The sequence below is a fragment of the Chlorogloeopsis fritschii PCC 6912 genome (assembly GCF_000317285.1).
GTDB classification, from domain to species: Bacteria; Cyanobacteriota; Cyanobacteriia; order Cyanobacteriales; family Nostocaceae; genus Chlorogloeopsis; species Chlorogloeopsis fritschii.
The window spans coordinates 1-57,671 of the sequence record NZ_AJLN01000149.1 but is presented as its reverse complement, the minus strand read 5'-3'; the positions used below and the strand labels follow the sequence as shown (position 1 = coordinate 57,671).

Genomic DNA, 57,671 nt, shown 5'->3' with positions numbered 1-57,671 from the left:
ATAGGTAGACAATAATTTTTCATCAATATCTGGACAGATAATTTGTGAGTTAGATAATCCTGCGATCGCATTTTGACAATCCCACTTTAAAACTCCTGACTCTTGAGAGGCATTACCTAAGAAAAATGGCACAAGTGTATATAAAGGATGATTTGGTGAAGCAGCTAAATTTATCAATCTTAAGCGCCAATCTTCGTAAGGTATTTGTTGTATCTGATGACCAAAGGATTGAATTACCTCCAATAATTTATCCGTGTGTAAAAGTTGATTATTTACTAGATGAAATGCTTTGCCTACAGATTTATCTTGTCTTGAGAGATAAATAATCGCTTGGCTCACATAATCAACAGGCATAATATCCTCTTGAAGGTCACAGTCAGGAACACAACCAAGCTGAACACAACCAATAATTAATTTATATACAAAGTCATTGACGTTAAAAACTCCGCTTTCACTGTGACCTGAAACCCTACCAATTCTGTAAATACTAATTGGTAAACCTCTTGCTTGAGCAGCTTTAATTAACTTCTCACATACCCATTTGGTTTGTACATAACCGTTGCTGGGTACTGGATAATCATCGATGCTGTCTGTTTCTGTCGCTACTGTAACTGCCGATTCTTTCAAAGGTGAAAAAATACTTGCAGTAGAAATAAAATGTACTGGTTTAGTTTTGACTTGACAAGCTAATCTCAAGATTTCTTGCGTTCCCAGAACATTGGCAGCTTTTAAAACAGAGTAAGGATAAATATGATGTACCCAAGCACCATTATGATAAATAACATCAATTTGATTAGCCAAGTTTTGGAACTCACACTCATTCAACCCAAGTAATGGTTGAGATAAGTCTCCAATCACGGGAATAATTCTCTGACTAAAACTTTCATCCCAGATTAAATAAGATTCTAAAGCCTTTTCTAGTTTTTTCTTACCTACTTCTAAATCACTATCGCGAACTAAACAATAAATATTTGCGTGAGTTTGCTGCAAAAGTTCAAATAATAAAAATGCACCTAAAAAACCTGTTGCTCCTGTTAATAATATATAATTCGGTTCAGTTTCTGGTTGTCTCCAAGGAGTTTTTGGGTAAATTGTTGACTCAAGAATTGTTTCTTTATGCCAATCTATAATATTTTCTTGACTCAACTCATGATTATAGTCTGCTTGCTGAAATTTTTCTAAATTAATAGCTAAACTAGCCACAGTAGGCGACTCAAATAAAGCACGTAAAGGTAAATCCACCTGAAAAGCTGCACGAATTTTAAGGATTAACTTGGTTGTTAATAAAGAATTTCCCCCTAACTCAAAGAAATTATCATTAATACCTACTTTTTCTACTCCCAAAACTTCAGACCAAAGTTTTACCAAAGTTATTTCTGTATTAGTGCGAGCAGCAATAAAAGTATTTTCTAGTTCCTGAAGTTCGGGTTTGGGTAAAGCACCACGGTCAATTTTACCATTGGGTGTGATGGGGAAAGACTCGAATATCACAAAAGCAGAAGGTATCATGTAGCTAGGTAGCTGCTCTTGTAAAAACTGGTGCAAGTCGGTAGATTTTATCTTGTTAAAATATGTCAGTTCTGGTACGACATAGGCTACTAATTGCTGCTGTTTTGGTCTATCTTCCCGCACTAAAACCACAGACTCTTTAACCATTGGGTGTGTGCCAAGTACAGCTTCAATTTCGCCCAACTCAATCCGGAATCCTCGTAGTTTTACTTGATTATCTAACCGACCAATTAATTCTATATTTCCGTCTGGGAGCCAGCGCCCTAAATCACCTGTTCTGTAAAGATATTCTCCTGGTTCTTGAGCGAAAAAATTAGGAATGAATTTTTCTGCTGTTAAATCTGGTCTATTAAAATAACCCCGCGCTAATCCAGCACCACCTATGTAAATTTCTCCTGTCACTCCTACAGGTAAGGGTTGTAAATAGTAATCTAGAATGTAAATTTTAGTATTAGCAAAAGGTTTCCCTATGGGTACTAACTGCTCTACAGATAAGTTCGTTTTTCCAGTTTCAAAATAGGTACTATCAATAGTTGCTTCGGTTAAACCAAAGGAATTAATTAACCTAGTTTGTGAACTGCAAAGTTGGCGGAATTTTTCGTATTCTTGGACATACCAACTATCAGAACCACATACTAGCAACTTCATAAAGTCAAGGCGTTGTTGACTTTGCTCTAGATATTGAACTAAGTTTCTCAATACTCCAGGCACAAATTCTGCACAGTCTACTTTTTCCTGAAGCATAAGTTGATAAAGTTTTTCTGGCTCTAACAAGAATTCACGGGGACAAAGTACCAATTTACCACCAGAACAAAGAGCGCGAACTAAGTCTCCAGAAAAAACATCAAACGAGAAACTTGCCATTTGCAAATGAGATGTGGTGCTGGTTTGCAGTTGATAAGCTTCCTCCCACGCCAGATAAGCATTTACCAAGCTGTGATGTTCTATCATCACACCTTTAGATTTACCGGTGGAACCAGAGGTATAGATAACGTAAGCTAGATTATCTGGACTTACCTCGCTCACAGGATTTTCTATAGTTTCACTAGCAATTTGTCTCCAATCAGAGTCAATACAAATGATTTGTGCGTTGTGAATTGGTAAATTGTCTACTAGTTTTTCTTGCGTGAGAATAATTGATACTTGGGCATCTTCTAACATATATGCCAAGCGTTCTTGGGGATATATTGGGTCAAGCGGAAGATAGGCTCCTCCTGGTTTGAGAATCCCTAAGATTCCCACTACTAATTCACAAGAACGCTCTAAATAAATACCTACTAAAACTTCTGGTTTAACTCCTTGAGTTCGCAAATAATGTGCTAGTTGGTTGGCACGTTGATTAAGTTCTCTATAAGTTAGCTGTTCTTTTCCAAATACCACAGCTACCGCATCAGGAGTTTTTTCTACTTGCGCTTCAAAAAGTCTATGAATACACTGCTGAGGTACATAGATTTGATTGCTATTCCAAGTAGTTAGTATTTGTTGATTTTCTACTGTTGTTAATAAGGCTAAGTCAGACAGATTTTTGTCAGGATGGGCAACAATACCTTGTAATAAGGTTTGGAAATGCCCCAATATCCGGGTAATTCTATCAGCATCAAATAAATCTGTGTTGTATTCTATTGCTCCTCTTAATTCTGTTTCTGTCTCTACCATTGAGAGAGTTAAGTCAAAATTTGCCGTTTTATTTTCTACTTGTAGAGGGTTGATTGTTAAATCTGGCAGATGCAAAACTTCTGTATGTGCATTCTGGAGAATGAACATTACCTGAAACAGAGAATTATGACTTAAGTCTCTTTCCGGTTGTAGTTCTTCTACTAATTGTTCAAATGGCAAATCTTGATGAGCATAGGCTCCAAGAGTAACTTCGCGTACTCGCTGCAAAAGTTCTCGAAAGGTTGGGTTTCCTGTTAAGTTGCTCCTTAGTACTAAGGTATTGACAAAAAAGCCAATTAACCCTTCAATTTCTGAACGGTTGCGGTTGGCAATGGGGGTACCAACTAAGATGTCATTCTGTTGAGTATAACGGTGCAACAAGATTTTAAATGCTGCCAGCAGAGTCATAAATAAGGTGACTCCTTCCTGCTGAGAAAGGTTTTTGAGTGCTGCTGCAAGCGACTTAGAGAATATGAAAGATTGGGTTGCGCCTCTGTCAGTCTGAATTGCTGGGCGTGGACGATCTGTGGGTAACTCCAAAACTGGCAAATCACCGCCTAGTTGTTGCTTCCAGTAGTTTAACTGGTTGTTTAAAACCTCTCCTTGTAACCACTGGCGTTGCCAAACGGCAAAATCTACATACTGAATAGGTAACTGGGGTAAGTTGCAGGTTTGACCGCGATCGCAGGCTGTGTAAAGTGTTGTGCATTCACGGATCAATATTCCTGTTGACCAGCCATCAGAAATTATATGGTGCATGGTGAACAAGATTACATGGTCTGTCTCGCCCAGACGTAATAGACTCACCCGCAGCAACGAGCCGTTTTCTAGGTTGAAGGGTGTTTGCGCCTCTAGCATAGCCAAGCGCAAAGCTTCTGTTTCCCGTTCGGGTTTGGGGATAGTCTGCAAATCAATAATTGGTAGCTGTAGTTTGGCTGCTGCACCAATTACTTGAACTGGTTCTCCGTTGATGACTGTAAATGTAGTGCGTAGGATTTCATGACGACGAACTATTTCATTAAGGCTCTTTTCTAGAGCTACTACGTTTAGCCTTCCTGTAAGGCGGAGAGCAGTCGGGATATTATAGGCACTGCTTTCTGGTTCTAATTGACTAAAGAACCAGAGCCGCTGTTGGGCAAAGGATAAGGGAAAATTCTCAATATCTCGACTTTGAGGTTGAATTTTGGCTTGCGAGACTTTCCCTTTTTGCTGGTTAAGTTTTTGCAGCAGTAGTGCGCGTTTTTCAGGAGATAGTTCAGCAATTTTTTGCAGCAGGTTACTCATGTAATTTTGATTATTGGCTATCAGAAAGGATTAGTTGGATGTCTTCGTTGGATAAGTCTTCTAATTCAGCAAGCGATCGCGCTAAACTTTCATCATCTACTTGCTCGGCTAGTTTTTGGGTAACAATTACAGATAGTTCAGCTACCGTAGGATTTGCAAAAACATCTTGTATGAGTAATTCCACACCCAAAGCATCCCGTATCCGCGATATCAATTGAGTCACCAGCAGGGAGTGTCCACCCAAGGCAAAAAAGTTATTGTGTATCCCAACTTTTTCTATCCTCAGCACTTGTGACCAGATATCGACTACTTGTTCTTCTAGTGAATTACGGGGTGCAACAAAAAATTGCTCTATATCTGCGCTGATTTTATCCGGTGCAGGTAGAGCTTTACGGTCTACTTTACCATTGGCGGTTAAAGGGAACGTCTGCAAGGGTACAAAAGCAGAAGGTATCATGTAATCTGGTAGCTTTTCTTGCAGAAAACTCCGTAAATTGTCTACAGCTAAAGAAGACTCTGGCTGTAGAACAAGATAAGAAACTAAACGTTGATCGCCAGCAACATCTTCCCGTACCATCACCACTGCATCTTTCACCGTTGGGTGTAGACAAAGTAGAGATTCAATTTCTCCTAACTCGATGCGAAAACCCCGCAGTTTTACTTGGTTATCCAAGCGTCCTAAAAATTCTAAAGTCCCATCTACTCGGAAGCGCACTTGATCGCCTGTTTTATAAAGACGCGCTCCTGGTTCATCACTAAAGGGGTGAGGGATAAACTTCTGTGCAGTTAATTCCGGTTGATTGAAATAGCCTCGTGCTATTCCTGCACCGCCAATATATAACTCACCCGCCACACCTTTTGGTACTGGTTGTAAGTATTGATCTAAAACATAAAGTTGGGTGTTAGCAATGGGATGACCGATAGGAATTGAACCTGAATAATTACGTGTTTGTGATACCTGGTAAATGCAGCAGCCAACCACAGTTTCTGTTGGCCCGTATTCATTTATTAGCACAGTATCAGGGGCGAACTTTTGCCAAAAATCAATATGTTGTACAGTGAGATTTTCGCCACCGATAATAAAAGCATTTGTCCTACCTGCGGCTTCTTGAGGTGATAACTGTTGACTGAGTAATTCTAGATGGGCAGGTGTAATTTTGACGAGACTAAGATTAGTTCTGGCTTTGATAGTTTGAGCCAGAGTTTCTATACCCTGATGTTCTGGTAGCAGTTCTACTTGGCTACCTACAAGTAAAGGAGAAAATAAACTTGTAATAGTCAAGTCAAAGCCCAAAGAAGAATGAACTAGTGTACCTGAACCTTGCTCAACTTTATAAGCCTGTGTACACCAGTTGAGATAGTTAACTAATCCAGAATGCTCAATTAAAGTTCCCTTGGGTTTACCAGTAGAGCCAGAAGTATAAATTACATAGGCTAAATTCTGAGCATTAGTTTTACTAACTGGGTTTTCTTGCGGTTGTTGGCTGATAGCCTTCCAATCAGTATCAAGGCAAATAGTTGTAATATTATCTGCTTTTAAATTTGCTGCTAAACTTGCCTGAGTTAGTAATAATGGCATTTGTGTATCTGCCAATATAAACTCTTTGCGTTCTGCTGGGTAATTGGAGTCAATAGGTACATAAGCTGCACCAGCTTTGAGAATACCTAAAACACCAATCACCATCAATGATGAACGCTCTACACAAATTCCTACCAGATTTTCTGAACCTACTCCTAAATTTTGCAAGTAGTGTGCTAGTTGGTTAGCACAGATATTTAATTCTTGATATGTGAGTTTTTGCTCTTCAAAAACAACAGCAATATTATTTGGTGTTTGCTGACATTGTGCTTCAAACCAATGATGAATACATTGATATGGTAATTCTGTTGTTTTAGTATGATTGAAATCTATTAGCAGTTGCTGTGTTTCTGCTGGTGTTAAAATGTTTAGCTGTGAAATATTGGCTTGAGGATTTTCAATAGCACTTGCTAACACACTTGCAAATTGATTAGCGAGATTTTCAATATCTGCTATGGCAAATAAATTGCCATCGTAGTGAAATTCTGCCTTCAACTCATTATCAACTGTTTGTACACCAGCAAGTTTAACTTTAAAGCGGTCAAAGCAAACGTAATGTTGATAAAGCGTTAGTGTTATTTCACCAGCAGTACAATTTTTTGGTGCTTCTGTAAACTCAAAGCAGAAAGGAAAGAATGCTGTTTCTACATCTTGCTGATTAGGCAAACTTGTTTCCCAACTAAAGCTTTCTTGCCAATCAGACATTTCCGCAGTTATTTGATTGACTTTTACTAATACATCACAGAAGCGATCGCCATTTTCTAAATGGCAAGCCAGAGGTATATATTTAGCAAACAATCCTAAGCTTGCTTTTAATTCTTCATAGTTCCGTCCATCGAAACCAGTACCAATAATTAAGTCGGAATTTTCAGTTAGTCGCCACAGTAGAATTAGCCAGCAAGTTAATATAAATGTCGAAATAGAAGTTTGATAATTCTGAGCAAGTTCGTTAATTTGATGTACTAGTTGCCGATTTATTGATGTAGTGAAAACTTGTGGCTGAAATTTATCTAGCTGTGCATGGGTATTTTCATTAATTAGTTTGTAAGTTCCACATTTAGAAATATCTATTTGTTGCCAATATCTTTTACCTGCATCAGTTTCTTCGGCTTCTAATAATTCATTTAACCAAGCAGCAATATCAGCATATTGTAAAGGTTCATCTGAGATATCGTCACCTTGCAAACAGGCACGATAGCAATTGCTAATTTCTGCAACTAAATTCTTTAAAGAGACTGTATCTGCACAAAGCGCTGGAATACTAATAAATAAAATATGATTATTTTTACTAATACGTAATAATTTTATTGATAATAAATACTCTGCTTCTCTTTGGCGAGATTGTCTCTCTTGAGTAAATAACTCATTTATTAATTCAGGTAAACTAGCACCGCTGTTAATTTCTTGCTCGAAAAACAAAAAATTACTAGCTTCTATAACTTGACTAGGAATTTTAATTCCTTGGGGACGATAAAACTTAGTACGCAGAATTTCATTTCTATCAACAACCTTTTGCAAAGCATTTTTTAAGATATTAACTTGCAAATTACCTGTGATTAAAATTGCACAACAAGCACGGTAAACAGAATTATTTTGTTGTAATAACCAAAGACGTTTTTGTTGTGGTGAAAGCTGAAATCCTTGAAATTGAGTTAACATTTTATTTATTATCCTTAGTATCCAATCTCTGTATAACTTGTCATTTCGCCCATTGCTACCAATAGCTTTCTCTCACCTACGAATGGGTTTCTGGCATGGGCCGTTAAAATATTATCTAGTAGTAATACATCGCCTGTCTGCCAAGGAAAAGACACCTCTAATTGTTGGTACACTCCACAAATTTCTTCCATAACAGAATCTTCAATAGGAGTACCATCACCGTAATAACAGTTTCTTGGCAAATCCTCAGGCTGAAAAGATGTAAATAGTGATTCTCTTGTCATCACATCTAAACAGGCTGGATGCCAGTGTTGAGCTTGATTAAACCAAGATAATTCCCCGGTTTGAGGATGTTTGATAACCGCTGGGCGGATAGAAAAAGTACGCAGGCGATTTTCCGATTTCCATTCAAATTTTATGTCATTTTGTTGGCATTTTTTTTCAACTTCAGCTTGATTTTCAGTTTGAAATACTGTTTGCCAATCAAGTCCTAAACCATCACCGTAATTACGAACATACATTACTTGTTTTTCAATAAAAATCTCGCGGATTTTCGGGTCGATTAATTGAAAAAATTTACGGCTATCAACAATTGGTGTTTCTCCTCCCTGCTGTGCTGGCTGGCGACAACCAAACATAATTTTTAGGGGAAAGCGATGATTAAAAGAGTTTTCGTTATGCCATAATAGTTTTCTATCAGGTGGATAAAAAACCGGAGTATAAACTTTACCACTGACTGTTTCACGAGGATGCTCTCCATTCTCATTGAAAAGTTCTGAGCAAATCGCTAAACCAAATCTTTCAAATTCTGGTGCTGTAGTAATATTGAATTCACGAAATAGTATGGCTCCGTTTTGGAGTAGTTTTTCTCCTATAAATTCTCGGCGAGCGTGAAGCCACTCTACAATATCAATCTCGTTTATAGATGGCTTAATTACAAGGGGCAGAGTGTCTTTATCTTTCAAATGGCTGAGTTGTACTAATTCATTTGATAGTAAATCTACTGCTTTGCGTCTGATATTTATTTGTATTTTTTTCATCTTGTTTCCTCTGTTTCATTTGTAATGTCAATCACCTGCCGCTTAACTTTCTTTAACTTGAGTTGAAATTCTTCTTTTCGCTTTTTGTTTTGTATTGATGTTTGTTGCTTATCAATTGAAATCATTTTTTCAATTAATTCGTTTAATTTTGCTGTTGGCTTAGTGACAACATAGTTTAAAAGTGTTTCAAAATGTCCTAGCATTCGAGCTATGGTAGTGGAGTAAAATAAATCCGTGTTGTACTCCAATGCTGTAATTATTCCTTGTTCTGTTTCTACTATTTCCCAAAGTAAATCAAGTTGAGTTTTTGGTTTTTCAACCTGGAAAGATTTGATAGTAAGACCTGAAAGCTGTAAAGAAGGATTTTGAGTATTTTCTAAAATTAGTTTGACTTGAAATAGGGGTGGGCGAGCCATGTGCCGTACTGGGTTTAGGGCATCTACCAGTTTGTCAAAAGGCAAATCTTGGTGAGCATAAGCATCTAAAGTTACTTCGCGAACTCGTTCAAGTAACTCACGAAAGGAAGGATTTCCTGACAAATTAGTACGTAAAACAAGTTGGTTAACGAAAAATCCTATTAATCCTCTGACTTCTGGCTGATTGCGGTTGGCAATATCAGTACCTATAACTATGTCTTCTTGCCCCGTGTACCAGTAAAGTAGTGTTTGAAATGCTGCAAGTAGAATCATGAATAGCGTTATACCTTCGCGTTGGTACAAAGCTTTTAAGCGATCGCAGAAAGATTTAGGTAAAGTAAGACATTGCCTAGCACCATTGAAAGTTTGTACTGTGGGGCGAGGCTTATCTGTAGGCAGTTCGAGTACAGGGAGTTGGCTGCCGAGTTGTTGCTTCCAATAACTAAGCAGAGTTTCTAGTTTCTCTCCTTGCAACCATTGGCGCTGCCAAACCGCGAAGTCTACATACTGAATTGGTAATTGAGGAAGTGGTGAGGGATAACCGCAAGAAAAGCTTTCATAAAAGGTTGTAATCTCGTGGATTAACACGCCTATAGACCAAGCATCGGCAGCAATATGATGTATTGATAACAATAAAGCATATTCTATTTCGCTCAATTGCAATAAAGTAAGCCGTAGCAAGCAATCTTTAGTTAAATCAAAAGATTTTTCAACTTCCTCATTTGCTAACTGCAAAACTTTACTTTCTCTGGTGTCTTCAGGTAGTTCTTGTAAATTGATTACTGGTATTTTAAATACAGGAGTAGGCGCAATCACCTGAAGCGGTTGCCCATCAACTACGGTAAATGTAGTGCGCAGAGCTTCGTGTCGTCTCAATACTTCCTGGAAGCTTTGCTCCAGTGCTGCTACATTTAGCCTACCTGTCAAGCGCATGAACTGACAGATGTTAAATGCTGGATTGCCAGGCTCTAACTGATCGAGAAACCATAGTCGTTGTTGGGCAAAAGACAGAGGAAAAGTATTAGATTCTCGGCTTTGATGAATGATTGGTGTATAGGAAGAAAGCTCATGGTTTTTGTTGCTTAGTTTTTGTAGTAAAAGCTTGCGTTTTTCTGGAGAAAGAGCAGCGATACGTTTAGCAAGGTCAGTCATTTTTACAGACTATAGTAATCAATTATTCAAATGCTTACAAAAATCATATTTTTTGATGAAAAGCTTAGTTTTGCAAAGCAATTATTGCCTGCACTTCTTCTTCTGAAAGTCGTTCAATTTCTGCTAAGGCTGTTGCTAGCTCTTCTTGTTCTGCTTTTGCAGCTACTTGTTGGGAAATAATTTCGGCTAACTCAGCTACAGTAGGTGAATTGAAAAAGCTTTTATAAGGCAATTCAATTTGAAAGTTTTTGCACAATTGAGAAACAAGCTGAGTGGCAAATAAAGAGTCTCCCCCTAATTCAAAGAAGTTATCATGAATGCCTACCTTGTCGATAGCTAGGAGTTGTTGCCAAATTTCAGCTAGAGTAATTTCTAGTTCGTTGGTTGGAGCAACATAAGCATTACCTAAATTAGGACGGGGATGAGTTACTCTCGCTCGGTTGAGTTGGGCTAATTGTTCTTCTATGGATTCAAATTTATTAGATTTATTCGTCTGAATCAGAGCGTGTAAATCTTGTGTTGATACAACTATTTGCGGTAAATTACTACTAAATAAAATTTGCTGAAATGCTTCAATACCTTCTTCCAAACTCATCCCTTCTATTAATTCTTCCCCTGCAATCTCTTTGTGCCTCTCCTCAACTGCAATTGCCATTCCTAAGTTGTTCCACCTATCCCAGTTAATAGATGTGATGAAATTACTATGTCGTGCAGACTTATAGTGAGCGAAAGCATCTAAGAACGCATTTTCGGCGGTATAATCTACCATTCCTGATGTACCTACAAAGGAAGAAAGCGAGGAACAAAGTACAAAGAAATCAAGCTTGGTATTTTGGAAAATCTTATTTAATACTCTTGTTCCTTGGACTTTTGGTGCTAAAGCATCAGTTGCTATTTCTTTTGTTTTGAGTTGAATCATACCTCCACCTAAAACTGCGGCTGCATGAATTACTCCATTAATTTGACCAAATTGCAAATTTGCTTTTTTAACTACTGCTGACATTTGCACATAATTAGCAACGTCAGCACTAACTACCATTATTTCTGCACCCAAAGCTTGGAGATTTTGCAATTTCTGAATTTTCTGGCTAACTACATCTTGTGCATCATGAGTTGATAGCCACTGCGTCCATTCATCTGGTTGAGGAAAAGCCGATCGCCCGACTAAAATAAGTTTTGCTTGTACGGTTTTCGCTAAATATTCGGCTAAAACTAAACCAACGCCACCCAAACCGCCAGTAATCAAATATACTCCTTTTGACCTTAAACGCTGATTTTTCTGATAGGTGTCTAATTTGACAGCTTCAAAATCCTGTACCCAACGATGATGTCCTCGGTAAGCAACCATCTGTTCAGGTGATTGGGTAGAAATTTCTGTAACTAGCTGGTTGATTAATTGCTGTTCTTGCCAACTATCTGCTAGGGGAAGAACTACATCAATGCTGCTACAGGCGAGGTTGGGGTACTCTTGCGGAATGACTTTACAAGGCCCTATCATTAAGGCTTTTTCTGGACACAGTTGTTCGGAACCTGTAACTATTTGCAGATGATTGGAAATAACTCGAATCTGTAAGGTATCTTGTTGATAAAATTCAGCGATCGCTTGAGCAAGAAACAGTAAGCTGTAAAAGCCCAAAGATTCATACTTTTGTGATGTTAATTCCTCTAAACGATCTGGTGTAACACTCCATAAATGAATAATATGAGTGGGAGTTTTACCCACAGAGCGCAATTCTTGGCACAGAAACTTGTAGTCTTGTGGTTGTTCGGGGTTAATTGTATAGAGGCGATCGCTCTGACATCTGTATTCTTCCCCAACTTTGACGGTAATTACATCCCCACCTTCCAACATCAATCGCTCGACTATTTTTTCACCCAAACCGCACTCATCCATAAAAACTAAGCAGCATTTTGGTTGAGTTTTTTGTATTTCATCTAGTAAATACTGCGGTAAGGAAGCGCGTTTCCAACTAGGAATATAGAACCACTCCCCAACGTTAGGATTTTTACCTAATAAAGCCGTATTTTCTTCAACTTGTGTGTGTGTGTGGTCAATAAATGTGCTAAATGCTGTAGGTACAGAATCAGTTGTAGTAGCTTGAGCAATTAAAATTTCCTCTCCGAATACTTCAGATTCAGAAACCACCTCTAATTCAACAAATCCCTGAGAAATCAATGCTTCACGCCACTGCTTTGGAGATAAAAATGGGTTGCCACGACTGCGTTGTGCATCCTCTAAAGGATTCATCAACAAACCATCAGTGATATCAAAATTTAATTGAGGTTGAGTGATTTCCCATAGCAGTAATAAACCACCTGGAGCTAACAAAGAGCGCACATACTCAAGGGTTTTGTTAATGTTACGAGCAACGTGCAAGACATTAACAGCAATTACTAAATCAAAACTGTGGGTAGTATACCCTTGTTCAGCAGGAGGCTTTTCGATATCCAGAAACCGATATTCAACAAATGGATAAGCACTAAACTTTTCTTTAGCTAGATTTAAAAATAAACCCCCGACATCTGTAAAAGTGTAAGTTGTTTTTTCTTTAGGTAAGACAGGTAATAAAGCTGTCGTCGCAAGTCCTTGTCCTCCTCCTATTTCTAAAATTCTTAGTTTGACGTTTGGTGGTAATAATTTTACTACCTGTTCCAAACTTGCCCGCATGATACCTTTTAAATAAGTGTTCAAGGGCAATTCTGATTTAGTGGTTCCTACTCTTTTGTTGCAGACTGCAAAATGCAATTCTAGAGGTTCTTTTTCTCCTCTAAGTACAGGTAGCAGATTTGCTCCACATTCCTCCACCATATCTACAACTTGTGGATTATTTGCCCATTTTAATCTAGCTGTTTCTAAAAGAGTATTGAGTATATTATTAGACAAGGGTTTAAAGTTGCTAAATATTCCTTGCTCTTGCTGTAAATGGCCTTGTTCTACTAAGACATCTAACCAGCGATGCAATAACTGCTGATAGCGAGGAATGATGCAGCTTCGCTCATATAATTCTGAAAAAGAATACTTGCCGGAGGGATTTGTAAAAATATCTAAATCTCTCAAAGCCAAGTTAATGTAGGCAGCACATAAATGATCCAAGCACTGTTTATTAATTAAAGAAGTTTCTCGATCAAGTAGCTGAGTTTGAGCCTGGATGTGCCTAGTTGCTACTACAGCTTTCCAAATCTCATCAGTTGTGATTGATGAGATTTGTTTTTCTAGTTGTAGTTCCACCCAATAACGCTGACGCTCAAAAGGATAAGTAGGTAAGGGGATATGGTAGGGTTTTGCATGGGCATAAAAACTCGACCAATCAACTTTTATTCCTTGCAACCATAGACGACCTAAAGTATTGAATATAAATGCTACATCTGACTTTTGTTCTTGGGGATGGCGGAGTGAGGTGAGTGTTACTACCTCTGGTTTTTGATGTTGCTTGACAAAAGTACTTAAGGTTCTACTTGCCCCCACTTCCAAAAATATGCGTTCTGGTTGCTGGAGTAACTCGAATATTCCATCACTAAAGCGCACGGTTTGTCGCAAATGTTTTGCCCAATAGTTGGGATCTGTGGCTTGTGCTGCACTAATCCAGGTACCACTAACATTCGATATAAATGGAATTTGCGGAGGATTTATCTTGACTTTTTTCAATTCTTGTGTATAAGGTGCGATGATCGAGTCCATCATTGGAGAATGAAAAGCATGGGATGTGTGCAGTCTGCGACAATTTATCCCTTGCTGTTGTAAGTGCTCCTCTAATTGGGCGATCGCATTTATAGAACCTGAAATCACACAGGTTGATGGTGCATTGCTAGCAGCTAGAGCCAATTCTGTTCCTAACAGGGGTTGAATCTCCGACTCTCCCATTTGCACCGAGAGCATCGCACCTTTTGGCAATTGTTGCATTAAGCGTCCGCGAGTCGCAACTAACTTTAAAGCATCTTCTAAACTAAAAACTCCTGCCAATGTTGCTGCTACATATTCCCCAATACTATGGCCAATCATTGCTTCTGGACGCACACCCCAACTCACCCATAATTTTGCTAAGGCATAGGCGATCGCAAATAGCGCTGGCTGGGTAATATGTGTTTGAGTTAAAGACTGGCTTGCTGTTTCGGTGTGTGTGGTATCCGGGTAAAGTACTTCACGCAGGTCAAAATCTAGATGGAGCTTGAGTAGTTCGGCACAATAGTCAACTTGTTCTTTAAAGTATGGTTCACTTTCATAAAGTTCTCTACCCATATTCACATACTGAGAACCCTGACCAGGAAACATAAACACCACTGGACGATGACAGGGTTTTTGGTAATGGGTAAAAACTTCTGGACTATCTGGAGATGTGAAAGCGGTGATGACGCGATCGCTATTTTCACAAACCAAAATCCGCCGATGCTCAAAAGCCTTACGACCTACCGCCAAAGTGTAAGCTACATCAGCCAGATTTAAATCCCGATTTTGCTGAAGATAATTAGCTAAATTTTTTGTGGCAGTTTCTAGGGCAGATTCAGTTTTGGCAGAAAGTACTAACAACTGCCAAGGGCGAGAGCGTACAGACGCGCCACGGTTCGTCTGTACATCAGGAAATTCTTCCAAAACGACATGAGCATTTGTGCCCCCAATACCAAAGGAACTAACTCCCGCACGTCTGGGAGTGCTGTTAGTTTGCCAATCTGTCAATTGAGTATTGACATAGAAGGGACTATTGACAAAATCAATTTGGGGATTGGCTTGTTCAAAGTGTAAGCTGGCTGGTATTTTTTTATGCTTGAGAGCTAAAACAGTTTTAATTAAGCCTGCCACCCCAGCGGCAGCATCCAAATGCCCAATATTAGTTTTTAAAGAACCTATAGCGCAAAAGCCTGTTTTCTCAGTACTGGAGCGAAAAGCTTGGGTTAAGGCAGCAATTTCAATGGGATCTCCTAAAGATGTGCCTGTGCCGTGAGCTTCAATATAGGTAATAGTTTCGGGTGCAACTTCCGCAACAATTTGAGCAGTTCTAATTACTTTGGCTTGAGTATCTATACTAGGTGCGGTGTAGCTGACTTTGAATGAGCCATCGTTATTAGTAGCAGAACCTTTAATCACTGCATGAATGGTATCTCGATCGGCGATCGCCTCTTCTAATCTCTTTAACACCAAAATACCCACACCTTCACCACCAACGGTTCCCTGTGCTTTGGCATCAAAAGCGCGGCAATGTCCATCTGGAGAGCTTATACCCCCTTCTTTATAAATATAGCCATGTTTTCGCAAAGCACTAATAGAAACACCACCAGCTAAAGCCATGTCACATTCTCCATTGAGGAGACTTTGACACGCTAAGTGAACGGCAACTAATGAAGTTGAGCAGGCAGTTTGAACGGTATAACTTGGCCCCTGTAAATTTAATTTGTAAGAAACACGAGTACTTAAATAATCTTTATCACCACCAATTGCTATTTGGTGAACATCAACAGAATTGCGAATATTTTCATTTGTATAAACACTTAATAAGTAGCCACTCAAACCACTACCAGCATAAACACCAATTGATCCAGAATATTTTTCTGAAGTGTAGCCAGCATTTTCTAAAGCTTCCCAGGCACACTCTAAAAACAACCGATGTTGTGGATCTGTAATTTCTGCTTCTCTGGGATTGAAACCGAAAAAAGGTGCGTCAAATAATTCTGCATCTGCTAATACACCCCTAGCTTTAACATAGTTAGGGTTATTAACTAAGGCTGGATCTACCCCTGAAGCTAAAAGCTCTTCGTCTGTAAAAAAAGTGATTGACTCTACCCCTGCTTGTAAATTGTGCCAAAATTCTTCAATATTTTTAGCACCAGGAAAGCGCCCTGATAAACCAATAATTGCTATTTCCGAACCATTTTGATTAAATACTGCTGTAGTGTCCATTTTTATATAATTCCTTAAAGATTTCTGAGTGATTTCATTTTTTGCAGACGTTTTTGTTTTTGTTCTTTAGCGGTTGTTATTTTTTCAGCTTGATTGTCTATCTTCTGAATAGATGTAATTTGATTTTGTAATTGATTAAGATACTCTGCTAAAGAACTGATTGTTGGATATCTAAACAAATCCAGTATTAATAAATCAGTTTTAAAGATTTCCTGCAATTCACTATGAACCCTAAGCATTAGCAATGAATGACCACCGAGTTCAAAAAAATTATCGTGAATGCCAATTTGTTCAATATTTAAAGCTTTTTGCCAAATATTAGCAATAGTTTGTTCTACTTTGGTTTGCGGTATTACATAATTAGCTGCTAATTCTGGGCGATTTTTTTCTGGTGCAGGTAATGCACGCCGATCTATTTTCCCGTTGGGTGTTAGAGGTAAAGCTTCTAAAATTACAAATGCAGAAGGAATCATATATTCTGGCAGTTGTTCCTTTAGAAAGCTTCGCAGTTGAGTAACTGTTAATTGTGGTTTTGATTGAGAACTGACATATCCTACTAAACGTTTATCACCTTCATCTTCCCAAACTTTTACTACTGCTTCGCGGACGTTAGGATGTTGGTTTAACCTAGCTTCAATTTCACCTAGTTCGATGCGGAAGCCGCGAATTTTTACCTGGTTGTCAATACGACCAAGAAATTCGATGTTGCCATCACTTAAGTAGCGCGCCTGATCTCCTGTTTTATACAGACGTGCTCCTGGTTTGCTGCTAAAGGGATTGGGAATAAATTTCTCTGCTGTCAGATCTGAACTATTAAAATAGCCTCTACCCACTCCCACTCCACCAATATATAGTTCCCCCGCTACTCCTAGAGGAACAGATTGTAGATGTTTATCCAACAGGTAAATCTGGGTATTGGCAATAGGACGACCGATAAGAACTGTTGCGGTAGTAGAATTATTCTTGCACGCCCAATAAGTGACATCTACAGCTGCTTCAGTTGGGCCGTAGAGATTGTGTAATTCAGCATTCAGACGGCGAAAAAAGAGTTTTTCCAATTTGACTGGCAGCGCTTCACCACTGCAAATAACTCGTTTCAAACACCCACAATTATCAATCTTTGGCTCTTCGAGAAAGATTTGTAGCATCGACGGAACAAAATGCACTGTGGTGATTTGTTGTTCGGCTATGAGTTGGGCTAGATAATTACTATCTTGATGTCCACCTGGTTTAGCTAAGACTAATCTTGCGCCGAACAGTAAAGGTAAGAAAAATTCCCAGACTGAGACATCAAAGCTGAAGGGTGTCTTCTGTAAAATTCTATCTGCTGCGGTTAATTGACAATAGTCCTGCATCCACAGTAAACGATTGCAGATGCCCCGGTGGGTATTCATTGCTGCCTTTGGTCTGCCAGTAGAGCCAGAGGTGTAGATAACGTAGGCTAGGTTATCAAAAATAATATTACTTATAGGATTGTCTATATCTTCTTGAGCTATAGTCTGCCAGTTACTATCTAAGCAAATTAATTGAGTTGTATAAGTAGGTAAACTCTCCAACAAATGCTGCTGTGTTAATAATACAGAGGTTTGAGAATTTTCTAACATGAAAGCCAAGCGCTCTTGTGGATACTCAGGGTCTAAGGGTACGTAAGCACCACCAGCTTTGAGAATACCTAATAGTCCGATGACCATTAAGAGCGATCGCTCTACACAAATCCCCACTAATACGTCTTTTCCTACTCCCAGTTTTTGCAAGTAGTGAGCGAGTTGATTTGCTCTAATGTTCAGTTCCCGATAGGTCAATTGCTCATTCTCAAAAACCACAGCAACAGCATCAGGTGTTTTCTCTACCTGTGCTTCAAATAATTGATGAATGCACTGGTCTTGAGGATAATCAATTTCAGTATTATTCCACTCTACTAATAGTTGATGTTGCTCATTTGCTGTTAATAATGGCAAATCTGACAGGCGCTGCTGAGGATTAGCAACAATTCCCTCTAACAATACCTGAAAATGGCCCCACATTCGGGTAATTCTGTCAGCGTTAAATATATCTGTATTGTATTCTAAATCTCCCCGCAATCCTGTCTCTGTTTCTGATAGTGAGACAGTCAAATCAAATTTGGCAGTATTTTTTTCTAATGTTAATTCTTGTAAGGTTAATTCTGGTAACTGAATGGGTGTTGTTGTAGCATTTTGCAGCACAAACATCACCTGAAATAAGGGATTATGAGTTAAATCTCGCTTGAATTGTAGTTCTTCTACCAATCGTTCAAAAGGCAAGTCTTGATGAGCATAAGCTCCTAAAGTAACTTCACGTACTTGCTGTAAAAATTCTCGGAAAGTCGGATTATTGCTAAGATTTGTCCGTAAGACTAAGGTATTTACAAAAAAGCCAATCAGCCCTTCTATCTCTGCTCGATTTCGGTTAGCAATGGGAGTACCAACTATCATGTCTTCCTGCTGGGTGTAGCGATATAGCAACACTTTAAATGCTGCCAGCAGAGTCATGAATAAAGTAACTCCTTCCTGTTGTGAGAATGCTACTAGCTGCTTAGTCAAATCTGGAGATATTTGGAAAATCTGTGTTGCACCATTGTTAGATTTAATTGCGGGTCGAGGGCGATCGCTTGGTAATTCTAAAATAGGTAAACTACCACCTAATTGCTGTTTCCAGTAATTGAGTTGGGTTTGCAGCACCTCGCCTTGCAACCATTTTCTTTGCCAAATAGCAAAGTCTGCATACTGAATCGGTAGCTTTGGAAGTGGGGAAGGTTGACCAACACAAAAGGCTGTGTAAAGATCTGTGAGTTCTTTAATAAATATGCCTGTAGACCAACCATCAGAAACTATATGGTGCATTGTCAACAATACAACATGGTCTGTTTCTGCTAGTTTGAGTAAGTTGGCTCTTATTAAGGGGCCTTGAACTAAGTCAAAGGGTTTTTGTGCTTCTAAAGCAGCCAGGTTGAAAACTTCTTGCTGTTTTTTCTCTTCTGAAAACGCCTGCAAGTCTATAACTGGAAAAGTAAAGTTTTCACCGTTGCCAATTACTTGTATTGCTTCGCCATCAACAACAGTAAATGTAGTTCTTAATATTTCATGGCGTCTGATAATTTCATAGATGCTTTGTGACAGTGCAGTTAGGTTTAATTTGCCTGTAAGTCTAACTGCTGCGGGTATATTGTAAGTATAACTATCTGGTTCTAGTTGAGTAAAAAACCAAAGTCGTTGCTGGGCAAAAGATAGAGGTATATTTTCCTGACGAGGGACAGGTTGAATAGATCCTGCCGAGGATTTTAAAGCTTGATTCGCTTGGCTGATAAAAGCTAGAATTTCTGCTTTGCGTGCTGCTAATTCTGCTTTTATATCTAGTGTAAGGGTTTCTTTTGGCGCACTACAACGTAGACGCTCATTCTCTACCCATAATTTGATATCCAGGCTGCAAAGATAAGACAAAAATTCTTCAATTGTTTTCATAGTTCTATTTCCTCTCTGTCCCCTATAATTTGCATAGGCACAGCCTGCAATTTTTGTACTATGAGAATTCCCTCTATTCGCTCAACCAAGTTTTTAACTATCGGATTTTCAAATAAGCTACGCAGAGGTAAATCAATTTTGAAGGCTTCACGCAATCGAGAAATAACTTGCGTAGCCAAAAGTGAATGTCCTCCCAAATCAAAGAAGTTGTCGTAAATGCCTATTTTTTCTTGTCCTAAAACCTCAGCCCAAATATCAGCTACGATCTGTTCTGTTGGTGTGCGAGGTGGGACAAAACTTGTTGCGAATTCAGTTGTTGTATTTGGTGCGGGTAAAGCTTTGCGGTCTACTTTACCATTTGGAGTTAACGGCAGTTTATCTAATATGACAAATGCCGTTGGTAGCATATATCTAGGTAGTTTTTCTTGTAAAAAGCTGCGAAGTTCAGCAGTATTAATGTCTTGCTGTGATTTGCTAACTATATAAGCTACCAATCGTCGATCGCCTGGTTTATCCTCCCGAACTACAACCACAGTTACTTGTACATCTGGATGATGATTTAATACTGATTCAATCTCGCCTATTTCAATGCGAAAGCCACGAATTTTTACTTGATTATCGATTCGACCAACTAATTCAATCTGTCCATCAGCAAGATATTGTCCTATATCTCCTGTTTTATAAAGGATGTCTCCTGGTTTTTGACTAAATAAGTTAGGAATAAATTTTTCAGCAGTTAAATCTGGTCTATGTAAATAACCCCTAGCTACACCAGCACCACCAATGTAAATTTCACCCATGACTCCCACAGGTACAGGTTGTAAATAGCTATCGAGGATGTAAATTTGTGTGTTAGCAAAGGGGGAACCAATGGGAACTAATTGCTCAACAGATAAGTCTATTGTCTGTGTTTCAAAATAAGTACTATCAATAGTCGCTTCTGTTAAACCAAAGGAATTAATTAACCTGGTTGAGCTTCCACAAAAGTGACGAAAATTTTCATATTCCTGCCCATACCAACTGTCAGAACCACAAATTATTAGTTGCATGAAATCTAAGCACTTTTGGTTCTGTTCTAAGTAATTAATTAAATTTCTTAATACTGCTGGTACAAATTCTGCACAATCAACTTTTTCTCGCAGCATTAACTCATAAAGTTTTTCTGGCTCCAACAATAATTCACGGGGACAGAGTACAAGTTTGCCACCTGAACAAAGGGCGCGAACTAAGTCTCCAGTAAACACATCAAAGGAGAAACTAGCCATTTGTAAATAGGAACTAGCAGCAGCTCGCAGTTGATAGGCTTCTTCCCATGCTAGATAGGCATTTGTGAGGCTGTGATGTTGAACCATCACTCCTTTAGATTGTCCTGTAGAACCAGATGTATAGATTACATAAGCAAGATTTTCTGGACTGACTTCGACAGAAAGATTGTCTTTTGATTCTTGAGTTATAAAATTATCTAAACAAATGATTTGGGCTAAATTTGTTGGTAAATCGGCTGCAAGTTTTTGTTGTGTCAGTGCGATCGCCACTTGAGCATCGGCTAACATAAAGGCGATACGCTCTTGGGGATAAGCTGGATCAAGGGGTACATACGCACCGCCAGCTTTGAGAACAGCCAAAAGTCCAACTACCATTTCTATAGAACGCTCTACATACAGCCCTACCAATACCTCTGGTTTAACCCCAAACTTTTGCAAATAGTGTGCTAGTTGGTTAGCTCGCTGGTTTAGTTGTTGGTAAGTTAATTGTTCATCTCCAAATACTACCGCTACAGCATTCGGTGTTTTCTCCGCCTGCGTCTCAAATAACTGGTGAATACACAAACTCTGTTGTAGATGTTCTCCTAATGCCTGATTTTGACTCCACTCTAGTAATTGGCGTTTCTCATCAGATGTTAATAAGGGTAAATCACTTAAATACTGCCCAGCATTTGTAATAATACCTTCTAACAAAGTGCAGAAATGTCCAACCAACCGATTCATTCTTTCTGTATCAAATAAATCGGTGTTGTACTCCAAATCCCCTCTTAAACCTTGCTCTGATTCCTCCATAATCAGACACAAATCAAAGCTTGCTATTTCGCTATTTATATCCAAAACTGCCAAATTCAAATCTGGTAATTCTAAAGTAGTTTTCGGAACATTCTGAAATAAAAACATCACCTGGAATAGGGGATTATGGCTGATGTTGCGTTCTGGTTGAATTTCTTCTACTAACTTTTCAAAAGGTAAATCTTGATGAGTATATGCCCCTAGTGCTACTTCCCTTACTTGTTTGAGTAAATCACGAAAAGTAGGATTACCAGATAAGTTACTTCGCAATACCAAAGTATTAACAAAGAAGCCAATTAAATTTTCAATTTCTGCTCTGTTCCTGTTAGCGATGGGCGAACCAACTAAAATATCAGTCTGATTTGTATAGCGATATAGTAAAGTTTTAAAAGCTGCCAACAGTGTCATAAATAAAGTGACACCTTCTTGTTTGGACAGAGTTTTTAATCCCTCAGTTAAGCTTTTTGGCAGGACAAATGATAGGGTTTTGCCAGCATAAGTTTGAACTGTCGGGCGAGGACGGTCAGTAGGTAATTGTAATATAGGTAGTTCACCAGATAATTGCTGCTGCCAATAAGCAAGTTGATTTTTTAATGCTTCTCCCTCTAACCATTGTCGTTGCCAAAGGGCAAAGTCTGCATATTGTAGAGGTAATTGCGGTAAAGGAGAAGGTTTACCAGCACTAAAAGCTGTATACAGTGCTGCTACTTCCCGAATTAATATATCCGTTGACCAACCATCAGAAACAATATGATGTAGCGTCAATAAAATTACATATTCTTCTGCATCCAATTGCAGCAATTTCGCCCGTAATAATGGCGCTTGAGTAAGGTCAAATCCTGTTTGTGCTTCTTCTTTGGCGAGGTGGTATAATTCTGCTTCTCGCTCCTGTGATGGGATACTTTGTAAATCTACAACTGGTAATTCTAAGTTGCTAAAGTCAGAAATTACCTGTATTGGTTGCCCATCAGATATTACAAAACTTGTCCGCAAAATTTCATGTCGTTTAATAATTTCGTTGAGGCTGGCTGAAAGTGCATCTATGTTCAGTTTTCCCTGTAAACGAACAGTTCTAGGCAGATTATATGACGGGCTACCTGGTTCAAACTGGTCAAAGAACCACAATCGTTGCTGGGCAAAAGACAGGGGCAGATTTTTATCTCTAGGAACAGGAGTTATGGTGGCGATGGGTGCAGCACTGCCTTCGGTACTTGCCTGTTGCTCACCTCGCATTGCCATTTCAATCTGCACCGCTAGTGCTGCTAAATTTGTAGATTCAAACAGTAGCGGTAAGGGAATTTCTACGCCAAAGGTGATGCGGATGCGAGAAATTACCTGAGTAGCTAGTAGGGAATGTCCACCCAAGTCAAAGAAATTATCGTCAATACTAACCTGTGATACACCCAACAATTGCACCCAAATACCTGCTAATACTTCTTCAACTGGAGTACGGGGAGCAATAAAGGTAGTTCCTCTGCTGACTATATCTTCTGGTGCAGGTAAGGCTTTACGATCTAATTTACCGTTAGCAGTGAGAGGTAAAGCTTTGAGGATGACAAAAGATGCGGGTATCATGTACTCTGGCAACTTTGCTTTTAGAAAGTTGCGGAAGTCCATATCTGCGGTTGCGTGAGTAGTAGGAACTATATAGGCAACAAGACGCTTTTCTGTTGATATGTCTTCCCTAGCAATAACTACACTTTCCCGTACTGCTGGGTGTTGACTCAAGGCTGTGGAAATTTCGCCTAATTCAATGCGGTAGCCTCTAATTTTTACCTGATCGTCAAGACGACCCAGAAATTCTAAGTTACCATCAGACAGATAGCGGACGCGATCGCCTGTTTTGTACAATCGCTGTTTACCATCACTAAAGGGATTAGTAATAAACTTTTGGGCAGTTAACTCAGGTTGGTTTAAATATCTCCGCGCTAAGGATTCACCGCCAATATACAGTTCTCCCGCTACCCCCAAAGGAACTGGTTGTAGGTGTGCATCTAATACATAAACCTGGGTGTTAGCAAGGGGTTTACCGATAGGAACTGTTGCAGTTTCCTGAATTTTCTCTCCTACAGAGTAAGTCAGTACACCAACAGTTGTTTCTGTGGGGCCGTAGTGATTGATAATTCGACAATGGGGCGCATTCTTTTCTATTTTCTCAATCAAATCCCAATCAGCAGCTTCACCACCAAGAATGAGTAACTGACGGGGTAAAATTTCCATGCACTCGGAACTTAACAAAGCTGCTAAATGAGAAGGAACTATTTTCAAGCAATCGATAGGATGACGACGGAAGTAAGCAGCTAATGCAGCCGGATCGGATGCTCGTTCCCAAGATACTATATGCAGACATCCACCACTACACAAACAGGGGAAAATGACGGTATTACCTAAATCTGCGGCGAAGGTGGAAACGTTTGCATAACTTGCATGAGCTGGAAGTTGCAGTTTTGGTAAAATCCCGTATAGGTAATTAAGTAGTTGTTGATGCTCAACCGCAACGCCTTTGGGTTTACCTGTGGAACCAGAAGTATAGATTACATAAACTAGATTTTCCGGTTTGGTGTTGTTAATTAGGTTTTCTGTACTCTCCTGAGAGATTTTTTCCCAATCATTCTCTAAATTTATCTGATTTTCCCAATCCTCAGTTCCTAATTCCCAATCCCTAATTAACACTGATGCTTGAGCATCTTGTAAACGAAACTCTAACGCCTCTTGGGGAAGAGTGGAATCGAGCGGGAGGTAAGCACCACCAGCTTTAAGAACAGCTAATAAGGATATGATAAATTTGGGCGATCGCTCTACACAAATTCCTACTATTACTTCTGGTTTAACTCCCAACTTTTGTAAGTAGTGAGCTAATTGATTCGCTTTCAAGTTTAATTCTGCATAAGTTAATTTTTCATCGCCAAACACCACAGCAATTTGATTGGGTGTTTTTTCTACCTGTTCTTCAAATAACTGATGAATACATTTCTGTTGCTGGTAATCAGTCTTTGTTTGGTTAAACTCAACTAATAGTTGCTGTTGTTCACTGGCGCTGAGTATTCCTAATTGACTAATCGGAGTGTTTGAATTATTGAGCAGATTTATCAATAATGCTTGAAAATTTTTAGCTAGTCGTTGAATTGTTTCTTTAGAAAAATAATTAATATCATAGTAAAACTCTGTCACTAAATTATTGTTTCTTTGTAAACAACTGAGTTTAACTTTGAAAGGTTCAATAAAGCTGTAGATTTCCTGTAAAGCAAAATTTAATTCTGTATTATCAAATTTAGATTCAGAAATATTTTCAAATTCAAAGCCAATAGGAAAAGCTATAAAGTTATCTTGCTCCACAGGTGCAGGAACAAAATAATCTTGCCATTCAGCAGCATTTTCTAATGTTTGTGCTACTACTGCTAATACTTCTATAAAGTTTAAATTAGGCGTAAATTTAGTTTTAATTGGTAGCCAAGTTGCTAACAAGCCAAGTACGTCATGAAGCTCTTCATAATCTCGGCGATCGCTTGCTGTGCCAATGACAGTTTCTGACTCTCCTGTTAGTCGCCAAATTAATATTTGCCAACAGGCTAGTAAGACAATGTCAGGCGCTGTATCATACTTTTGGGCAAAGCAATAAATTTGCTCGGATAATTCTTGGTTAATAAGTAACTGACAACTATCAGTTATAAATTGTTCGCTCTTTTCTTGCCGTTCATTAGGTAATTTTAATACTGATAAAGAACTAATTTTTTGTTGCTGCCAATATTCTTTAGCTTCTTGTGCGTCTTCATCTTCAACTAATTGATTTTGCCATTCAGAAAATTGGACATACTGTACATATTCTTCGCTAAATTCCTCGCCTTGGCAACATTGAGCGTAAGCTTGACTAATTTGATTAACTAAGTTTTTGATTGTTCTAGTATCAGCACATAATGCAGGCAGAGAAATAATTAAAGTATGCTGAGTGTTTGACAGCTTGATTAAATATAAACACAGTGGTGAGGCTTGAGATAGATTTTGATATTCTTGTCTTGCTTCCCAGAATAATTCTTGAATCTTCGTAGAAATATCTTCGTGACAGGAACCACTTAAATCTAGATATTGCCAATTCAATGAACTTCTATCTGCAACTACCATAATTGGAGTTTTTACTCCAGGTGGGCGATAAAAACTTGTTTTCAGAATGACATGATGATTGACAATTTGTCCAATAGCCTTTTGTAGAATCTCTAGTTGGAGATTGCCTTCAATCAAAATACTAGCTTGTGAGCAGAAAGCAGAACTATTTTGTTGTAAATTCCACAGTCTTTTTTGTTGGGGTGCGAGCCGAAAGCCGCTAATAGTTTCAGTTTGCATATTGATTGAGGATTTTTTTAACGCAAAGGGGCGCAAAGTAAACGCAAAGTATTAATTTTTAGGGAGTATTTATATCTTTACCATTAGTCATTTCTCCCATTGCGACAACGATTTTACGCTGTCCAGTATAGGGATTTCTGCCGTGAGCAGCCAGCATATTATCTAGCATGATAATGTCGCCTTTTTGCCAAGGAAAGCTAGTTTGCGATCGCTGATATACTTCATTAATTTCGGCAATTTCGTTTTCTGTAATTGATGTACCGTCACCAAAGTAAACGTTACGGGGTAACTTTGCCTCACCAAATATAGATAGCAGTGATTCTTGTACTTCTGTATCTAAGTAAGAGATATGGTGTAATTGAATTTGGTTGAAAAATACAGGCTCACTAGTTTTGGGATGTACTGCTAAAGCTGGGCGAATTTGTCGAGTAACTAATCCATTATTATCATACCATTCAAAGTCAATTCCAGCTTGACGGCAGTAATTTTCTACTTCGTTTTTATCTGTACTTTGGAAGAAGTTCTGCCAACTAACATCTAAACCTTTAGCGAAATTTCTCACATACATTAACTGTTTGGTAGCTAGTTTTTCTCGCAATTGAGAACTAAGCAATTGATAAGCTTTTCGACAGTCTACAATCGGGGTTTCTCCACCTTCAGCAGCAGGTTGAACGCAGTAAAACCAAATTTTTAATGGGAAGCAATGTAAATGAGAGCTTTCATTATGGAAGAGAATTGCTTTATCTGCTGGGTAAGGTGTGGAACCATAAACTTTGCCACCTTCACCAGTGCGGGGTAAGTCACCATATTCAGCAAATAAATTGGGGCAAATTGTTTGAGCAAAATGTTCAAACTCTGAAACTGATTTTACATTAAAACCTCTGAATAAAATCGCTCCGTGTTGGCATAATTCTTTTTCAAGATATTCTCGATTATTTTCAGCCCAAGATATTAAATCAACTTCCGCACTATGAGGCTGAATCACAAGAGGAAATTTTTGTCCCTCTTGCAGATAATCTGTTTTAATTAATTGCTCTACTGACAGATTCACTGCTTTAGGAGCAATAGTCATAAATTTTTGTCTTTTAGCTGCTTTACGCTCCTGTTGTTGCATGGTTTGTTGTACCTTTTCTGTTTCTGTGAGTATTTCTAAGGTATTGATGCGGCTTTGAGGTTGGCTAAGAATGCTGTTGATTAATGTTTGCCAGTGATTTGTAAACCGAGTGATAGTATCAGCAGCAAATAAATCAGCGTTATATTGCCATTTACCTTCTATACCTTGCTCGGTTTCTGTGAGGAAGAGGGCTAAATCGAATCTGGACGTTTTGCTTTCTACTTCTAATAATTTTAAAGACAGTCCTGGTAATTCTAAGGCATAGTTTGGTGTATTTTGCAGGACAAATAACACCTGGAATAATGGAACTATGTTACTTAAATGACGCTCAGGTTGTAATTCTCGAACTAACTCATCAAAGGGTAAATCTTGATGGGCATAAGCTGCTAATGTCTGGGTGCGAACGCGTTGTAGTAATTCTAAGAAGGTGGGATTACCACTTACATCTGTACGTAAAACTAATAAGTTAATGAAGAAGCCAATTAAAGGCTCAACTTCTGCTTGATTGCGGTTGGCAACATCTGTACCGACAACAATATCATCTTGGTTGCAGTAACGTTGCAGTAAGATTTTAAAACTTGCCAGCAGTGTCATGAATAAGGTTACACCTGCTTGCTGAGAAAGCGATCGCACTTCTTGCACAACCGACGCAGGTATCAAAAATGTATGAGTAGCACCCCGCTTAGTTTTCACTTCTGCACGAGGGCGTATTGTGGGTAGTTGCAATACAGGTAAGTTTGCCAATTGCTGCTTCCAGTAGGTGAGTAAAGCTTCTCGTCTTTCACCTTGTAAGTATTGACGTTGCCAAACTGCAAAGTCTGCGTACTGGATGGGTAATACTGGTAATGGAGAAGGTTTACCAGCAGTAAAGGCGGTGTATAGCGTTACTAACTCTTGAATTAATACACCTGTTGACCACCCATCAAAAACGATATGGTGGATAGTGAATAGTAAGATGTATTCTTGTTCCCCTAGCTGTAAGAGTGTGCATCTAAGTAACGGCGCTTGGGTAAAATCAAAGGGAAGTTGGAATTCCTTCAGACTCAAATACTCAATTTCTGCTTCTTGTTCAGCTTGCGACAATTCCTGTAAGTTTACTACAGATATTTTTAGCTGCAAGTTGGGGACAATTACCTGTAAAGGTTGCTCATCAACTAAAACAAAGGTAGTACGTAAAACTTCGTGGCGACGGATAATTTCGTTAATGCTTTCTTCTAACGCCTCTATATTCAACTCACCTACAAGGCGAATTGCTGCGGGCATATTGTAAATATCGCTACCAGGATTTAGCTGTTCTAGTAACCATAATCTAGCTTGAGCGAAGGATAGAGGTAAATTTCCGTCACGGGGAACAGGTGTAATTGCAGAAACACCCTGATGACTGGCTTGTTGAATACTTTTAGCTAGTTCTGCAATGGTGGAAAATTCAAATAACTGCTGAAGTGATATATCCACCCCAAAGGTTTTGCGAATACGAGAAATAACTTGAGTTGCTAATAAAGAATGTCCACCTAGTTCAAAGAAATTGTCGTGAATACTAACTTGAGAAACGCCTAAAACTTGAGTCCAAATTCCGGCTAATACCTCTTCTACTGGATGACGGGGAGCAACAAAATTACTTATTTCTAATTGATTATTTTCTGGTGCGGGTAAAGCACGACGGTTGATTTTACCATTAGGAGTCAAGGGTAGAGAATCTAAGATGACAAAAGCACTGGGTACCATGTATTCAGGCAGTTTTTGCCGCAAATACTGACGCAGTTCGTTACTAGCGGCGTTTTCAGCAACTACATAAGCAACTAGACGCTGATTTCCAGGTATATCTTCCCGTACCGTCACCACACATTGACGCACTGCGGGATACTGTTCTAACACCGCTTCAATTTCGCCTAATTCAATCCGGAACCCTCGGAGTTTAACTTGATAGTCAATGCGTCCTAAATATTCAATTTCTCCATTGGGAGAATAACGGGCTAAATCGCCAGTTTTATAAATTTTGGATGTTGGGTATAGTCCAGTAAATTCTTTTCCTTCTGACTTTTGCTTACTGCCTACTGCCTTCCAGAATGGGTTAGGAATGAATTTTTCTTGCGTTAATTCCGGCTGATTAAAGTAACCCCGTGCTAACCCCGCGCCACCAATATACAGTTCTCCAGCAACGCCTATGGGTACTGGTTGCAAAGATTTATCCAAGATATAGATTTGGGTATTAGCTATGGGACGACCGATAGGAACTATAGCTTCACGCTCATCTACTTGATGAATTGTAGACCAAATAGTGGTTTCTGTAGGGCCGTATAAATTCCATACATTAGCAGCCCTTTGACGTAACTGTGAGGCTAAGTTGTGGGGTAAGGCTTCACCACCACAGAGAATCCTGAGTTGGGCATTTCCTTCCCAGCCTGCATCTAACAACATTCGCCAGGTTGCAGGAGTAGCTTGCATTACGCTCGCAGCAGAATTATTCAGTTGTTGTAATAACTGTGCGCCGTCGGTTGCAACTTCCCGACTGACTAAAGTTAATTTAGCTCCTGTTGTTAAGGGAAGAAAAATTTCTAAAACCGCAATATCAAAAGATAGGGTAGTGACTGACAGCAGATTGTCTGTATTTGTTAACTGCAACTTCTGCTGCATCGCGGTAAGGAAATTTACGACACTGCGATGGGTAATTTGTACACCTTTGGGATTCCCTGTAGAACCGGAAGTATAAATTGTGTAACTCAGATTTTCTGGTTCAACATTGCTGCCAAGCGTAGTTTTGGATTGCGTGGCGATGTTTTGCCAGTCGCTATCCAGACAGATAACTTGGGCTTGGTGTGCGGGAAGGGAGGGTAATAAATGTTGCTGGGTTAATAAAACGGAAATTTGTGAGTCTTCCAGCATGAACGCCAAGCGCTCTTGAGGAAATGTAGGATCTAGTGGTATGTATGCACCACCTGCTTTTAAAATTGCCAAAAGAGCAATAATTATTTCTAAGCTTCGCTCTACACAAATCCCTACCAATACTTCTGGCTTTATTCCCAGTTGTTGCAGGTAGTGGGCGAGTTGATTGGCTCTTTGATTAAGTTCTTTATAGGTTAAATATTCATGCTCAAAGACTACAGCAACAGCATCAGGGGTTTTCTCAACTTGTGCTTCAAATAGTTGATGAATACATTGGTCTTGGGGATAATCAAATTGTGTATTATTCCACTCTTCTAATAACTGATAACGCTCTGTAGGTGTCAGTAATGGTAATTCACCAATACTTTGTTGAGGATTTGCCACCATACTTAATAGTAAGGTCTGTAAATGCCCCAACATCCGAGCAATTGTATCATGCTCAAAGCGGTGGCGATCGCAGAAAATTTCTAGCGATAATTCTGCATCTACTTGTACTGAGATATTAAGGGGATAGTGAGGATGAATAACACTATTAATATTAAATATTTTGAGATTATCTATTGGTTGTTGTAAGGAAGAATTGAGCGGGTAATTCTGAAAGTTAAATATAGTCTCAAATAAAGGCTGTCCAGCCGGAATATCACTCCACTTTTGAATTTCTATAAGTGGGGTATATTCGTATTGACGAACTTCATTTTGCTGTGTTTGTAATTGCTTGAGCCAAGGAATGAGAAATTTTTGCGGATTTAAACTTATTCTAACGGGCAAAGTGTTGATAAACACTCCGATCATTGATTCTACACCCGCTAATGTAGTTGGACGACCAGATACAACCCCGCCAAAAATAATATCATTCTCACCACTATAACGGCTGAGGAGAATCGCCCATGCTCCTTGCAATATGGTATTTAGTGTTAGTTGTTGTTGCCGAGCTAAAGACTGTAAAGCGGCTGTTTCCGTATTTGTTAAGCGCAATATTTGCGTATTATAATTCTTATTTTCACTAACATGACTACCAATATTTTGACCTACTCCTAAAGAAGCAACTGTGTTAAAACCTTTGAGATATTGCTTCCAAAAAATCTCTGCTTTTGATAAGTCTTGCTTTTGTAGCCAAGCTATATAGTCTCGATAAGGACGAGGTTTTTGTAACTGTATATCTTGACCTTGGCTTAATGCTTGGTAATAAGTAAATACTTCTTGAAGTAGTAAAGAAGAAGACCAACCATCTAATAATAAGTGATGATGAGTCCAAATAAATTTGTAGTGTTTTTCAGCTAACTGCAGTAGTGTTAAGCGCATCAGTGGCGCTTGAGAAATTTCAAAACCCTGTTCTCTTTGGGCTACTAAACAAGTCTCAATGTGCTTTTGCTGTTCAATAAATTCTAATCTGGACAAATCTTGTTGCTGCCAAGGTAGTTTTACTTGTTTATGCACTACCTGCACAGGTTCTTTGATTCCCTCCCAAATAAAAGAGGTTCGCAAAATTGGATGTCTTTCAACTAACCTCTGCCATGCTTGTTGAAAGAAAGAGATATGGAAATTTCCCTGAATATTACAGCTTAACTGCTCAACATATACTCCTGAGTTTGGGGCATAAATAGTATGGAAAAGTATGCCCTGCTGCATGGGTGATAATGGATAGAAAAATTCGATATTTTTCATACTATTACAATAATTCAGATAGAAAATTTTTAAACTTTGCGAACTTTGCGTTTTTTGTGGTTCATTGCTTTAATCAACATAATTAATCCCAGGAATTTTAAAAATGATTTAACTGGTAACTTTACTAATAGCTGTCAAAATATTGTCAATATCGTCTTGACTCCATTGACTAGATTCAAATTCAGCAAAGTCTGAAGTTGTGTAGTTTGGCGCTGAAGAAGGCTGACTGTCAGTGACTAGAGAAAGTAAAGCAGTTCTAAAATCTTGAGCTAACCTCTCGACTGTTTCTTGGCGATGTATATTTTGGCTGTAAATCCAATCTACTTGGAGTTGGTTTTGAACTATCAACGCATTAATTTCTATGAGATGGCTGCGTTGACAGCGTAAACTGCGAGATAAACCACTAGATTTTGGCGATAACTTGAATAAAGAAGACTCAGGTATAGTTTGCTCGTAGTTACCAAGGTAAAGGAAAAGTACCTCTGCTTGTTCTAGCGAACGCAATTTTTCAGTAATAATTTCATCGCCACACAAGTAGCGCAAAACACCATACCCTAAACCTTGATTCGGGAAACTACGGAGTTGCTCTTTTACCTGCTTTAAGATTTCCCCAGTTTGTTCAGTCTCCCTAATCTCCAATAGCATGGGGGCAATATTGGTAAACCAGCCTACTGTACGGGACAAATCAATATCATCGAAGATTACATCTCTGCCATTTCCCTCTAAGTCAACTAAAAGTGAATGCTCTCCAGTCCATTTACTAAATGCTTGTGTTAAAGCCGCAAGTAGCACATCATCAGTTTGAACTCGATAAGTTGCAGCAATATCTTCCTGTAATGCCTGTGTTTCTTCCACACTCAAGGTTACAGAAATAGTCTGAGCAGACGCTACAGTATTAACACCATCTGGATCATCTACTGGCAACGGTGATACCCACTCACGCTCGGCTGCTAACCAATAAACCTGTTCTCTTTGTAATTCAATCGACTGGGCGTATTCCATTAACCGCAAAGCCCACTGTTTGAATGAAGTTGTCTTCGGCTGTAGCTTAATTGCTTTGCCTTGGCTTAGTTGTTGATATGCAATCTCCAAATCTTCCAGCAAAATTCGCCAAGAACCAACATCAATGGCTAAATGGTGAATCGCCAACAGTATCCGACTTGGTTGATGGGTTCCAAAATCAAAGCAAGCAACCCGCACAATCGGGCCAGAAGTAAGATTTAGACTCGCTTGTATCTCTTTAACAGCTGCCTCAAACGCCTGTTCTTGCTGCTGTGGTGACAATCCTGACAAATCTACTCGTTCAAACGGTACAACCTCCTCAGGACTAGTATTTACCTGCTGCCAACCCGATGCTTCTTCTCTAAAACGCAGACGCAAGGCATCATGATGAATCAGTAAATGTTGAACCGCTTGTTCCAAGAGTACTGGATCAAGAGACTGTCTCACCTCTAGCAAAACAGTTTGATTCCAGTGGTGTGCATCAACTAAATTTTGCTCAAAAAACCAGTGCTGAATTGGTGTTAAGGGCAGTTCCCCTTCCACTAATCCCTGTTCGCTCAAAACTGTCTGCGTTCTGCCTGCTATTTCTGCTAATTGTGCAATAGTTGGGTATTCAAACAAATGTTGATTAGTAAACCGCAGCCCTGCTTTGTTGGCTCTAGCAGTAATCTGAATACTGAGAAGCGAATCACCGCCTAACTCTAAAAAGTTATCTTCAATACCTACCTGCTCAATCCCCAAAATTTCTTGCCAGATATTAGCAATGGTTTGCTCTATTTCATTTCTAGGAGCAATATAACTATTCTGTAAGTATGGTCTAGAATGTAGTGCTGGTGAATTGGTGTGAGCGACAACTTCTGAAGGCTTAATCCACTGTTCGATTCTGGCTTGTAAATCAGTTGTTGAGACAACTATCTGATTGACTTTATTTAAAGATAATACGCGTCGAAATACCTCAACACCTTCTTGGTTATTCATGAACAATTCAGTGGAAATTTCTGGTTTCGTCGCCAATTCTGTAACTAATTGACTAGTTAACCAGTTATCCCAATTTACACTCAGCCAAGGTGTAGAGTTCGTCTGGTTATGTTTATAAACAAAGGCATCGGTGAAGTGATGGGCTGCTGGATAAGCCGCCATGCCCAATGCACCTAAAATAGATGATAAGGAAGATATCAGGACACAGAAATCAAGCTCTATTCCTTGTAATGCTGTTTCTAAAACAAACAGTCCATGACCATTAGCTCTTAGTTGTTGTTCGCATTCACTGCTAGTTATTTCTTGAACTGTTCTAAACAGCTTAATTCCAGCAGCATGAATAACGCCATGTATCTGGCCAAAGTGGGCTACAGCCTCAGTAATAGCAGCTTGCATTTGGGCTGCATTAGCTACATCAGCAGTCAGAGTTAAAATATCTGCACCGAGTTGTTTTAGTTCCTGTAATTTCCTGATTTTACTGCTGAATTTATCGTGTTCGTCATGAGTTGCCAGCCACTGCTCCCATTCATCTGTGGTAGGGAAAGCCGAAGAACCAATCAGTACTAGTTTTGCTTTTACTGTCTGAGCTAAATACTCAGCAATTTCCAGACCAATACCACCTAAACCACCAGTAATGAGATATACTCCTTCTTGGCGCAACTTGGGCGGTTTGTCGTTATCTAGTTGTAGTGGTTCATAAGTCTGCACCCAGCGATGATGTCCACGATAGGCGATCGCACTCTCAAATTCTTTAGCATTTAATTCGTCTAGAAGTTGCTCTAATAGTTGACTTTCGGCAACAGTTCCAGCCTGAGGAAGCACAATATCAATACTGCGACAGGAAATATTTGCATACTCTTGGGCGATCGTTTTACACATTCCCAAAACAGTAGCTTTCTCTGGAGATAATTTTTCCAAACCTGTCACGTCGTATATATCATTGGTGACAACCAAGATATCTACTGGTTGAGTAATATTTTGTTTGCTCAAAGACTGTGCCAGAAATAACAAGCTATAGAAACCTGCGTTTTGGCAATTGTCAAAATACTCAATTCCCGATTTTGTCTGTTCAGTAGGTGTGATACTCCATAAATGAGCAAACACGTCTGGAATTTGCCCTAAAAATTGCAACTCTTCGATTAAAGCATCATAATCATCAGACTGGTTGGGATTGATGCTGTATTCCCTTTCACTCAGTCTGCTAAACTTTTCTCCCTGCCAGACAGTAATAACATTGTTACCCTCACTTTCTAAGTGTTTAGCTATTTGTGAACCGACTTGACAAGTATCAGCAAATACCAACACCTGTTTTTCAGATTTCACAGGTTGGGGTGCAATTGCTTGTTTCCAAACTGGTAGATAAAACCAGTCGGCTACATCGGGCTTTTTCTTATTAATAGCAAGAGAATCACTAGATTTTTTTTGGGGTTCTATCCAGTAACGTTGACGTTCAAAAGGATACGTTGGTAGAGGGATGCGAACGCGCTGCTCAGAAGTATAAAAACTAGACCAATCGACTGAAACTCCGAAAAACCACAGACGACCGAGTGTATTTAGCAAAAATGCTACATCTGCTTGTTCTTCTTTGGGATGTCGTAAAGAAGACAGTATCGCTTGCTGAGTTACTCCTGCTTGTTGTTTGACAAAGGTACACAAAGTCCGCCCCGCCCCTACTTCTAAGAGAATCCGGTTTGGCTCTTGCAGTAACACAGAGATCCCATCTGCAAACCGCACTGTATGCCGTAAATGGCTTGCCCAGTAATGCGGATCTATAGCTTCTTGTGCAGAAATCCAAGTTCCGGTGAGATTGGAGATAAAGGGAATTTGCGGACGATTTAATGTAACTTTCTTCACCTCTGCAATAAATGCCTGCAAAATTGGCTCCATCATTTGGGAATGGAAAGCATGGGAAGTTTGCAGGCGACGGCATTCTATCCCTTGCGCGATTAGTTGCTCAGACAGTGCATCTATAGAAGCATGGCTTCCTGACACTACGCAAGAAGAAGGAGCATTACTAGCAGCTAAAGATAAATTCTCATTGAGCAGGGATTTAACCTCTGCTTCCGAGAGAGGAATTGATAGCATACTCCCGCCTGGCAATTGCTGCATTAGTCGCCCCCGCATAGCCACAAGAGTTAATGCGTCTTCTAGGGACATAACACCAGCAAGACAAGCAGCTACATATTCCCCAATGCTATGACCAATCATCGCACTAACAGAAATGCCCCAGGACATCCACAACTGAGCCAAGGCATACTCGATGACAAATAATGCTGGCTGGGCTAGGGATGTTTGTTTGAGTTGTTCTTGTGCAGTTTCTGTGTCTGACTCTTGGGGATAGATGACTGAACGTAAATCTAGATTCAATAATGGTTGAAGTATCAAACAGCAGCGATCTACATATTCACGAAAGATTGGCTCTGTTTGATAGAGTTCTTTACCCATGTTGACATACTGACTACCTTGCCCAGGAAACATAAAGGTAATCGGGCGCTCTGATGGTTCTTGGTAGTGGGTGAAAACTCGTTGAGATGCTCTATTTTGCAAGGCATTGATTGCATCTTGAATATCCTGGCACACCAAGATGCGACGATGATTAAACTCTCTACGCCCTACTTGCAAGGTATAAGCAACATCCGCTAGATTGAGCTTTGGATGCTGCACCAGATGTTGAGCCAAATTATCGGTAGCAGTTTCTAATGCAGATTCAGTCTTAGCCGAGAAGACTAACAGATGATATTTTCTCCTCTGCCCCCCTGCCCCCCTGCACCCCTGCTCTGTCATGGGGGCTTCTTCTAAAACAACATGAGCATTAGTTCCCCCCATTCCCAATGAACTAACGCCAGCACGACGCGGAGATAGTTCTTGTTTCCATTGGGTTAGTTTTGTATTGACGTAAAAAGGACTATTGTCAAAATCAATCTGGGGGTTGGGTTGTTCAAAATTCAGGCTGGGTGGTATTTGTTGATGTTTTAGGGCTAAAGCCGTCTTGATTAATCCTGTGACTCCGGCGGCTGCATCGAGATGCCCGATATTTGTTTTGACAGAACCGATCGCACAAAAACCTTTTTTGTCTGTACTGGAGCGAAAAACTTTGGTTAAGGCTGCAATTTCAATCGGATCGCCCAAAGTAGTGCCAGTACCATGAGCCTCTATATAGCTGATTGTTTCCGGTTCAACTCCTGCTAACATGATGGCTTCGGCGATCGCTTCTGCTTGCCCATCGACACTAGGGGCTGTATAACCAACTTTCAGCGAACCGTCGTTGTTAATTGCCCAACCTTTAATCACCGCATAGATATTATCTCCATCAGCGATCGCATCCTCTAGCCGTTTGAGCAGAACAACTCCCACGCCATTACCAACAGTTGTTCCTTGCGCTTTGGCATCAAAAGCCCGGCAATGCCCATCAGGAGATAAAGTTCCTCCAGGTTGATATAAATAACCCGTTTTTTGGGGAACTCGAATCGAAACTCCTCCTGCCAAAGCCATATCACATTGATAATTAATTAAACTTTGGCAAGCAAGAGTAATTGCTACTAATGAGGTGGAACAAGCTGTTTGAACAGTCAGACTTGGCCCGGTTAAATTTAATTTGTAAGAGACACGAGTAGACAGAAAATCTTTATCATTGCCAATTAATTTTTGATAAGACTGTGCAGAACCAACTTGGTCACTATTTAAATCAAAAGATAAATAATTATTTAAACTAGCACCGGCATAAACTCCGATCCGGCTTACACATCTATTAGAGTCATAACCGGCACTTTCCAGCGCTTCCCAAGCACATTCTAAAAACAGGCGGTGTTGTGGATCTGTTATTTCCGCTTCTTTAGGATTAAAGTCAAAAAAAGCAGCATCAAATAAATCAATATCTTCTAAAACACCGCTTGCTTTGACATAGTTACTATCATCTAAACAAATAGAATCAACACCTGCTGATAATATTTCTTCATCTGTAAGCTGAGAAATAGATTCGATTCCCGCTTGCAAATTCTGCCAAAATTCTGCAATATTATTGGCTCCAGGGAAACGTCCTGAGATACCAATAATTGCGATTCCGTCCATTGATGTGTCAGATTCTGTACTACCCATTTTCTCTCACTTGGGTAAAATAAGAGTTTTTGTTTTATGCAGGATTTTTTGACTCACGCAGAGGCGCAGAGGCACAGAGGGAGTTGGTAATGAAAAAACTCGCTATTTCAGGTAACTTAGTAGTGAATAAATTCGCCTTTTTGTATCAGTGAATGACCGACGACCATGCAAAAATCTAGAATTATCAATCATTACTAAATCGCCTGCTTGCCAGGGTATCACCTCAGTTAACTTATTCATCACTTGCTGAATTTGGTTAATAACTGTTGCCGGAATCGGCGAATCATCTGCAAAGGTGACAACTCCTCTAGGATTTTTGTACTCGGCAATTAAGCTATTAGCAAATGCATCTTGATGGCCGTATTTTGTTTTAACTACAGCTGAACAAACATATTCTATAGAAACAGATTGGTCATCATTTATTTTGTAGCTTAATCCGGGAATACCGTTAAGAGTGCGTTTGACATCAGCGAGAGTAGCACCTACTCCTAGAAAACGCTTCCAATCAGCAGCAGGAAATTTTTGGCAGAATTTAATTTTTTTAGCAATCAATAACTGTCGTAATTCTTGATCCAATTCTTCCCATACTCGCACTCCATCCCAAAATAAAGTTTCACCACCTTGAGAAGCTGGTACACCACAGCAAAACCAAATTACATCGGGACGAAAAGGAGAGTTAGCATTCTCACAATGAGGGCTAACATAGTGCATCCCTGGATCTACTAAAGTGACAAATTTGTTGCGTGGATCAACTATTGGTCTGTCTTTGTCTAAAACAAATCTGGAACTGAATTTTTCGGCAAATACCTTCATCTGTTCATAGTTAACACCAAAACCTCGAAATAATAAAATACCAAATGACTTAAAGTAATCTAAAGTCTCTTGAACAGGCAGTTGCAAAATATTTTGAGAAGTTTGGTTAAGAATCAGTTTTGCACTATTATTTGATAATAAGCCAACTTCAGACATATATTTAACCTTGATTTTGATATTTTATATACTTGTTATAAATCTTATTTTTAATAAGAGTTTAGATAAGAATTAAAAACTTCAACTGCATATTTTACACCATTCTCTGCTTGAATTTGTTTAGCCATATCAGTTGCTTTTGCTTGCATATTCTTGTCATTAATGACAGTTGTAATAGCTGCTGCTAAAGTTGTGGCTGACAGTTCCTTTCTGTGGATTGGTGGCAATCCTAAACCTAACTCCGCTGCTCGATTTGCCCAGAGAAAATTGTCATAATTGTTGGGGATAATAATAGAAGGAACCCCGGCACTTAAAGCATAAGCGTTTGTACCGCATCCGCCATGATGTACTACTGCTGACATCCGGGGAAACAGCCACTCAAAAGGCACCCATTCAATTTGAAAAATGTTATCTGGTAAATCGATCTGATTGCTAACATCTTCGTCCTTAAGTAAGATACCTCTGTGCCCAGAAATTGCTAGTGCTTCCAAAACTATCTGCCTTACATATTGTGGTTCCCAACCACCTTTGGAGGTGAAACCGATATAAACTGGTGGAGGGCCAGAAGCCAGAAATTTGATCAGATCAACTGGCGGCTGCCAAGTTTCAACAGGATCGAGAAACCAGTAGCCAGTGATATGTGTCCAATCTGGCCAATCTGTTGGTTTTGGCAAAAAAGCAGAACTATAACCATATAAGAATGGCAGTTTTTGTTGGTTCATTCGTTTTAGTGGATAGGAAAAGAGTGAAATCGGCGGTAAATTCAACATTTCCTGTCGCCACTGATTGATAGGCTGCCGAGTATATTGCCAAAATAATTGATGAAAGAAAATATGGCTGAACCAATTGTAAGTAGAACCCAAACCCAAACTACTTGGCGTGAAGTGGTTTGGAAAAGCACGTGTTGGGTGCATTGGTACTACACTTGCTACACAACTTGGAATACCTAGTTTCTCAACAACATCATAGGCAGGAAAAGCGGAAGGTGAAAAAATTATTGCTTCAGAGCCTTTGCAAACATCATAGATGATAGGCAAAAAGCTATCTTTGAAAGGTATAAGTATCCGATTAAAAAAGCGTGAAATTACAAATGGATTTTGATGACAACCACAACCATAGTCTATAGATAAGGCTTCAAAATCTGGAAAAATTGAGTAATCAATATCCCACGTTTTGCAATCTAAAGGTTTGAATTTAATCCCTCTTTGAGTAATGAGTTCTTGAAAATCCGGTGTAGTTACAAACTGCACTACATGACCATTCCGTTGCAATTCTAAAGCAAATGCCACATAAGGCAAAACATCACCGTATGAACCCCATGTTAGAAGAGTAATGTTCATGATTATTGTAAAGTTCCTTGATATAAAAATGCTTTTACCAGCTCGTGATGTTGTATTACTTTTTAGTTATTATTTAATCTTTCTCCTTTGCTGAATAAAAGTTTTTTGTCTACTTACAGCTTTTCTTTGCTTTTGAATGCGGTGATTTAGAGATTCAAAAGTAGATGTTTCTCTTGCATTTGGGTTTATATGCTTCGCCAAAGATTTAATAGTTGGGTTCTGAAACATTTCTACAACTGAAATGTCACAGTGCAGAACTTCTCTTAGCTTGTTATTAACTTGAACCATTAATAATGAATTGCCACCCAATTCAAAAAAGTTGTCATTTACGCCTACTTTTTCTAGGTGCAATATTTCTAACCAAATTTTGGCGATCGCTCTTTCTACTTCAGAGTTTGGTGCTTCATAAACCTCTTTTAAATCAGGGCGTTGAATGTCTGTCGCAGGTAAGGCACTACGGTCTATTTTACCATTGGGTGTTAATGGTAATTTATCTAATTTAATAAAGGCAGAAGGCACCATATAATCAGGTAGCTTTTCTTTGAGATAATCGCGTAATTCATGTACAGAAAATGTAGTTTGTGAATGAGTAACTACATAAGCTACCAAGCGATGATTTTTTGGTATATCTTCTCTATTTACTACTACTGTTTCTCGGACTTGTGGGTGTTGTCCTAATACTGCTTCAATTTCTCCTAGTTCAATGCGAAAACCCCGAATTTTAACTTGGTGGTCAATTCTTCCTAAATACTCAATATTTCCATCGGGACGATAGCGTGCTAAATCACCTGTTTTGTACAAATACTTTCCTAATTCAAAGGGGCTAGAAATAAACTTTTCTTTGGTCAATTCAGGTTTATTTAAATAGCCCCTAGCTAATCCTAAACCACCAATATGTAACTCACCACCTACACCAATGGGAACGGGCTGTAAATGCTTATCTAAGATATATATCTGTGTATTGGCAATTGGACGACCAATAGGAACTATTTTATCATGACTATTGGGTTGACAAGACCAAAAAGTTACGTCAATTGCCGCTTCTGTTGGGCCGTAAAGGTTGTGTAACTCGGCGTTTAATCGTTCAAAGAAGCGTTGTTGTAAGTCAGAAGGTAGCGCCTCACCACTACAAATTACTCGTTTAATACTACCACATTTCTCTAGTTCTTTTTCTTCTAGAAACACTTGCAACATTGAGGGAACAAAGTGCAGTGTAGTAATTTTTTCTTGGGTAATTAGTTGAACTAGATACCTACTATCTTGATGTCCACCTGGTTTAGCTAAAACTAAACTTGCACCCGTAAATAACGGCCAGAAAAATTCCCAAACTGAGACATCAAAACTGAAGGGTGTTTTCTGTAAAACTTTGTCGGTTGCTGTGAGTTGATAGGTATCTTGCATCCACAATAAGCGATTACACAAGCCCTTGTGAGTGTTCATCGCACCCTTGGGCTTTCCTGTAGAACCGGAAGTGTAAATTACATACGCTAGGTTTTCTGGTGTAACTTCACTAATTGGGTTTTCAGGGCTGTAAACAGCAAACTGTTGACATTCACTGTCTGTACAAACAACTTGCGCTTGATGAGTTGGTATTTTTTCAACTAAATGTGGTTGTACGAGCAGTACCGACACTTGAGCATCCGCCAACATGAATGCTAAACGCTCATTTGGATAAGTGGGATCTAAAGGTACATAAGCACCACCTGCTTTGATAATTGCCAATATCCCAATTACCATCTCTAGAGAGCGTTGCATACAGATGCCAACCAATACTTCTGGTTTCACATCTAGAGTTTTGAGATAATGGGCGAGTTTGTTAGCGCGCTCGTTTAACTCTCGGTAGGTAAGTTTTTGATTGTCAAAGATGAGAGCGATCGCATCTGGCGTGCGTTCTACTTGCTGCTCAAATAGTTGGTGTATGCACAGGTTTTGCGGATAGTTTTTCTGAGTATTATTCCATTCAACTAGTAGCTGATGTCTTTCAAATTCTGTTAACAACGGCAATTCTGCTATCCCAATATTGGGATAGCAGACTATACCTTGTAGTAGTGTCTGGAAATGCCCCAGCATCCGATGAATGGTATCGGCATTAAACAAATCTGTGTTGTACTCCAGCGTTGCGACTAATCCTTGCTCTGTATCTTCCATAAACACAGTTAAATCGAACTTAGCCGAGCCGTTATCACCTTCAGCGAAAGTTAGAGAAATATCTGATAGTTGTGGAGTTGGTAGTGGAACATTCTGGAGAACAAACATTACCTGAAACAACGGATGATGGCTCAAATCCCGTTCCGGCTGTAATTCCTCTACTAACTGCTCGAAAGGTAAATCTTGATGAACATAAGCTTCTAAAGCTGTAGATTTCACCCGTGAGAGTAATTCTCTAAAACTGGGTTGTTCAGATAAATCTGTACGCAATACTAAAACATTGACAAATAATCCGATCAATGGTTCAGTTTTGATCGCATTACGGTTAGCAACTGGCGAACCCACTAAGATATCTGTTTGCCCTGTGTAGCGATACAGTAATGTTTTGAACGCCGCCAGCAGAGTCATAAATAGAGTTGCGCCTTCCTGCTGGCTTAGGTGCTTTAACGCTTCTGTGAGGGTTTTTGGTAAAGATAGTTGAACTTTAGCACCATTGAAGGTTTGTACAGGCGATCGCGGATAGTCGCAAGGTAAATCCAATATAGGCAGCTTACCCGCCAACTTTTGTTTCCAGTAGGTAAGAAGGGTTTGGATGCGCTCTGGTTGTAAGTACTGTCGTTGCCAATAGGCAAAATCTATATACTGAATGGGTAGCTCAGGAAGTGGCGAAGGTTCCCCATTGACAAATGCCTCATACAATGCAGCCAATTCTCGAATGAATACCCCAACAGACCAGCCATCTGCAATTATATGGTGGAAGGTAATCAGCAACTTGTATTCATTATCTGTCAAGCGTAGTAGTAAACCACGCAATAACGATTGACAGGACAAATCAAACTGATGTTGAGCTAATTCTGTTGTGAGACATTGTGCTGCAACTGCAATATCGTCCTTTGATAACTCCCGCAAATCTTCAATTAACAAGTTGAAGTTAACAGTAGGATCAATCACCTGAACAGGTTGTTCATTGGCGATCGCAAACTTTGTTCGTAAGATTTCGTGCCGTCTGATAATTTCATTCAGGCTTTGCGTCAGTGCAGCAATATTTAGCTGTCCTGTGAGATTAATAATAGTAGGAATGTTATAGGCAGGAGTGTTAGGAGCTAGCTGATGAATAAACCAAAGTCCCTGTTGAGCAAAAGATAGAGGATGAAAGTCGCTGCTGCTTTCGACTTTAGCTAGGGGTACGGATACTAGATCGCCTGCTGCTGTAATTTCAGCCAGTATTTTTGTTGCTAACTGTTTGATACTAAAACCTTCAAAGAATTCTACTATCGATACAGCTATTTCTAGGTGATTTTCAATTCGGTTTTTTAACTCAAAAACTCTTAATGAATCTAATCCCAAGCTACTTAAAGGCTGCTTGAGATCGATTTGCGAGGGTGTAATTTTCAACACTCGCGCGACTTGCTCAAGTAGATATGACTCTAACAGTGGGAGAGCCTCGTGCGGGGTAAACGCCAAGAGAGTCTTGCGATCGAGATTAATATTCTTTTCAGTTTCTACAAAATTAATACTTTCGGTGATACTGCTGCTGATTACTTCTAGTTCACCAGCCAGAAACTCTGCTTTGGTAGCACGACGTTGAATTTTTCCACTAGAAGTCTTGGGAATAGTACCTGGCTTAATCAGAACCACCCCATAAACTTGTACTTCATGTTCTTCTGCTACTGCTTGACGAATTGCAGCCGTAACTTCCTCTAAATTCGGTTTGGCGCGAAACTCTAACTCTTGTACTACTACCAGTTGTTCTTCATGATTCACTTCTATACAAAAGGCTGCATTACTACCAGTTCGCAAAGAAGAATGGCTACGTTCTGCAGTGAGTTCGATATCTTGCGGATAAAGGTTGCGACCGCGGATAATAATTAAATCCTTGGCTCTACCAGTAATAAAGACTTCTCCATTATCTAAAAAGCCTAAATCACCGGTACGGAGAAAAGGCCCTTCACCCGTGTCTTTGAAGAAGGCATAGAAAGTTTCTTCTGTTTGGGCTGGGCGATTCCAATAGCCTTTGCCAACACTAAACCCAGATACCCAGATTTCCCCTACTTCTCCAGGCTGGCAGCGAGTTAAAGTTTCTGGATTGGCAATGACAATCTGCTGCTGTGGTACACTTCGACCACACCCAACTAATGTAATTGAATTCTCGCGATCGCCAGTTGCCTCAACAACATGATTGCTTTCTAATGCAACTTTTTGTAATTTTTTTGTTGTTGGTAAAGCAGCCTTAACACTACCAGAAACCATCAAAGTTGCTTCTGCCATGCCGTAGCAAGGATAAAAGGCTTCTGGGCGAAAACCACATTCAGCAAAGGTAGAGGCAAAACGCTCCAAGGTTTCCTGGCGAATTGGTTCAGCGCCATTAAAAGCCACACTCCAACTGCTTAAATCTAGAGTTGAGCGTTGTTCGGGGGTAATTTTTTCAATACACAGTTCATAGGCAAAGTTGGGAGCGCCACTAGTAGTTCCTCTATAACGGGAAATTGCCTGCAACCAACGGTAGGGGCGTTGGAGGAAAGCAGCTGGCGGCATCATAATACAAGGAAAACCACCGTACAAAGGTTGTAGTACACCGCCAATCAGTCCCATGTCATGATAGACAGGGAGCCAAGTTACAAACTTGCTACTTGAAGAATGTTCCATGTATTGGCGAGTCACGGCAGCATTATGGAGCAGGTTGCCATGAGTTAGCATTACACCTTTGGGTGTGCCAGTAGAACCAGAAGTGTATTGCAAAAACGCCAGAGTTTCTGTATTGATGAAAGGCTCTTGCCAAGCTTCTTCTATCTGAGGGGTGAGATTATCGGTAGCGAGCCAAGGAATATTATCTATATCAAATTTCTCAGCCAGTAAAGATTGCACTTGAGACAAGATGGCAGTTGTTGTCAGGATTACCGCCGCTTGTGCATCTTGTAAAATCGCCAAAATTCTGGGGGTGTTACGTCGGTTGCGTGGAGGATAAGCTGGAACTGCTACCACCCCAGCATACAGACAACCAAAGAAAGCAGGTAAGTAATCTATTCCAGGTGGGTAAAGCAGTAGGGCGCGTTCTCCACTTAAACCTAAGATTTGGAGTTGAGCAGCGATCGCTCTACTACGTCGATCTAATTCTTGATAGGTTAGAGTCGCCTGTTGTGCTTCTCCATCGTGCAGAAAAGTAAAAGCTTCGATGTTTGCTTGTTCTACTGACCTATAACGCAGCAGTTCCACTACAGTAGAACATTTATCGACAATTTCTTCTAAATCGTTAAACATCTTGAGTCATTGCACTTTCAAAACATGCACACACAAAAATTCTGGGTTCTCAAGCCTTAGCGCTTTCTCTTAGAAGCTAGACAAAGGTTAATGGCTTTTTGCTATCAAATCTAGTTTATTGCCATTTAGTTGCAATTACTTGTAATAGACTAAAGCAACTTTGCTCAGATAGCAAGCAAATATTAATCAATAAGTCTTATCAGCTTGTACGCCAAAATAAATTTTAATAGAAACTATCTTAGGACAGATGACAAAAGCTCATATTATTTAGTTCTAATTTAGAGCTTACTATAAGATGCTCGGAAATTATTGAGCACTACGCATTACACACACCACAGTAGTGAAACTTCTAGAATACGAAGTTTCGTTAAATGCTTGTTCACGCGAAAAGTTTATGATAATCTTTCCTAATAGTTTGAGAGTTAGCTGCAATTATTTTGCAGATAACACTTGAAAAGGTTTTGAAATATAGTGCCAAGTATTATCGATAAAATATCGCGTCGTTAATTTCGGACGTGATGTTTTTTGCTGGGCATGAGCGATCGGCATCAGGGTGCAACTAGAGTCGTTAGTTAAAAGTCTGTTAATTGCAGGTGAAGTTCAAGGAGCAGCAATCAGAATGAAGCCCGGATTCATGAATGAGATACGTTCGTTAGGATTAGCATTAGCGGTGATTAGCACCTTGGTACAACCAGCCTATGCAGGAACGCGGGTAGCAAAAATCTCTAATTTAAACCATCATGAATCTTACTCTACCAGCGCGGCGCAATTGCTTGTGCAAGGTAATGATATTTCAGTTACTAAAGTAACAGGTGTTAAAGTTAATTCTACAGATAAAGGCATTGAAGTTATTTTAGAAAGTGCGAACGCAGAAGCACTCAAAACAGTTAATAACAACCAAGGGAATAGTTTTATAGCAGATATACCCAACGCAGTGCTAGCTCTACCTGAAGGTAAACCTTTTAACTTAAATAATCCAGCACCAGGAATTGTATCTGTCAGTGTCACTCAAGCTAGTGCCAATGTTATTAGGGTGACAGTAACAGGTGAAGGAGGTTTACCAAGCGCAGAGTTATTTGACAGTGATGAGGGTTTAATTTTTGCATTTACACCAGTTGTTGCCACTAAACCACAGCAGCAACCGGAAGCACAAGAAACGCCTCAACCAGAGCAACCTAGTGAAGTCCAACCCGACGAACCAACTTCTGAAGCTGATGATGAGCCAATTGAATTGGTGGTAACAGGTGAGCAAGACGGGTATCGCGTAGAAGAATCATCAACTGCAACAAAAATTGATGCTCCACTGCGTGACATTCCTGCATCTGTGCAGGTGATCCCCAGACAAGTGATAGAAGATCGTCAAGTAGTGCGCCTGAATGAGCTAGCTGACAACGTTAGTGGTGTACAACAGCAATCAGGCTATGGCGGGCTATCTTCTCAAGGTTACTTTATTCGTGGGTTTGAATCAGGTTTTCAAGCCCTCCGCAACGGATTTCAAGATTTTGGTTTTACCAGTCCTCGCGATGTTGCCAATATCGAGCGGGTCGAGTTTCTTAAAGGCCCTGCATCAGTACTTTACGGAAGTGCTATTAACCCTGGTGGTGTTGTCAATACAATAACCAAGAAACCTTTGCCAGAACCTTTTTATCGGGGAAGTTTTACTGCTGGAAGTTACGACTTTTATCGTCCGACAATTGATATTACCGGGCCTCTAACTGAGGATAAATCAGTACTTTATCGGTTAAATGCTGCTTACGAAAATGCTGGTAGTTTTCGGGACTTTAATGAAAGCGAAAGCTTCTTTATCTCTCCGGTAATTACCTTAAATATTGGGCCGCGAACCAGCATGACTTTTGAGTATGAATACCAAAAGTATGATTATACCTTTGATAGAGGCTTACCACCAGGAGAGGTATTTTTTGACATTCCTATCAGCCGATTTTTAGGAGAACCTGATGTTAACGATGCTGAGTTCAGATCTAACGTATTAACATACAACTTCGAGCATCAATTCAGTAATGACTGGAAAATTCGGCAGGGTTTTAACGTCACTAGTACCAACGGAAAAACTGCAATAGCACGCAACTCTAATTTCTCCGAACCTTTTTTGGAAGAAGATGGCAGGACACTTCCACGGGTAGCTGCAACAACAGATGAAGAACAGGAAAACATTTCCTTGCAAACTGAAGTCAGCGGCAAATTTAATACAGGCTCCATCCGTCATAATGTTCTGTTCGGAGCAGAGCTAGCTAACTACAGATTTGCTTACGACTTTTTTGAAGCTCCTATAGCAGGAATAGATATCTTTAATCCGGTGTATGGTGCTACGCCAGGAACCTTTGAGCGGTCTTTCTTTGAGGAGTATGGCGGTAGGAACGTGGCACTATATGTACAGGATCTGATTGAACTTTTACCTAATCTAAAACTTTTAGCAGGTGGTCGCTTTGATTGGGTAGATTCTTACTACAAAGACCTAGCAGAAAATGCTTTTGATATAAGAACCTCAGATTCTAAATTTTCCCCACGAGTCGGTATTGTTTATCAACCCACAGATACCACCTCACTTTATGCAAGTTGGACAAATTCATTTAATCCCCAGATTTTTGGGCGCAGTCGCACAGGTGAACAATTTAAGCCTGAAACTGGGGAACAATTTGAGGTTGGTGTTAAGCAGGAATTTTTTGACAAAAGACTCTCGGCTACTTTGGCATTTTTTGACATCACTAAACAAAATGTACTAACTACAGATCCTGAAGATCCTGATTTTAGCATTCAGACAGGAGAGCAGAAAAGTCGTGGTGTAGAATTAGATATCACAGGTGAAATTCTACCGGGATGGAAAGTGATTGCTACCTATGCCTATACAGATGCCTATGTTAGTGAAGATAACGAGTTAGATCTGGTTGACAATCGCTTACAAGCTGTGCCTTATAACAGTGCTAGCCTGTGGACAACCTATGAATTTCAGCAAGGTAATTTGCAAGGTTTGGGATTTGGATTAGGACTTGTCTACGTTGGTGAACGGGAAGCTACTCTCCCGAATACCATTAAAATTCCTTCTTTTGTCAGAACTGATGCTAGTCTGTTTTATCGCCGTAATAATTGGCAGGCTGCTCTCAACTTTAAAAACCTGTTTGATACTGAGTATTATGAATCTCAAAGCTTTTACTTAGTTCCTGGTGCGCCGTTTACTGTATTAGGAACAGTTTCGGTGGAGTTTTGATAGAGGTAATGAGCAATATTTTCTAAATTTTTAACTAAGAATATTGTTCACATTAAAAGTTCCCTTGACTTGACTGCTGAGAGCACACCTTTGTAGTAGGATATGGGTGAGTATTGATGACGTGCCGGAGTAATAACCTCCGCACGTCGTCAACTATTTCATAGATTTTTAGTAAGCTTGATTTTCGCCGCTTCATTCCTACACTGATTGCGAAAAATGATAAGGAAATATTGGTATAAAAACATAGCATTATTCTTAATAATGGCCCTGACTGTAATATTGATTAAGGGTTGTCATAGCTTTTTACCTCAGCAAATACACTCCTCAAATGTAAAGTCAATAGCATCAAAATGTCGAATTATCAACCATGAATTAGGAGAAAGCTGTATTCCTCTTCATCCTCAACGAATTATTGTTACCGATCAAGAAAGTTTAGAAGTACTAGTGGCGTTGGGTTTAAAACCAATAGCAACAACAAAAGCAGATCGGTTAGGTAGCAAAGCGCGTATATTGGAGGGAAAAATTGATGGTATTATTAATTTAGGGCGCGAAAGCCAGCCTAACATAGAAAAAATTGTCAAATTAAATCCTGATTTAATTTTAGGTTTTTTAATTAGTCCTCAAAATTATAAGTTATTTTCTCAAATAGCTCCAACAGTTTCAATAAATTATACAGAAACTGGTTGGAAGAAAATTTTACAAGAGATAGGTGAAATAGTAGACAAAAGTCAAGAAGTAGAAAAAATATTGGGTCAATATCAACAAAGAATTGAAAAATTGAGATTGGCTTTTGCTCAAAAGCTTGGAAAACCAGAAATTTCTGTAATGCGATTTCCTTCTGAAATTAAAAATACACAGTTTCTTAATCAACTATCATTTCCTGTTAGTATTTTGGAGGAATTGAATCTATCTATACCCTTCGCACAACGTCAAGTTAGCAATTCAAAGGTAAGTTATGACAATGTGAGTTTAGAACGTGTAGACTTGCTAGATGCAGACGCAATGTTTATAGTTATAGACCCAGGTTCAGAAGGCAATTTTCAAAAATACAAGAATAACCCTTTATGGCAAACGCTAGATGTAGTAAGAAAAGATAGGGTATATACTGTTGATTCTGGTTACTGGATCTCTGGTAGTATCCTGTCAGCCAATGCCATTTTAGATGACCTTGTTAGATACTTATTAGAAGCACCAGCAAAATTGTCAACTTCGAGTCAGAGAGCAACTTTATAGATGGCACAAAAACTAATTTATACCAAAGCGTGTAATTTTATAGAAGAAATATTTACTCTTGCTCAAAGCACTTTAGATAGTTTATATACTGACTGCATTGTTTTGACTCAGCCTCCTGATGATGCTGAGGTAATTTCACTAAATGATTATTTACAACCAGATAGACTTTTATCTGCTTGGAAAGCAAGCGAGATATACCAAAAAAGTCAAGATATTCGCGTTGCTGCTTCTATCTGGAACAAAGTATATAGCTGGACAACATTACCCGGTGTTTTAGCCTTGATGACTTGGGCTGGAGTCGGGCTGGATGCTGGGCTTGACAATGTAAGTTTTGTTTTGGAAGACGGCGAACCCAAAGCACTATGGTTTCATGACCTTAGTCAGACTGTAATTTATCCTAAGCGATCGCCTCTTCCAATTCCCGAAGACTACCCAGGAATAATAGTAGACAGCGTTGAAGCCTTACACCAAGCTGTCTTCACTGGCTTATTTCAACATAATCTAGCACCAATGATAGACCGAGTTCATAGCTTAACCAAACTCTCCAAAAAAATTATGTGGGGCAATGCGGTTAATGCTTCCGAAGGACAGTTTGCCGAACTTAGCCAATGCACTAGCCCAGAAGCAATACAAACAGATTATTCAGCCTTGTATGAAAAAGCATACAGTTCAGTCATGCTGGGACGCAATCCCCTCTACAACTTGGTACGCACTGAACAAATTAACGAACCCGGTTTACCTGCCACAACCACAGTTAGACTCACCTGTTGCTTGTATGCTTTCATTCCCCCATACGACGAAAAGTGTACAAACTGTCCTCTACTTAAACCACAAGAACGAATTGCACTCATGAAGGAAGAGATGACAGAAGCTGAATGAAATACAGTTAATAGTTAGTAGTTAGTAGTTAGTAGCTGGTTGTTCTCCTCTGCTCCTGGTGCTCTCCATCTCCTCTACTCCCCTGGTTCTTGTCTCCTGTGGTTCCCCCTCACGCCAGTCGCCACCCTCCGGGAAGCCGCTCTCCGAGCGTCTACAAGTCGGGGAACCCTTACTTACAGAAGCCGCCTTCGGCGTCTACAAGGAGGGCAAAGCGCAAGGGCGCGCTGCCTCACCACGGCGCTGGCTCCTCTTCTTAGCCCCTAGCCCTTATTTTTAAATCAAAATGCCACAGCAACCAAGACCCACCAGTATGCGTAATTTTATCATCGTCTGGCTTGGTCAGCTAGTTTCTACCGTTGGTAGCAGCATGACTAACTTTGCGATTGAAATTTGGGCATGGGAAATTACAGGTAAAGCAACTACCCTCACTCTGGTAGGTTTTTTTAGTTTGCTACCAAGTATTATCATTACCCCTATCAGTGGTGTAATTGTAGACAGATTTAACCGGAAATTACTGATGATGGTGGGTGATACAGTTGCCGTACTTACCACAATTATGATTTTGTTGCTGTATCTCACCAATAATTTACAAATTTGGCACTTTTACCTTACAGGTGCGATTGTCGGGACTTTCAATCAATTTCAATCTTTGGCGTACTCGTCATCAGTATCGCTGATGATTCCTAAACAACACTATACCCGTGCTAGTAGTCTAGAATTTATGTCTGGTTACGGCAGCAGTATTATCGCACCTGCTTTGGCTGGATATCTTTACACAGTTATTGGTTTTCTGGGAATTTGGCTGATTGATATCTTTACTTTTGCGATCGCTATTGGCAGTTTATGGTTAGTCAGTATTCCTCAACCACCACCAACTACAGAAAATGAAACAATAGTTGATATTTGGCAAGATTTGGGAGTTGGTTGGCGCTACATTAACACCCACAAAAGTTTACTGGCGCTGTTAGTAGTTAACTTGTTATTTTGGCTACCCCATGATATTGGAGATTCCCTATACGCACCGATGATTCTCTCACGTACTGATAATAATACTTTAGTGCTGGGTAGCTTGGCTTCTGCTGCTGGTTTTGGTGGTGTGACGGGAGCCATAATTGTAAGCACTTGGGGTGGTTTCAGACGGAAAATCAAAGGTGTTTTATTGGGAATGATCGGTGCAGGTTTAAGCAAAATTGTTTTTGGTTTGGGTAGAACACCTTGGGTTTGGATTCCGGCTCAATTTTGCTCGTCTTTCACTTTCCCTTTAAATGGGAGTTCGGATAGTGCTATTTGGCTAGCAAAAATACCACCAAATATGCAAGGAAGAGTTTTTGCTGCGCGATCGCTAATTTTGCAGTTAGCTTCTGCGGTAGGCTATTTGATAGCAGGGCCTTTAGCAGATCGTGTTTTTACACCTGCGTTGCAATCTGGGGGTGTTCTTGTCGGTATTTTTGGAGGATTATTTGGTACTGGTACTGGTGCGGGGATAGCTTTGCTATATGTGATCTGTGCAGTGTGTATGTTGCTGGTTGGTTTGGTTGGGTTTTCTGTGCGCGTACTACGCGATGTGGAAAAGATTGTACCGGATCACGATCGGGTTGCTTTGTAGCACAGTGCAAATAAGTTTCGACCAAAACAGGTACACAACTGGCGTAAAATTGTACTTTATCCGGCATCTGCTATCCCTTTTACACCCATGCTCTGCGATTATTTGGTACAAATTCTGACTGCCCGCGTGTACGATGTTGCCCAGGAAACACCACTAGAAGTTGCTCCAAACCTCTCGGCGCGACTGAATAATAAGCTCCTGCTCAAGCGTGAGGATATGCAGTCAGTATTTTCCTTTAAGCTGCGGGGTGCCTATAACAAAATGGTGAACCTGCCACCAGACTTGCTAGCGCAAGGTGTAATTGCTGCCTCTGCTGGCAACCATGCTCAAGGAGTGGCTCTTGGTGCCCGTCGCCTGGGAACGCGGGCAATTATTGTTATGCCAGTAACTACGCCCCAAGTAAAGATAGATGCAGTCAAAGCACGTGGAGGCGAGGTGGTGTTGCATGGGGATACTTACGACGATGCCTATGCCTACGCTCGGAAATTGGAAGCGGAAAAGGGCTTGACGTTTATTCACCCCTTTGACGATCCGTATGTGATTGCCGGGCAGGGAACAATTGGAATGGAAATTCTGAGGCAATACCAAAAACCCATCCATGCAATTTTTGTAGCGATTGGGGGTGGCGGATTAATTTCTGGAATTGCGGCATATGTGAAGCGATTGCGCCCGGAAATTAAGATTATTGGGGTTGAGCCGGTGGATGCCGATGCCATGCATCAATCCCTCAAAGCCGGAAAACGGGTGCGCTTGTCTCAGGTGGGTTTATTTGCCGATGGTGTGGCAGTGCGAGAGGTGGGTGAAGAAACCTTTCATCTGTGTCAGCAATACGTGGATGACATTATTCTCGTTGATACGGATGACACTTGTGCGGCAATTAAAGATGTTTTTGAGGATACGCGATCGATTGTAGAGCCGGCGGGGGCATTGGCGATCGCTGGTGCAAAAGCCTATGTAGAACGGGAACAAATCGAGGGACAAACTTTAGTTGCAATTGCTTGTGGTGCGAATATGAACTTCGATCGCCTGCGTTTTGTCGCAGAACGAGCAGAGTTGGGCGAACGCCGCGAAGCCATCTTTGCAGTCACGATTCCGGAAGAGGCGGGTAGTCTGCGTAAGTTTTGCCAATGTATGGGCAGGCGTAATCTGACTGAGTTTAACTACCGCATTGCTGATGAGAAAGAGGCACATATTTTTGTAGGCGTGCAAATTGAAAAGCGTGCCGACAGGGCAAAGATGGTTGCAACTTTTGAAGAGTGTGGTTTCAAAACCATAGATTTAACCGATGACGAACTCACAAAACTGCACCTGCGGCATATGGTAGGTGGGCGTTCTTCCCTTGCTCACAATGAATTACTTTATCGTTTTGAGTTTCCCGAACGCCCTGGTGCATTAATGAAGTTTGTGGATTCTATGAGTCCTAACTGGAATATTAGTATGTTCCACTACCGCAACAATGGCGCAGATTACGGGCGAATTGTTGTCGGCATCCAAGTTCCTCCCCATGAGATGGAAGAGTGGCAAGCATTTCTCGATACCCTGGGCTATCGCTATTGGGATGAGAATAAGAATCCAGCATATAAGCTGTTTTTGGGATAGGGCAAGTAGTAATTAAGACGTTGTTTTTCTTTGTTAACCCAGCCTATTCAAATTAGTATAGCTTTGGGTAAAATAGTAGCGACCTTAAACGCAAAGGTACGCAGAGTAAGCGCAAAGGGACGCAAAGCCTTTCCTCAAATTCCTGTTTCAACTGAGCAACCTAAGATTTAATGTGCTGTTGTGTTACTCAGATGAGTTATCTTCATCTAGCGCTAACCGTTTTCATGCTGAAATCTGCGTAGAAAACTGCTGTGTGCGAAGAGCATTGGATGGCTCCACTTTGATCGCACCGCGAAACATATTCATGCCGCAGGTAAAGGTGTAAGTTCCTGGCTGGTTGGGAGTGAACTCAATTGGAGTAACTTGGTTTAGGGGTAGCTGTTGGGCAATATGGAAGTCAGGCAATCGGATTTCTTCAAGGCAACTGCTAGAATCTTTGCGGTAGAAGTTGAGCCGGACTTTTTGGCCTGCATTAACTACAACTTGGCTTGGTTCATACCCACCATCAACGGTAATTGTTACCTCCTGAATGCCCTGCTTTGATTGTGCTTTTTGCGATTTTGGCTTACTCAGCAAAAACCACCATAACTCCAGTCCTATCAATCCCAATCCGCCAGCAGTAACGGCTCCTTTTACCCACAAGGGTTGTTGTATACGGCGGAATTGACTTGTTTGCTTGGTTTGAGATGGTTGCATATGTTCGTGGGACATTTGTGCAACTGCTTTGTTAGAAGCAATTCCAAACACCAATCCCAAACTTGCAACACTGCCAATGATTGCTATTTTGTTCATGATTTCAACGTCTTTGTTGGTGAATTTAACTACATTGCAAGCTATGCTAGTGCGCCGGAAATAGCTCCAAGTAAAAATCCAAATCCTGCCAAGGTTCCAAAAAATATGACTGTCTTAAGCATCGTTATTAATCCTTATCATATATTCAACCAATTGTTTTCGGTCGGAAATTACGCAAACGCAGGGCATTCGTCACTACAGAGACGGAACTAAAGGCCATTGCTGCACCTGCAATAATAGGGCTGAGTAGCCAACCGAAGAAGGGGAAAAGAATTCCTGCTGCAATTGGAATACCAGCGACGTTATAAATAAAGGCAAAAAAGAGATTCTGACGAATGTTACGAATCGTGGCACGAGAAAGTTGAATGGCGGTAACAATCCCGTGTAAATCTCCAGAGATGAGGGTAATGTCACTAGCCGCGATCGCTACATCTGTTCCTGTGCCAATTGCCATCCCGACATCGGCTTGAGCCAGCGCCGGTGCATCATTGATGCCATCCCCCGCCATTGCCACAATTTTGCCTTCCGACTGAATTTGCTCAACAGTCTCCGCTTTTTGATCTGGGCGAACTTCGGCAAAAACTCGCTTGATGCCCACTTCACGAGCAATCACTTCGGCAGTACGGCGATTGTCTCCGGTCAACATTACCACTTCCAATCCCATTTTTTGCAATGTGCGAATCGCGTTTACAGAAGATGGTTTCACCGCATCAGCAATCCCCATAATCCCTTGGATTTTGTTATTCACCGCAATCCAGATCGCCGTCTTACCAAGATATTCCAAGCGATCCCAATCTTCCTGCAATGCACCTGTATCAATGCCTAACTCTCTCATCCAACGGTGGGTGCCAATTTGTACCCATTGATTTGACACGTACCCTTGTACACCACTACCAGCGATCGCTTCAAACTCCTGTGCATCCCTCAATTCCACACCTTGAGATTGAGCATAATTTACAACTGCCTCAGCCAAAGGATGTTCTGAATTGCGTTCGACAGATGCTGCAAGGCTCAGAAGATTTAGCTCATTACCATTAGCTGTACCGCTAACAGTTACAAAATCGGTGACGGTGGGCTTACCTTGCGTAATTGTACCCGTTTTGTCGAGGACGATCGTTTGTAGTTTGTGTCCCATTTCTAGACTTTCTGCACCCTTGATGAGGATGCCATTCTCCGCACCTTTGCCTGTGCCCACCATAATAGAGGTTGGAGTTGCTAGTCCCAAGGCACAGGGACATGCAATGATTAAGACTCCGACTGTCGTAATTAGCGCCATCGTCACATTGCCCATGAAGTTGTACCAGAGGATGAACGTAGCAATGGCAATGGCAATGACAACTGGTACAAACCATCCCGTAACTTGATCGGCTAGTTTTTGAATTGGAGCTTTCGATCCTTGGGCTTGCTGCACTAGCTTGACAATCTGCGCCAAGAATGTATCTTTACCTACTCGTGTGGCTCGGAATTTGAAACTACCAGTTTTGTTGATCGTAGCTCCAATCACTTCATCACCCGGTTGTTTCTTCACAGGAAGACTTTCGCCCGTTACCATTGCCTCATCAATGGTAGAGGAACCATCAACAATCTCACCATCTACCGGAATCTTTTCACCTGGACGCACCAGAATCACATCGCCCTCAACCACCTCTGCAATGGGCAGATCAATCTCTTGCCCATTGCGAATGACTCGCGCCGTTTTTGCCTGCAGGCCCATAAGCTTACGAATAGCTTCGGAGGTTTGTCCTTTGGCACGATTCTCTAACAATCGTCCGAGCAAAATTAGGGTAATCACCACCGCAGAGATTTCGTAATACACATCGGGTGATAATCCCTGGTTGAGGAAAAATCCGGGGAAAAAGGTTGGAAAGAGTGAATAGAAAAAAGCAGCACTGGTTCCCAAAGCAACTAATGTATCCATAGTGGCAGTATGCCGCTTGAAAGCTTTCCAAGCTCCTTGATAAAAGGATTCACCACTCCAAAATTGGATGGGGGCTGTTAAAACAAGCTGAAGTAGAGGGTGGTGTAGCCAATCCGGAATCCACGGCATATGCACCCCCGTCATCATTGGTAATCCTCCAATGACTAGGATGGTTGTAATCACCCCCCCCAAAATGAGCCGTCGTTTTAGTTTTCGTGATTCCGCCTGACGAGCTTCTTGTTCGGCATCTGTTTGTGCGCTCATTATTGCTTGTTCTTGGAGGGGGTAGGCAGAGTACCCCGCCTCTTCGATTGCCTGTTGAATGTCCTCCAGGTTAGTTTGCTGAGGGTTATATTGAACAGTAGCCTGTTCTGCCCCGAAGTTCACACTGCACGCTTCTACTCCCGGCACCGATCGAATAGCTTCTTCAATGTTGTTAGCACAGGAAGCACAACTCATACCCCGCAGTTTCAGATTCGCGTTTTCCATTGTCAAACCTCCTAACGATTTCCCGAACTGCTTTTTATAGAATTTAGTGGCTGTTAACGGTATAACCTGCGGCTGTAATTGCTTCTACGATCGCAACTTCTGCTGCTTGAGTTTCGATATGGACAAGCTTAGTTTTGGTATCAGCATGAACAATTGCCGCTGGATCGACAGTTTTCACCGCTTTTGTGATGCTTTCACCACAGGCAGAACAAGCCATGTTAGGAACTTTGAGTTGAAGTGTCATCTGATGTACTCTATTTAATCTACTAATCCCATTTTGAAATCTCCATCTTGCTGGAGAGTCAAGGGGTAGTGAGAAAAAATTTTTGAGGGTACAAAAAGTATGAGCAAATGGGCGCGATCGCCGCCTCTATTGCCTCTGCTGGTATCGCCATCCTTTGAGGGTGAAAAAGAATGTAGT

20 protein-coding genes (1 of these 20 running past the window's edge) are annotated in these 57,671 nt (G+C 40.2%); 5 read left to right on the top strand and 15 right to left on the bottom strand.

Annotated features, from left to right (window positions below; all coding sequences use genetic code 11):
* From UYC_RS0133120 to UYC_RS0133065, 12 genes are all read right to left on the bottom strand, one after another.
* Positions 1 to 4,449 carry the 5' portion of a non-ribosomal peptide synthetase family protein gene (locus UYC_RS0133120; RefSeq protein WP_016876681.1) on the bottom strand. Its footprint begins 42 nt before the window's first position, so the window shows 4,449 of its 4,491 coding nt (coding positions 1–4,449); its start codon is at positions 4,447 to 4,449; its stop codon lies beyond the left edge, outside the window.
* A 10-nt stretch (positions 4,450 to 4,459) separates the two neighbouring features.
* Complete coding sequence (locus UYC_RS0133115) at positions 4,460 to 7,687, bottom strand: non-ribosomal peptide synthetase (protein WP_016876680.1); 3,228 nt, start codon at positions 7,685 to 7,687, stop codon at positions 4,460 to 4,462.
* Positions 7,688 to 7,701: 14 nt separating this feature from the next.
* Complete coding sequence (locus tag UYC_RS0133110) at positions 7,702 to 8,727, bottom strand: TauD/TfdA family dioxygenase (RefSeq protein ID WP_016876679.1); 1,026 nt, start codon at positions 8,725 to 8,727, stop codon at positions 7,702 to 7,704.
* Positions 8,724 to 10,295, bottom strand: a complete 1,572-nt coding sequence (locus tag UYC_RS0133105) for a condensation domain-containing protein (RefSeq protein WP_016876678.1) — start codon at positions 10,293 to 10,295, stop codon at positions 8,724 to 8,726. The genes UYC_RS0133110 and UYC_RS0133105 overlap by 4 nt, the downstream gene beginning before the upstream one ends.
* Before the next feature lie 64 nt (positions 10,296 to 10,359).
* The gene (locus tag UYC_RS0133100) at positions 10,360 to 16,185 is read right to left on the bottom strand and encodes a type I polyketide synthase (protein WP_016876677.1); all 5,826 of its coding nucleotides are present in this window, start codon (positions 16,183 to 16,185) and stop codon (positions 10,360 to 10,362) included.
* Between the two features lie 14 nt (positions 16,186 to 16,199).
* Positions 16,200 to 19,664: a non-ribosomal peptide synthetase gene (locus UYC_RS0133095; RefSeq protein ID WP_026087604.1), complete on the bottom strand. Its 3,465-nt coding sequence runs from the start codon at positions 19,662 to 19,664 to the stop codon at positions 16,200 to 16,202.
* A complete protein-coding gene (locus tag UYC_RS35935; protein ID WP_051039360.1) occupies positions 19,661 to 26,059 on the bottom strand; it encodes a non-ribosomal peptide synthetase in 6,399 nt (2,132 codons plus the stop codon). The genes UYC_RS0133095 and UYC_RS35935 overlap by 4 nt, the downstream gene beginning before the upstream one ends.
* Before the next feature lie 58 nt (positions 26,060 to 26,117).
* On the bottom strand, positions 26,118 to 31,721 hold the full coding sequence (locus UYC_RS0133085) for a non-ribosomal peptide synthetase (RefSeq protein WP_016876676.1): 5,604 nt from the start codon (positions 31,719 to 31,721) through the stop codon (positions 26,118 to 26,120).
* A 108-nt stretch (positions 31,722 to 31,829) separates the two neighbouring features.
* Positions 31,830 to 37,796, bottom strand: coding sequence for a type I polyketide synthase (locus UYC_RS0133080; RefSeq protein WP_016876675.1), 5,967 nt, complete (start codon positions 37,794 to 37,796; stop codon positions 31,830 to 31,832).
* A 102-nt stretch (positions 37,797 to 37,898) separates the two neighbouring features.
* Positions 37,899 to 38,765: a TauD/TfdA family dioxygenase gene (locus UYC_RS0133075; RefSeq protein ID WP_016876674.1), complete on the bottom strand. Its 867-nt coding sequence runs from the start codon at positions 38,763 to 38,765 to the stop codon at positions 37,899 to 37,901.
* A gap of 50 nt (positions 38,766 to 38,815) precedes the next feature.
* Positions 38,816 to 40,105 carry a glycosyltransferase gene (locus UYC_RS0133070; protein WP_016876673.1) on the bottom strand — a complete coding sequence of 430 codons (1,290 nt, stop codon included), beginning with the start codon at positions 40,103 to 40,105 and terminating at the stop codon, positions 38,816 to 38,818.
* 69 nt (positions 40,106 to 40,174) lie between these two features.
* The gene (locus UYC_RS0133065; protein WP_016876672.1) at positions 40,175 to 45,511 is read right to left on the bottom strand and encodes a non-ribosomal peptide synthetase; all 5,337 of its coding nucleotides are present in this window, start codon (positions 45,509 to 45,511) and stop codon (positions 40,175 to 40,177) included.
* A gap of 619 nt (positions 45,512 to 46,130) precedes the next feature.
* Here UYC_RS0133065 and UYC_RS0133060 point away from each other — a divergent pair.
* From UYC_RS0133060 to ilvA, 5 genes are all read left to right on the top strand, one after another.
* Positions 46,131 to 48,734, top strand: coding sequence for a TonB-dependent siderophore receptor (locus UYC_RS0133060; protein WP_235083006.1), 2,604 nt, complete (start codon positions 46,131 to 46,133; stop codon positions 48,732 to 48,734).
* Between the two features lie 261 nt (positions 48,735 to 48,995).
* Positions 48,996 to 49,967 (top strand): iron-siderophore ABC transporter substrate-binding protein, encoded by a 972-nt coding sequence (locus UYC_RS0133055; RefSeq protein ID WP_016876670.1) that lies wholly within the window; start codon positions 48,996 to 48,998, stop codon positions 49,965 to 49,967.
* Positions 49,968 to 50,846: a siderophore-iron reductase FhuF gene (fhuF, locus tag UYC_RS0133050; protein ID WP_016876669.1), complete on the top strand. Its 879-nt coding sequence runs from the start codon at positions 49,968 to 49,970 to the stop codon at positions 50,844 to 50,846. It abuts the gene before it with no gap.
* A gap of 283 nt (positions 50,847 to 51,129) precedes the next feature.
* Complete coding sequence (locus UYC_RS0133045; protein WP_016876668.1) at positions 51,130 to 52,452, top strand: MFS transporter; 1,323 nt, start codon at positions 51,130 to 51,132, stop codon at positions 52,450 to 52,452.
* 87 nt (positions 52,453 to 52,539) lie between these two features.
* Positions 52,540 to 54,051, top strand: coding sequence for a threonine ammonia-lyase, biosynthetic (gene ilvA, locus UYC_RS0133040; RefSeq protein ID WP_016876667.1), 1,512 nt, complete (start codon positions 52,540 to 52,542; stop codon positions 54,049 to 54,051).
* A 222-nt stretch (positions 54,052 to 54,273) separates the two neighbouring features.
* On the opposite strand, the gene UYC_RS0133030 is transcribed toward ilvA, so the two are convergent.
* The 3 genes from UYC_RS0133030 to UYC_RS0133020 form a co-directional block, all read right to left on the bottom strand.
* Positions 54,274 to 54,843: a cupredoxin domain-containing protein gene (locus tag UYC_RS0133030; protein WP_016876665.1), complete on the bottom strand. Its 570-nt coding sequence runs from the start codon at positions 54,841 to 54,843 to the stop codon at positions 54,274 to 54,276.
* Between the two features lie 145 nt (positions 54,844 to 54,988).
* Positions 54,989 to 57,250 (bottom strand): heavy metal translocating P-type ATPase, encoded by a 2,262-nt coding sequence (locus UYC_RS35930; protein WP_016879823.1) that lies wholly within the window; start codon positions 57,248 to 57,250, stop codon positions 54,989 to 54,991.
* 43 nt (positions 57,251 to 57,293) lie between these two features.
* Positions 57,294 to 57,494, bottom strand: coding sequence for a heavy-metal-associated domain-containing protein (locus UYC_RS0133020; RefSeq protein ID WP_016876663.1), 201 nt, complete (start codon positions 57,492 to 57,494; stop codon positions 57,294 to 57,296).
* Positions 57,495 to 57,671 lie beyond the last annotated feature (177 nt).

Bases quoted from the DNA above. Each gene is read 5' to 3' on its own strand.
- ilvA (WP_016876667.1), top strand. From the start codon at position 52,540: ATGCTCTGCGATTATTTGGTACAAATTCTGACTGCCCGCGTGTACGAT.
- UYC_RS0133095 (WP_026087604.1), bottom strand. From the start codon at position 19,664: ATGAAAACAATTGAAGAATTTTTGTCTTATCTTTGCAGCCTGGATATC.
- UYC_RS0133030 (WP_016876665.1), bottom strand. From the start codon at position 54,843: ATGAACAAAATAGCAATCATTGGCAGTGTTGCAAGTTTGGGATTGGTG.
- UYC_RS0133020 (WP_016876663.1), bottom strand. From the start codon at position 57,494: ATGACACTTCAACTCAAAGTTCCTAACATGGCTTGTTCTGCCTGTGGT.
- UYC_RS0133080 (WP_016876675.1), bottom strand. From the start codon at position 37,796: ATGGGTAGTACAGAATCTGACACATCAATGGACGGAATCGCAATTATT.
- UYC_RS0133065 (WP_016876672.1), bottom strand. From the start codon at position 45,511: ATGTTTAACGATTTAGAAGAAATTGTCGATAAATGTTCTACTGTAGTG.
- UYC_RS0133075 (WP_016876674.1), bottom strand. From the start codon at position 38,765: ATGTCTGAAGTTGGCTTATTATCAAATAATAGTGCAAAACTGATTCTT.
- UYC_RS0133105 (WP_016876678.1), bottom strand. From the start codon at position 10,295: ATGACTGACCTTGCTAAACGTATCGCTGCTCTTTCTCCAGAAAAACGC.
- UYC_RS0133060 (WP_235083006.1), top strand. From the start codon at position 46,131: ATGAAGCCCGGATTCATGAATGAGATACGTTCGTTAGGATTAGCATTA.
- fhuF (WP_016876669.1), top strand. From the start codon at position 49,968: ATGGCACAAAAACTAATTTATACCAAAGCGTGTAATTTTATAGAAGAA.
- UYC_RS0133070 (WP_016876673.1), bottom strand. From the start codon at position 40,105: ATGAACATTACTCTTCTAACATGGGGTTCATACGGTGATGTTTTGCCT.
- UYC_RS0133115 (WP_016876680.1), bottom strand. From the start codon at position 7,687: ATGTTAACTCAATTTCAAGGATTTCAGCTTTCACCACAACAAAAACGT.
- UYC_RS35935 (WP_051039360.1), bottom strand. From the start codon at position 26,059: ATGCAAACTGAAACTATTAGCGGCTTTCGGCTCGCACCCCAACAAAAA.
- UYC_RS0133045 (WP_016876668.1), top strand. From the start codon at position 51,130: ATGCCACAGCAACCAAGACCCACCAGTATGCGTAATTTTATCATCGTC.
- UYC_RS0133100 (WP_016876677.1), bottom strand. From the start codon at position 16,185: ATGGACACTACAGCAGTATTTAATCAAAATGGTTCGGAAATAGCAATT.
- UYC_RS0133085 (WP_016876676.1), bottom strand. From the start codon at position 31,721: ATGAAAAATATCGAATTTTTCTATCCATTATCACCCATGCAGCAGGGC.
- UYC_RS0133110 (WP_016876679.1), bottom strand. From the start codon at position 8,727: ATGAAAAAAATACAAATAAATATCAGACGCAAAGCAGTAGATTTACTA.
- UYC_RS35930 (WP_016879823.1), bottom strand. From the start codon at position 57,250: ATGGAAAACGCGAATCTGAAACTGCGGGGTATGAGTTGTGCTTCCTGT.
- UYC_RS0133055 (WP_016876670.1), top strand. From the start codon at position 48,996: ATGGCCCTGACTGTAATATTGATTAAGGGTTGTCATAGCTTTTTACCT.